Origin of the sequence: Mycobacterium uberis (assembly GCF_003408705.1) — a bacterium.
Classification (GTDB): Bacteria; Actinomycetota; Actinomycetes; order Mycobacteriales; family Mycobacteriaceae; genus Mycobacterium; species Mycobacterium uberis.
Map to the genome: position 1 here is coordinate 1 of NZ_QAYL01000007.1, position 57,671 is coordinate 57,671.

Below are 57,671 nucleotides of genomic sequence, written 5' to 3' on the forward strand. Positions count from 1 at the left end.
GACCCCGTCTTAGCTCAACAACACGACCCCATCACCCCAGTCGCCACACCAATCACCTAACACCCCAACTCCCGAACAAACCAAAAAACCGCCGAACCGTTTCCACCAGCTGTACCAACCGCAGAAAAGCAGCCCAAGCCAGGTACGCACGGAACGTAGGAACCCGGCTACAACCCAATTTGGTGAATCGTTGTAAAGGCAGACACGATCGGGAAGATTAGAGCAGCCATTTCGCAACGTCAGGAACATGCTACACGGGATACGTGACGGGATAACCCATTTATGTATCAAAATAGACTAACACGACGATCAACTATCAGTTCAACGGTGTGGACCACCATCCGGACTCAAACCACTTTAATTGTTAAGCCGAACATCAGGCCATTGCACTGTTCTCACCGTATACCGGATCATATACCGGATCACCGTATACCGGATCATATACCGGATCACCGTATACCGGATCATATACCGGATCACCTATCGGTAACCCTTCCGCGGTCGACATCAACCCACTTTCTGAGGTGACTATCGGGCTGGTATCGGCCCAAGTTTCCGGCACCCGCAACGCGCCAACCGACACGCCCTGGCCCAAGTCGGCAGCCACCAGACTCTCCAAACTCGAGCTTAACGCACCACAACCCGGCGAGTGTACAGCATTTTCGATCAACTGTTCACTTTGCGTTAATGATTCTACAGCATTGGCCGCTGTCGTTGGCACGATACCCTTCATCATTGGACCCATGCCGTCAACCATCGACAGACCCGTGCTGGCCATTGAGGCGATGTCGCTCATACACAGCATAGACTGTGCAACATTCTCATACATTGGCCCCTCATTAGGATAGGAAAAAGAACCAATACTCTCATCAAACGAATCAATACTCTCATAGAGTCGCTCCGCGGCTGCCGCCCCAGAAGCAGCTGCCGCCTCAGAGACGGCCGACGCCCCAGAGTAGCCAAACGAATCCATACTCTCATAGAATGACTCCGCGGCTGCCGGCCCAGAAGCGGCCGACGCCCCAGAGTAGTCAAACGAATCAAACGAATCAAAGGAATCGTCCGATGTACACGACCACACACAGTTGGAGACCAACATCGGTGCTGGCTCAAACTCTGGCGTTCTCGCTGTTCCCTCGAGCACAGCATCCCGATAGGCCATCATCGCCTCTGCGTTTCGGCTCCACATTTCGTTGTATTCGGCTTCCTTGTCCGCGATGCTAGAGGAGAATTGCCCGAACCAGTTGAGTGCTTGCAACACCTTAGTCTGCACGAGGTTCACGTACACCGTCAGCGGCGGCACCATCGTCTGGTAAGCCGTCTCGTAAGCGTTTGCCGCTACGTTGAGCTGATTCGCGGTTTGCTCGGCACACGTGGCGGTACTATTCAGCCAGTTCACATAAGACAGGGTCCGCCTTGCCACTGCCTCTGATGTCGGACCCGCAAATGACGCCGGCACCGCCTCGATCACTGTCTCCGCCACTTCCTCAGCAGCCGCAGCCAGATCATCCGACAGACCCTCCCATGCCGCAGCGGCGGCAAGCATCGGAGCAGAACCCACACCGCAATGTAGTAAGGCGGAGTTGACCTCGGGAGGCTGCGCTATAAAATCGAACATTCTGTTACCTCTTAATTCTTAAAGTATTCCTATTCTCGCTTATAGCTACTCAGATGCAGTGAGGGACGTCCACTATGAGGCCCCTGCGAGACTTAAAAACTCTCCACGTTCAGAGACGTTTTGGTGATCACATTTCATCGCTGATCATATATTCACCTGCAGCACTCTTCAAGCTCTGAACGAAATCCCGATGAATGTTCGCACCTCGAGCGGCGTGTGCCTGGTACCGTTTTCCGTGGCTACTATAGAACTGCGACAATAATTTTGACACTTCATCGGCAGCCGGGGCAGGAATTTCAGTTATCGCTGCAGAACACGCGGAATTACTTGCCATAGTGTTACAACCAATGCGCTCTAACCTACCGGCTGCCATAATCAGCCCACCTACATCTACTTTCAGAAAAAAAGACATACTATCTTCCTCTAGGTTCAACAAATCCCAAACTATTGCAAATAGCAAAAACAAAGCAATGCAAAAATTGAAACAACCTAGCTACCTAAGCTCTAATTCCACCGACTGCTTGCCGGTGCGAAGTGCGCTAGTAGTTATCTTTCAACAACATTTGCAGCACGCTAGACACCCTCGAATTTAAGTGAACTCTAGCTAACACACACATCACATCGTACACTTAACAGTCAGCTGAAATCAACTCAGCCGGAATCAACTGAGACCTCTCCGTACAGGGCGATCCCGGAGGGGCCACCTCCATCACCAAATCCAACACCACACCCGAAGGTCACGCACTTCATACATCGCGACCTCCCTCAGTGTTCGTGGCACACGATCACCTGCATATCCAAACCAGATCTGGCACCAGATTTGTTTGGGGGAGGCGTGGAATGCCAGAGCAAGTCAGCGCGAGCGGCTTCGAGATGTTCAGCCACCTTGGGTAACCTGTTTGGCCAGGGAGTCAATAGTACGCTCATATTGAGCAGTAACGGGTTATTCAGTAGGACTGACCGAGTACTGAGTGCAGTACTATGCGTATCCAGAGCTAGGAAGACTTTGGTGTGAAGGCCATTGAGGGTTGGTGGCGTAATGGGTACGATGCCGCTGCCAGGTACACGCCGGGCAGGCTGGATCCGATCACGGCGAGCAGTTTGACGTGAGCATAGTTGATGACTAATTGCACGTCAAAGAGCCCGCCCCGTCCTCGGTGAGGTTACCGTCGACACTCAGGATTTCCCGGTAGCCCTCGGAGTTGACGCCGACGGCGATCAATGCGTGCACGTTGACTACCCGACCGGCCTCACACACCTTGAGGACCAGGGTATCGGGCGCGACGAACGTGTACGGGATGGCGCTGAGGAGGCGAGTCCGAAAGGCTTTCACGGCCGTGTCGAGTTTCCTTGGTCATCACCGAGACCTACGACTTGGACGGACTCAATGATTCCCGGTGTTTCTACGAGCTTGTCCATCCACCTCGCGGACACCCCACACCAGATATCAAGGTAGCGATCACCGTGGTCAGCGCTATTTCAGCTTGCTTACGCCGCTCTAACAACCAATCTAATCGGGAAACACGAGCCGTGCCGCAGCTTAGGGCTAGCCAAAGCCAATGAACCCTGCGCTAGTGTTAAATTAGCGAGAATGCTGGTCGTTGTGTTGTTTGGTCTCTTCAGCACTGTGTTGCCTAGTATCCAGCATCGAACAGGCCATCAGCTTCTGCACCTATCAAGGCATGGATGAACGTGGTGAATAGTTTGCGCAGCATATCACGATGCGTAGTGATGAGTCGTTCAGCTAGCACTTAGGGTCAGGTCAATGTCGTGGGCAGTGATCATCGTGTCGATTCTTTTGCTCGAGTACCTTTGGACAGTTTCGCGAGAAATCTCGTGGTGACCTTCATCTATCTGGCTACGACACGCTGGGCCACTCGGCCAAGCCCGACTCATACACCAACTCGTTGAATTCTGGCGGGGATACGCCGCCTACAGCGATACTCCCTGCAGTAATGATCGATCCGGCTCGTCGTATGCCTGTCATCTTCGGGTCAACTCCATGAAATAGCCCGTCGGCCAATCATCACCATAGCGTGAAGTGGCTGAAAAGACCAAGCATACCTAAAATTGCTGGGCCCTAACCGCATCCAAAGGCCACTCGAACGAAGCAACAGCTGCTATACGAGCAAGGACAATTCAACACCCACTTCACAGTCACAACTATGCGGAAGAAGCAAGAGGTCCAATACGCGCAAACTACTGCAAATCTAGTCTAATTCGAGGTAGACATCATCGCCTGATCAAGCTGCTATGCATCCCCTGCTAAGTTCTAAGTTGCGGTGGTGATATAACATTCAAAATTTTCGGTGCTAGTGGTTACCTAATCAACTTGTAGAAGAAACACATTGCAGCACAAAGCGATATTGAGCATCCTAGCAATGGCTTCTCCCGTTTTACAGATGAGCCTTACCACGGACGATAGTTTGCTGCATGACGCATGCTAGCTCCTAACCCTCCACGCGCGGTACAACACTCGACTTATAACACGAATGTAAATTGCAAAGACCAGTTCACAACGTCCGACCAGCACCACGCCAATCCGCTCCCGACACATGATGGGCGCCAAGGACATACCAACTGCTGTCCTGCTTATCGGCGACACGTTGTGAATCCATCCATTACCCGGTCCTTAGCGGGCCGCCCCCTCTCGGCCCGCTAAGGAGCCCGGGCTAACCGGATTCGCCGGACTCCTTCGCGAGGATTTCAGCGACATTAGCCTTCAGATCCGCGGACGAGCAGTTGTCAGTCGCCTTCTCGCGCTTGGCCGCAACCCGCTCGATCGCATTGTTTAGCTGTGACCCTAGTGGGAAGCCGACGTAGTGGGTGATGAACACGGCGAGTTCGCGCAACTCGCCGAGGGTCAGCTCACCGGTATGCAAAATAGCGTTGACCTGAACCTCCAGTAGGTCCGACTGACCCTGAGCAGTCAGCACCGTGATGACCGCCATCTGGCGGTCGCGCATGGACAGTCCGGAACGGGTCCAGATCCCATAGAAAAGGTGGTCGACTGTCGGGGCAAAGTACTTGCCCGATGTATCGGGCATGTCCCATGCGTAGACCTGATTCGTCTTGTCCAGGCCAGCACGACATAACTCATCCATCATGCCTCTTTCTTCTTAGTAGGTAAGTCCGATTCGTTGGTTAGGCGCAGCACCCCAAGACCGGTAGCCATTGGTTAAAATGCCAACTGAGTCATCGGCAGCTCGACCGATACCGCTCCACCCGGTGCCAAGATCAAACTCACAACCCTTCTCCCCAGGCCATGGGTGTGCCCCAGCATCGGACGGAACAGGTCGTCAGGTTCCATCGGCATCGTCAACATTGCGGAACATGAACGCTCCTGCGCCATCGGTCAGAACTTTGTTGTGCTGCAAAATTTTCCCAAGTGCCACGATGTCCAATCCGCAATCGTCCGGCGAGCTGTAGCGCCTCGGCGGCAGCAGTGTAGGACACAAATGTCAGCATGTTGCGCGCCATTTTCATTCTGGCGCCCGCACCGAGTTCACCGACGTGGACCACTAGGGACGCCCACCGTTGAAACGGCTCCTTGCTGCGCTGGAACTTTTCATCGTCAACGCCCACCCTGGTGACCAATTCACCCTTTGCGACTACCGCACTGCCACCGCTGACCAGTGGTGCAACCACGACGCGAATCCCTTGCGGTGCGATCTTGCGGGCCAGGTTCACCACGGTGGTATCACTAATTGTGAAATGAATTGCAACGATGTTGCTCGGCTTGGTTTTTAGATCCAGTTTGCTCTCCCCGGCGACGATCTCACGCACCTGCTCACTGTCGAGCACGGCGACACTGATGATGTCAATGTCCGTCATATCCGATAAGGCGGTAGCCTCTGTGGTACCGATCTCGACTAACGGAGCCATAACCTCGGTGCGTATATCGAAGATTGCCAGATCGAGATAGCCCTGTATTCGATCCCGTTGTCGTGCCGAAACCAGCGGCCCACAAACAGTCCCTGGGTCACTGTGAGCATCGGGCTTGATCGACGACATGGTGGCCGCTGCAACGGCGACGCCCTCCTTGTAGCGGTCCCGCAACACCACCAGCCGGGTGGTTATCGCACAACCCTGCCCGGCATACACGCATGCCAAAAACGCCGATATGCCGCTGGCAGCAGCCAGGTCAGCGTCGTCTAGCACAACGAACACTGACTTGTCGCCGAACTCCAAGAACACTTTTTTGCTAGTGACAGTGACCTCGACCATCACACTGCAGCCAGTGGCTATCGAGTCAATAAACGAAATCATTTCTAACTGTGGATCTTTAACCAGCAGCACCCCCAGATCATGGTCACTAGAGATGAGGATGTTGACTATGACAGGCGAAAACTGACTGCACTCGAAGATAAGTTCGCCGAGTACTGTCGCGCACCACAGCGTGTCGAGCACAGGTTTCAGAACGACGGTATTACCTACAGCTAAAGCGGGACCCAACTCTGCAAGATTGATCTGGCGCGGGAGGTTCCACGAGGTAATCAAGCCGACGATGCCAACTGTTTCCCGTGCTATTGCACGCCGGGTGAGGATTCCCATCGGGGACAGCGCACCGGGACCCTGATTCCACAGGTACGACTTGGTCATGTCGGCCACGAACCCCAGGTCGTCAGCCGGGCCCTCGAACTGTGCGCTAGCGGTGAGCAGACGCGGAGCCCCCACCGCGGCGATACTCAGCTCTTGCAGTTCGTCAATGTGGTTACGCATCGCATCGCACAGCTGACACACACGCCGTACCCACAATTCGGTGTTGCCGGACCAACCGGTCTCGTCGAAGACACGCTGCGCAGCATCGAGGGCACGACCTACTTCCTCGACGTCAGCTTCGGTGGCAACTGCGAGTACTTCCTCGATTCCCGAATTAATCGGCGCACAGGTGCGCGCACCACCGCTCAACATTTTGCCGTCGATGAACAGCTCGCTCACGCCGTCGGCCAACAACACCATCTTCTGCTCCCGCCCGCGCACTTGTTAGTCAGCTGACCAATAGTAGACACTTGTCCAATGTAGTTATCTGGGTACGATAGCTGGCAAGCCAGTCGCCGTGCAAGCAGGGCCTGTTCCAGTTGTTATGAATATCTTAAATAAACAGCACATTTATCAATGAATCTTGTTTCGCTCCGCAGGGATCAGTTAGCTTATACATGTGTCCAGCACCGCACTGGTGGCAGTGCACACCGAGCGCCAGACCGGACCAGCGTCGCGCAACCGCCGCCAGGAAGAAACCTTCCGCAAGGTGCTTGCCGCCGGTATGGAAACCCTGCGGGAAAAGTCGTATGCTGCCCTGACCGTGCGTGCAGTGGCAGCGCGCGCCAAAGTGGCTCCGGCAACCGCTTATACCTACTTCTCGTCGAAGAACCACCTGATCGCCGAGGTCTACCTTGACCTGGTTCGGCAGGTCCCGTACTTCACCGATGTCAACGACCCATTACCCACCCGAGTAGATCAGGCATTGCGTCATCTGGCTCTGGTTGTAGCCGACGAACCCGAGTTTGCGGCCGCATGTACGACAGCGTTGCTCAGCGGCGGCGCCGACCCTGCGGTGCGTGCCACACGCGACCGGATCGGCACAGAGATCCACCGCCGCATCGCCTCTGCTATCGGGCCCAACGCTGAACCGGGCACGGTGTCCGCGCTCGAAATGGCATTTTTCGGCGCACTTGTACAAGCCGGCAGCGGCCGATTCACCTATCACGATATCGCTGACCGGTTGGCCGACGTGGTGAGCCTTATTCTATCCCGTAACCATTCGGATCGCACTGAGACATAGGGATGGAAAATCCTGCAAGACAAGCGGTAGCCATACGAGCAGGTCCTGATCGACGACAAGCAGGATGCAGTTATCAGCTTCTGCCAGCAGGTCTAGTAGGCCAACCCGACAGAGCGAGCAACCTCGAGTTCGAAGTGTACGGGATAGGCAGCAACTGGTTCCGCTATGCCTGCAACGGAAATGCAACTGGCAGCTCGACTTCTTCGACTTCAAGAAGACATCGGCACTCTACTTGACACTTGACGTTGATCCAAGCTGGCATGCTCTCCGCATGCATGAAGCGGATCTAACGCGGCATATCCGGCGAAAAGGTTCCCGGCTGCTACTGGCTGGGAAAGTATCCGGTACCCCTACTGTGACATGCGACAGCTACCCAGTAGCACCGTCCACATGCTGACCTACACTCAGCCCATCGCTCGTTGCAGCGGATACCAATTCGTTGCAGCGGATACCAATGATGAAAGCAGGTTCACTGTGAAGACCAAGGGTGCACTGATATGGGAGTTCAACCAGCCATGGTCTGTCGAAGAGATCGAGATCGGTGACCCGGTCAAGGACGAGGTTAAAATCCAGATGGAAGCTGCGGGCATGTGCCACTCCGACCACCACCTGGTCACAGGCGGGATCCCTATGGCAGGCTTCCCGGTGCTCGGTGGACACGAGGGTGCGGGTATCGTCGCCGAGGTTGGCCCCGGCGTGGGAGACCTCGTCCCAGGTGACCACGTGGTCTTGTCCTTCATCCCGTCCTGCGGACGGTGTCCATCATGTCAGGCCGGTCTGCGCAATCTGTGCGACCTAGGCGCCGGATTGCTGAGTGGCACCTCGGTGAGCGACGGCACGTTTCGGATCCAGGCCCGCAGTCAGAACGTCTACCCAATGACGTTGCTGGGGACGTTCTCGCCGTACATGGTGGTGCACCGCAGTTCGGTGGTGAAGATTGACCCGTCGGTCCCGTTCGAGGTCGCCTGTCTGGTTGGCTGCGGAGTCACCACCGGCTACGGCTCCGCCGTCCGCACCGCCGACATCCGACCGGGTGAAGACGTCGCCATCGTCGGTGTCGGCGGAGTTGGCATGTCAGCACTCCAGGGTGCGGTCAGCGCCGGCGCCCGCTATATATTCGCGATCGACCCGGTGGAATGGAAGCGTGATCAGGCTCTGAAATTCGGCGCCACACATGTCTACCCGGACATCGATGCTGCACTGATAGGTATCGCTGAAGTCACCTACGGGTTAATGGCCAAAAAAGTGGTGATTACCGTCGGCGAACTCAAGGGCGCCAATATTGACAGCTACCTGACTCTCACGGCCAAGAGCGGCACCTGCGTGCTGACCGCAATTGGCAGCCTGATGGACACCCGTGTGAACCTGAACCTCGCGATGTTGACCCTTCTGCAGAAGAACCTACAGGGCACGATCTTCGGCGGTGGCAACCCGGAGTACGACATTCCACAGCTGCTGGGGATGTACAAGGTCGGCAAGCTTAATCTAGACGACATGGTCACCCGCCAATACCGGCTTGAGCAGATTAACGAAGGGTACCAGGACATGCTGGATGGCAAGAACATTCGCGGCGTCATCCGCTACACAGACGCAGATCGATAACCGACAAGACAATAGGTTTTCCGATGACCGGACAGCTTTCCGTGTCTGTTGTAATCGGGACAAATCGGCGCCATGACGGCGCATAGCCAGGCTATCATGTCTCCGATGGAGACCATGTACAGCACGGCAGACAGGCTGCTCTCGGCAACATAGCCATGACTATTTCGCCGCCCGAGCAAAGGGTGGAATCTTCCTGATCACGTTCGACGCCAATGGATCCGACCATAATCACCCGGAGAATCCCAGCGGGATGCAACTATCCACTGACGTCGCAGTCAATGCGCATCGGGTGCTGGTAAGGGTAGTCTATGAGTACGACATCAAAATCCAACTTCAAGTCGTGCGCGCTGGGCCTGACAGGCTAGGGTGGGAGATATTCGGCGTCACGTCCTTAGGGCCGTCGATGATTCCCTTCTATCTGACCTAGCGTCCGTCAGCCGAGATCAGCGAATAGCGACTTTATCGAGTGTTCAACTTATTTCACAAAGCTACAGCGCGACATACCGTCGAGTCCGGACACGACGGCATTAAGCTACACATGGGCTCTTTCCTTGCTCCGCAACATAATCACAGTACCGATGACTACCGGAGTTACTCGGCTCGGAGTTGAGTCCGTGTGGTGCTGCAGACACTAGACGGGATTAGATCCGAGATCGGCTCTGCCCTGCCGACCACACTACGTACTTCCGGGTACGAACGAGTCACCGACGGGTGACCGATATATGAAACCGGATAGATAACAACCTAACTCGTCGTCTCAGGCGGATGCGCTCGGAGGCATGATCGATCGGCTTATCACCAGAACGGTCAACGACACTGACAACGGCGAGGAAGTCAACGTCGGTACCGTAACCGCAGTTAAGCAAACTGTTGACATGCTGACGATCGCCCTCGGCCGAATTTACCACCCCATTAGGGAAAGACATACTATAGCCTATAAGCATACCGATTTCATAGCAATGGAGCGTCTGCTGTTGGCCTATCCCAACCTGCTCCACAAACTGCTATCTGGGCAGGCGAGCCGAGTCCGTAAGTGCATCTCCTATGCAAACAGTATAGATGCAATAAGAACAGCGATTTTCGGTCGACTGTGCCGCAATTCCCACAATGGCAAAGAGCGCGAACTAGCAGCACCCCGTGCCACTTGCGCCAAGCACGTAGTGGTGAGTGTCGGCAGCCCAACCGGTCTCAAAGCCGCTCGCGTTGCCACCAAACGAGGTCACCACGTCACGCTTTTCGAAATTAGCGGCCAACTGCGCGAGGCCTTATGTTAAAGGCGTAGCGTACGCTTGGAGAGTCAGTCATTTTCATGATACCTATGCAACGATATCAAGCATAGCCCCGGAAAAGTACAGCTGGGCCACGTTGTTTCTCACGTCAATCAGACCGGATGCGATGGTGGTAGCTACCGGTAGCTAAGTCACCGTGCCGGCAATCCCGTGCACCGACCTACCCCACATAAACACTGGCACCAGGTTACATGATATTCTTGGCAGTTAGGCAAAATCCGCGGATTCAACCTGACAACGGCTGAGCACTTCTTAGTGGTCGGTTGGCTGCATCTGCTGGTACACCCCGCCGCCGTTCGAGTCGCCACCTTGCACATAGATGAAGATCGGTCGACGAGTCGACATCATTGATGGTGGCCTTGTCGCCCTCGAACTTATCGAATTTTTGACCTGTTGTGGCCGCCTAGTGTCAATACTCGAGGCCATCAAAGACATTGCTCCAAAAGGCAGTAACAAACGCAAGACCGAACACATGGATCGCCTCAACAGGTTAGATGTCACCATTTATGTTCGCGCAGAGGTCAAGCGGGTCAGGGTCGGCGGTGTGGTATTCACTCATTGGTGGTGAAGTTACCCGGGAACTTGCCGTCCACAGCGTCATGCTGACCGGAACACTCGAGCCCGACACCGCCCTGTTAGACGACGTGGTTGCCAGCTATGGCCAGTATCGATGTATATGCCGCCGACGATTGCAGCGGCGTTAGCCTTATTCGTAAAGTAATCGAGGACAGCGCGCGTGCGGTGTGCATCATTTAATTACACAAAGGATATTCCACCATGGCCCAAGTAGTTGACTCCCGGCACTGACCGCGTCGCAGTCAGTCGTCGTGGTGCTTGCGCGGAAGCCCACGACTGCTCGTGCTGGCTGGCTCTAATGGTCGACGATTTCTTCACCGAAGAACCGATTGGTAAGTCCATCACCAACCCGGATGGCACCGGCTTCCGAAGCAAGAAAGCCGTCAGCTTCATCTACTACATCAACATTACGGCTAAATCAGTTGACTGATCATATGCGAAGAGAAGTTTCCCTCCAGCTCGTCCGTATTATTTTGCTAAAAAGTAAATTTGGAGCAGGATTCACCAGCACCGTTCGTGGGATGTTCACCTACCGCATTAACGACGCCGGACTCATCATCAACATGCTCGGGTACTGGAATCGCGACGCCATGGCGTTCGGTAAGGAAAAAGTGAGCCACAGAATACTGCTAGCCGTTCTTAAATCATTTGTTTCACTATGTCATCAACGGTAACTGAGCAGTGGTTTTGGTCAGTGGTCTCCGATAGTTCCAAAGCATGGGTTCGGGTTGTATCGTTGATCGGGAGGCGATCGCAGCTGGTTTTGACACGTTGGACAGAGTGGCTGCGCCGAGCATGTGCAACCCCACCACCAACGCTCCCAACCGTGAACGACCCAACCTTCTAGACAAACCATGGACAAAGAAACCCGGAGCCCCACCCAACACAACCATGATGCGCTCAACATCGCGTTGCGTACCCTGCTGACGCGGGAAAATGTTTCAGCACAATGGCTTACCTTCCTCACGCGTTGTCACCACGACACTAAGAAAGCTGAAAGCCATCGCCAGCAAAGGACTCAACGGCAGGGATACTACCTTGCCTATAGAACAACGTGATCCACCTTGCTCAGGATACGCGTCATTACTTTGCGATTTTCGATAAAGGAAAAGCCCTAGTGCTTATCATATCAGATGATTCTCCTCCACGGAGGAACAAATTACATTGTATACCAAGGACTGTAGCTATACTCCGCCCGGCTGTTCCGTGCGACTATAGCGAAGTTCTCCACATCACCCCCAACACCGCCTGCTCCAACCTGGCGGTTGAGCCATCCGAAAACACGTCAACAGTGACACTGGACACTGAATGGATCCCATCACTCCACACTTGACCGCAGTGAACCGCGAATTAAATTAACATCTTCTGGCATCCCAAGAAACTCTTACGTGACGGAGACGATGACGAGGACAACAATCCAAGTGTAGTGTAACTACCCTGTACACCTAGCGCTCTGGGACACATCCCCTAACGGTGTTTCATCGTACATATGCTAAGGCCATGGCGACTATCTTCACCAAAATCATTAACCGTGAACTACCAGGCCGTTTCGTCTACGAGGACGACGACATCGTCGCATTCCTCACTATTGAACCGATGATACAAGGCCACACGCTGGTAGTACCACGCGCCGAGATCGATCAATGGCAGAACATAGATCCTGCGATATTTGGCCGCGTCATGGTCGTAAGCCAGTTGATCGGCAAAGCCGTATGTCAGGCATTCAACACTGAGCGGGCCGGGGTGATCATCGCCGGATTGGAAGTACCCCACCTGCACGTCCATGTGTTTCCTACGCGCAGCCTGAGCGACTTTGGCTTTGCCAACATCGACCGCAACCCGTCACCGGAATCTCTCGATGCGGCACAGGCCAAAATCAAGGCAGCCCTGGCTCAACTAGCGTGAGCTGGCGGTTGTTGCTGTGCTCAAACGTACACAGGCACCTTGCTAATCCGCGGTAATGTAACACGGAAGCAGCAACCTGACCTCGATGCGGCTGTCACGGTAACCACACCGCCGTGGACGCCCCACCAATGAGTCAACGATCGATAATTTCAGTCCGGTACCGCCACTGACCCAGGCGCGAGATAAGTCAAATGCTATAGAATAGCTTGAAAATCCACAGGGCATCCTCCAGACTGATACCTGGGCTCTTATCAGCGACTTCGCCCACCGAGTCGTTGCCATCGGTGCCGACTCGTACGGCGACACCGGCGTCTTCCGAGCTGTGCTGTAAGGCATTGGCAACAAGGTTGCTCAACACCTAGCGTATCCGGGGCTCATCGCTATGCCCCTAAGAGGGTATTTAGCCGTCGAAGACTTCCATGGTACTCGTGCGGTTAGGGTCGATCACCTGCGCGTCGTGCACGACATCGCTGGCCAGCACCAACAAGTCCATTCGACGGTGTTCGAGCAACCGTTGTACATCCAGGCAGGCCAACAGTAAATCATCCATCAACAGACTCATCCGGCTTGCCTCACCTTCTGCTCCGCGACATCAAGATGACCACGTCACGGGCAGCACCCTGCCGATACAACTCAGCAAACCCGCGAATGGTGATTAACGAGGTACGCGGTTCGTGGCTAGCGTCGGTGATGAACCGCCGCATCCGGTCCTCTGAACCACGGGCTTTCTTGGCAGAAGACGCCGAAGATGCCAGCGCTTCCTGAAGCTAGGTACGCCTTCCTTTTAACGCCAACGAAAGTCGTCCCACCTTGGTTCGGGGATCACGTTCCGGCATGCGGAGATCCAGCTAGCCCGCGGCTATCGGCGCAGTGGTTTAATCGATTTCGGCCAGCGGTCGCAGACTAGGGTGCACAACCGGATAACCGGCAATCCCGACCACAATCAGAACCACTATTCCGATGTCGAACTGCGACCAGACCGTGTGCCGCACATCGGACAGATCGATTGCCATCATGGTAAGACCGTACGGCCTCCGCACCGACATCCGCTTGTCACCGAATATTCGAGTTCGTTGACCGAGGAAAAGGTCGTAGGATTAGGGCTCACGTCATTGTTGGACGGGAACGCCGGTTCGGCGTTGCGGTCATTGATGACCGTAAAGGTGGTACCATCGGCACCAACACCCCATATATAAAACTTTGACATATATAAAACTTTGACGGCGGCCGGCCTGGGCCGAGAACCACGTAGGGCGGATCGGTCCCTGATTGCCGTGGTGCCTGCACCCAGCTGTAGGATGCGTGGAGTCAATGCGGCTTGCCAAGCTACAGCACAGAATCATAGCTGCGATCCCAGAAATTGCTAGACCGCAAGGGAGCAACACTAGGATAACGGCAACCAAGCCGACCCGCAACGGCATTCTACTTCGAAAACTATTGTGCCATAACCGTACTCAACTATCTAGCTGAATCGCTGGTGGCAACTCAGCGTGGCTCCCGCAACCACGTAGCCCACCCCGCGCAAAGCATGCAGCAACCGCTTCTCCCCGGTGTCAACCTTGCCGGTGCAGGCACGACACATAGGACCCGCCTACGTTGACGTCGTGCCCAAAGTCATAGCACCACACGTTATCGAAGACCTTGGTTTTGCTCAAAACTGTACCGGCGTTGATCACAAAGTAACGCAGCAAAGTGAATTCGATGGGAGAAGATGATACCGATTCACCGGCCTTCCAGACCTCGTAGGTCTCCTCGTCGAGTTCGACATTAGCGAAGGTCAAGCTGTCATTGCGAGATTCTACCCTGCCTTTGCTGGCGCAGCGCAGAATGACTCGCAGCCAAACGACGACCTCCTCGAGGCTGAACGGCTTTGTCATATAGTCGTCATCGCCCAGGGTTAGACTGGCGATCTTATCCTGCAGCGAATCGCGCACAGTCAGGAACTAATGCCGAAGCGCCAATGCCGTCGGCACGCAGCCGGCGCAGCGCCCCGAAACCGTCTATCCCCGACATAATCACATCCAGGATCACCGCGTCCAGCCGAGCTTCGCGAGCACGGTCCAGCGCCGCAGCTCTATTAGTCACGGTGTTAACCTCAAAGCCCTGCAATTTGAGGCTAACCGCAAGCAGTTCGACAATGTTAGCTTCGTCGTCGACAACGAGAACGCTTGCCTTCGAAATGATCTCGCCAGGGGTTACCACCGTCAACAGTTCACATATCGAACGTGGTTAGATACTACCTTCCCACCCATTGTTTAGTTCCTGGGAACGAACTGCCAGGAGTCTGCTAATAATCGCCTCAGCTGCCAGGACCCTGCTGAGGTTTTCTGAATGCGTTACAAATAAACTCACGCCATGAACCTGGGCAAAAGCATCGTAACTATGGTGACCGTGCCCATACGATTCGGGTTTGCCGCAGCGGAGACGAGCCTGAACCTTGCCAGCGCTGGCCTTCGCCTGGCGAAGCAAGCGCTGGGTGACAGAGACAACACCGGCTCGAACACAATGGCCAGCATGCTGGGAATCGAGGACGCACTGGCGCGCGCCAACCGGCTGGCCAGACTACTGGATGACGATGCACCACTGGGACGCGCGATCGCGCCCGAAGGGCCGGTAGATCGCTTGTTGCGCCCGGGCGGGTTGGTCGATCTGGTGACAGCACCTGGCGGTTTACTTGACCGCTTGACCGAAGAAGGCGGCGGGTTACAGTGCGTGTTGCAGCCAGGCAAGCTGGCCAATCAACTGCTCGCGACGGACAGGTTAATCGAGAGAATCCTCTCCGATGGCGGGCTAGCCGACCGGTTACTCTCCGAGGACGGCCTGATCGACAAGCTGACGGCTAAAGACGGACCACTCGAACAGCTCACCGACCTCGTTGACACCCTAGGTCGACTGACGCCCGGGATGGAAGCGCTGGAGCCCACTATCGCCACTCTGCAAGACGCCGTCTCCGCACTGACCCTGGTAGTCAACCCGCTCAGCAACATGGCCGAACGCATCCCGCTGCCGCACCGCTCGCCTCGGCACCCACCCTCCCGGTCTGTGCGGTCGCAACGCGTCATCGATGCCGACGAATGAGCAGCTAGGCTTGCACTGGTTTACGCCTCCTTAGCTCAGTGGTAGAGCACTCGCCTTGTAAGCGAGCGGTCGTCAGTTCAATCCTGACAGGGGGCTCCAACTGTCACTACCCGCGCGGTCTGAGCGAGCAGTTACCGCAGCAGGTTGGTAAAGTCGATCGATAGGCCAGCCAGGCTGCCACCCACTTAGTCTGTCACGTCCCGAGTTACCACAGCGGGGAACTGAACCGTCGTCGCGGCGACCTCGCTAACACTGTTTCGAACCGCGTTAACGATCGTCGTCGGATCACCAGTGCAACAAGTAGTGTCCCAATGTCGGTAAGACGCAAATTGCGGCGCCATCATCAGGACCCACGCGTCGACAAACAGCTCGGCCGGCAACGAAGTCAGTGAAACCAACTGACTAACGTCCAGCCAAGTTGAGGATCGCCCTGCACCACGAAAACGCCGGTGTTGGATAACGAAGTGAGCAAACATGAGCAAAAAATGGCTAGAGTAAATATATTTGGTAATCTGGCTGTTCATGGCCTAGATTAACTGGACTACATCTAGAGTAAATATGTTGTTTACAGTGTGCTGGTAATACCCTAGTCGGAAATCACTCCGTTAACTATTGAGGGTACCTGGCGCCAACATCGACACGAAAGAAAGTCCGAACGTCCAGACGTAAGCCTGCAGGGTTGACCTATGGTCAAACCCCGAGAATGACGGCGTTGATCTAACTGAGCTCGACCAGCAACTATGAGCTAAACCAACCCCAGTATGCCAAACAACACCGCAGTGGCGGCCGACAACTCATCACCGCTCGCCACCAACAACTCAATCGTCGGGGCGACTGCAGCCAGATTGCCGGCCATCACTGCCGAACCGATCCGCGCTACCTCCGCTGCCGCCACCTCCAATATCCCTGGCGTCGCAAGAACAAACGACATCGTCTGTCCTCTGTATTATTGAGTACTAGACATCATGGCACCCAACACCAGAAAAACGAAAATCGATACCAACGAAACGAGTACCTAAGGTTTTCGATAGAATCACTTTCCCGACCGAGGCCCGCGAACACGTCGTTACCCAAGCCGAGAAACGCTCTGTTGCAACGGATATCGGCAGTATCTGTTATGTTTCGGTGTCGAGAGCCGATCAGAGTCGGTGCAAGATACATCCAGTTGAGTGTTATGGCGACGTCGGCGCCAAGCCGAGCCGCACACACCGCCACCATGGTCATCTTTCACCAGTAAGGCACGCACTGAACCAAGTCCCCCTTACAGCCAACAATGGCCATTGTGCTTGTGATCGCCGTGCTCGTGATACCGCTCAAGGTACGGCAGGTGCACCAGGCTACATTTTTGCTACGACACAAGACAACGTTCACTACCTACTAAGTTGAACCGCTAGGCGTATACATCGCCGAAATCGTCATGGGTTCGAACATTAATTTCTTTTACAGGTCGGCCGGCGAAATCGAGAAGGTCCGGTAACTGACCGCGGTGCCGGCCGCAAGCACACCGCTCGAGTCGAAAACCGATGCAAATCCCAGAGAGACCGTAATCGATCGCAACAGCGTACCCTCCGGTTCGCTCAACGCCGCAGCAGTCAGCGGATTTGTCGTGACGGCCGTGCTGTTGGACTGATCAACCTGAAATCATCTTAAAGTGATGTTGATAGGTGTGATCGAAAGCGTGTGCGACGCAAATGCGATGTGCCCGGCCGATCTCCGGCATTGTACAGCGGAGATCAAGTCACCGCCGAGCAGCTGGTCAGCGATGGCTACATCACAAAGCAAAAAGGTTGCACGCCGTACACACCGCCCAACCCACGGTCCGTGACCTGGTATCTGCCAGGCTGTACGCCAAACGTTGACGGGACAGGCGTCGTGAATTACGCCGATGCGCAACTGGGCGGCCATTTCCGCGACGACAGGGTAAACGGCCGGTGGCACATTGAATATTTGTATTGTTAATAGCTTAGCAAAAAGTTTTGCTAACTATGACAGATCTGTGTTGCGTACCTGAACGCCGCACTCGGCAGGGTGATGAGCCGAGAAGAGTATGGTGAGCCCAGGGTTCACCATCTCCTCAGTGATCCCGAATTTCATCGGGTCGATGCTGATCCCGACGGTATCCGGAGTGGCCTTGGCGGCATGAGCCTCGTTGTCGGTCCAAACGTTCACCTTGTTGGTCTATGGCGTGCGTTTGATAGCCATTATCGACAAGCCATCGGCGCCCTGCTGCGGGCCCAGTTGTACGAATTTTGCGCCGTTGTTGGAGATGATGGAAACCAGCGCCGCGCCGACCCAACCTGCGGTCTGCTAATCCGTACTCGTCGACAGCAGTTACTAGGCGAACCGCACTGCCAACTGCAAAACTTTGCTTCGCGGATGTGTGACATCAACCTCGGATGTGTGACATCAACCTAAGGCCACCGTCATGAAAGGTGGCAGCGTTGACCCGGACTGCACCTAGCAAATGAGTTTGTTAGACAGCCGCGACCAGTCAGCTAGCGACAGACTTCATCTAGACTTGGACGCCCACGACGACCACAATCAACAACAAGACGACCGGAATGACCAATCGCAGCCCCGCCGATGTCTTGTCCCACACCCGCCGTACACTGCAGCCGGCGACGAGTGTACTAAAATTAATGCACTAAATTGTTTGACGGGTACGAATTGAGGTCAATACAAGATTTAGACGCCTACTACTGAGGTCCTTCCGGCAAGGTCAGGCCCAAAGACCCCGCCGCAATCTTTAGCGAACTTGACGGATTTTCTCTAAATGATACTGATAACGGGCGAATCCGGACGAAAACTTCGCCACGTCCGACCAAGTGAGCCTGCCGATATCAACCTTCGCGTGCCCCATTCGATTGGGGGCTTAACAGATAGCTACCGCATACTTGACGCCATGCATCCTGCGACATCGCCACAAACCGCTGATGCGATGCTAACTGGTGTGTTAGTAATCGGTCGAGGTTTCTGATGGCGCGTTCTGACAGTCCTCGGCACCGGCATCGCGCCGTTCGTAAGCCGTCACGAATCCGCATAGTGCTGACCCGGGGCTTCATGACGCTCACATCGCTCGTTGCGGTGCTACTGACCGGAGCCGGCTATTGGACAGCTCACGGTGCGCTGGGAGGCATCACCGTTTCGCAGGCGCTCACCGCGGACGATCCGCGATCCACCGACAACCATATCAACATCTTGCTCATTGGCTTAGACTCACGCAAAGACCAGCAGGGTAATGATCTACCTTGGTCAATCCTAAAGCAGCTGCACGCTGGCGACTCCGACGACGGAGGCTATAACACCAACACCCTGATACTGGTGCACGTCGGCACCAACAACAAGGCAGTCGCCTTTTCGATCCCTCGCGATGACTGGGTGCCTTTCAGCGGTGTTCCCGGATACCACCACATCAAGATCAAAGAGGCCTACGGACTGACCAAGCAATATGTCGCCCAGAAACTCGCCGATCAGGGCGTCGACGATCAGAAAGAGCTGGAGACACAAGGGCGTGAAGCAGCCCGGGCGGCGACCTTGCGTGCAGTGCGAAGCTTGACCGGTGTTCCGATCGACTATTTCGCCGAGATCAATTTAGCCGGTTTCTACGACCTGGCTCAGACCCTGGGCGGTGTCGAGGTGTGCCTCAACCATACAGTCTACGACTCATATTCCGGTGCCGACTTCCCGGCCGGCCAACAACGGCTGGATGCTTCAGAGGCACTCGCGTTTGTCCGACAGCGTCATGGCCTCGACAACGGGGACCTTGACCGCACTCATCGACAGCAGGCATTTATATCTTCAGTCATGCGGGAGCTTCGAGACACAGGAACCTTCACTAATCTAGACAAGCTTAAGAGTCTGATGGCAGTGGCACGCAAAGACGTGGTACTGTCGGCAGGCTGGAACGAAGACCTGATCCAGCGATTAGGAGTGCTCGCGAACGGCTCCGGAGAAAACCGCGTCGAATTCCGGACGCTGCCGGTGGTGCGCTATGACAACATCGATGGCCAGGACGTCAACATCATCGATCCGGCTGCAATCAAGGCTGAGGTGGCGTCCGCGATCGGCGCCGCCCCGCCAGTAACCACAACCACCACGCCCAGCAAACCTAATCCATCCATCGTCGTCGACGTGATCAATGCCGGAAGCTTGACCGGACTCGCCAGCGAAGTGTCCCGGGCGCTGGAAAAGCACGGCTACACCACAGGTCAGATCCGCGACCGCAACTTGGGCGAGCCGGCTACCGCCTCGATTCAATACGGCGCCGGAGCCGACACCGATGCCCAGAACGTAGCCACTCTGCTCGACATCGACGCTCCTACTCAAGCGGATCCCAAGTTGGCGTCCGGACACATCCGAGTGATCGTCGACACCAACTATTCGTTGCCCGCCGCCGATAACAGCACATCGAACGAAACCACCACCACTTCCAAGAAAACCAGCACCTATCCGTCATACAACTACGACACCAGCCCTTACCCCACACCCGATCAAGGGCAACCCATCGACGGTGACGGCGTCCCTTGCGTCAACTGACGTCGGATCGATCAGAACTTCCGGGGTGATCCCTCACGCATGTGTACCACCGTCGATGACGAACTCCTCGTTAGTAACATCCATCTGGATAGTGGTAAACAGGTCACCTGTTGTCGCCTGGTAGACCCGCGCCTGGGTCTTGGCCAATCCGTCCACCACGATATTGGCTCACGCCACGGTGACACCCTCATCCAGCAGCCGCAATGCGGTAGTTTGGCCGATACCCGACGCTCGCACCGGTAACTAGGATCGAATTGCTCTCGAATCGCTTCATGCAACACATTTTTCACCAAGCCACGGAAGAACGCTGCGCGGCGGATGGCCTGGACATCGGATTCATCGTCCTGGGAAACATGGGCAATGGCATGGCCGCCAACCTGTTTAATTTAAATACGGTTCATCAGGTCACCGCCTACAACCGTTCACCCGACAAAGCGGGAGGCCTCATTCAGCAAAGCACGATCACGGTCCGCACCGCCGCCGAAGCCCGCAGTGGTGCGGTCGTCGTCTATCACTATGCTCTCCAACGACCGGACGGTCGATAATGTGGTGTTTAGTGGGGAAAGCATTGTGATTTCGCTAGCGCTGGATACCCCATGTCTCGTCGAGCACCATCAGCGTCGCGCTGTCGGATTGCCTGGCAGCTGCACACGCCCAAGCCGGTCAGCGGTATGCCGCGGCAGTGATGTGCGGCAGGTCAGAAGCTTCTTCTCAAGCAAAGCTTCCGCTATCGCCGCGGGCTGCACGCAGGTTCTAGAGCCGCTGTTTAACGCTATCGACCAGTGGCCTTTCGTCGTGTCCGAAACAACCACACGCCGCCAACTTGGCAGAGGTTGCTATAGCAACTCTCTAGCTAGCATCGGCCATCGACACCGTCACGCTGTTCACCAAGGTCCGTGTCGATAGGCTATATTATGTCGAAATACTTATCTGGATATTACTATTACTTCTCATGCTAGTTTATCCGACCTACGGCTATTTCATCGCGCGACAGTAATTCGATCCGGTCGCATTCACGGCGGCACTCGACCTCAAAGACCTACGGCTGGTGTTCGCCGCCGTATCAGGCCTGCAGGTGCCGCTTGCCCATCGTCAGTCTGCTGCACAACCTCCTGCTGACCCGGGTGACAACCGGTAGACAACGGACATCTGGACTGGTCGGCCGTCGCTATGCTCACCGGCCATGACACCAGCACGGCGTCCACACCAGATTCATACCACCCCATACAGACCGTAGGAACTGAACACGGGTTCCGGCGTCACGGAGAAGCCCGTATAGTAACGCAACGTCTGTCCGCCACCGACGTTGATGATTTGCTCAGTGATTCAACTGGCCACATCGCTGAGCAAAGACATTGCCAGGTTGGCGATGTCTTCGATCTCACCCAGCTCTGGCGAATCCGTCACGAGCGCAACTAGATCCGCGCGGATCAAACCTGGGCGGATACCTTCCGACGAACAATCCACCACCACGCACTAACTCACGTGCCACCTACTTGAGCACGTGCGTAATATGATTGGCGTTGAAATCAACAGTACGGTATCATGCCGGTAAGTCATTCTGGGCCTATTGATCTGATGCCCTCCGAGCCGCCTGCGCAATGCGCCATTCCGCACAGCTGATCGTGCCACCGCTGTCGCAGACTATGATGTATTACAGCACCCCACCTTGACCGGCTTCGCGGTGTGCCGATACTCACACATCTGGCAGCAGGCCAACCCGATATCGGTTCTCGTTGCGTGCTGTCCAGCGGGCGTGCCCAAGCTCGTACACGTGGAATGCATAACACAGCGCCTCGGTGAACCCGATCGCATCAGAAGTGATGTTATCAAGTTCTGGATCAGCAACACCGCCACCGTGGGCCGCTCGACAATGCGGCCGTGCGCACTCGAGCGTCTTGGCCTTCCAGCTCATCGAACAGGAAAACCTTGGACACCATGCCCAGCCGATAGGCTTCATCGACGTCCAGCGCATCGCCGGTCAACAGCAGCTCTTTTTGTCCTTACGCATACCGAATTCCCAAGATTGAGTATGGCATTCGATGCTAGGCATACCTATGCGCATCGTGACCGCATTGCTGAACTTCGCGTTGCCGGCAACAACAATCAGATCGCGTGCCCAGATCAGCATCAAGTCTGGCCAGTATCGCGTTGCCTTGCACCTGGATGGTGATAATTTTACGTATATCGCGCCAGCGGCAAGTGTCTTGGAAAAGTGTAGTTCCACTCCTGCAGCTAGGTTTTTCCACGACCACATAGCGTGTAGCGCCGTGGGAGCGCAAAGTCGGATGCTGCCCCGGTCCGAGCTTGCGTTCCAACAACGCCGCTCCTGAGCCCAAGTCGTGACCTGCAGAAAAGTTTCTGCCACGCGCCGCTAGAATCACCACACGAACGACGTCGTCAGCCTCGGCACGGCAAGACGCCTCATCAAGCTGAACCAGTAAGGTGCAGTTCTGCGTGTTATGGGCGTCAGGCGGATTGGGCTAAATCCGCACAATGCGACCGTCGTCGGGAGTTTCAGAGGCCACCTGCCCGTTTGTGTTGGTTTAGTCTTCGACTAAACCAACACAAACGGGCAGGTGGCCTATCCTTACTTATCAGGCTTGCTACCTACTCGGCCCACCCTTTCGCACATTACAGCCAGCACATTCACCATCGGGTTGATCGGTATCAACAGCTACGAAGCTGCATCATGCCAACAACTCCTTCAGGATCAAAAAGCCCGACCGTGCACCCCAACTAGCTCAGTCGTCGGTTCCAACAGCACACCACTGTCAATTATCCAGTGCCACTGCCAAAAGAACCACGACAGACTTGAAAAGGCCATTAGTGAGGACAAGTTCTGCGTTCTGTTGCTCCAGCTGGTCAAGTTAGCGGAACTAGTTCGGAAGCCACGCCCGAACCATCGTGGTCCATATCACTCCTGCATAGCCGCTCATGCACCGTCTCAGTGATGGTGCCGCCGAGCACATTGGCCACCGTCCGGATCACCATCCGCTCCATGCCATGACAACCGTGCACCTAGGCGACTGTCCACTCCTACTCGCGGATAGGGACGTGCCATTGCCCCCATTTTGCAACACGGGCCGATATAACCGCGCCATCGGATGGTTTGCGGCCTCTGCGCCAACAAGGAAAGCTACTGCCTGCTGTTGACCCCCAACCGCCGATCCAGCTTCGCTGTACGCTAGCGAAGCCCGGATTCCCACTGGGCCAGTTCAGCTTCTTACTGAACAAGCTGCGTCTCCTGCCAGTAGACCTGCCTTTTCATGCTGACACACGACAGCTTCCCAATCAACCAGCGCGACTTCCCGCTTGCAGAGCTCCACGTCCTCCTCGATATGTCGAGTCAGCTCCTACCCAACCAGATCGACTTCATGTTAGCGCGTGAACACGCTCGCCAATACGGTGACCTTGAGAAAACAACGTTGTGAACATCAGCTGGAGTGAGAGCCATTGTTTCTCTCCTCCCGAAGTCTCGGACACCGTCAGACGAGTCTCAATGCGGCTGAAGATAGTGCTTTTTACGGCACCTGTGCTTCGTTCGCCAGGAAACGACGAACATCGGCTCAAACCGGCAACTATGCGGACAGCCGGAGGAAGTGCACTAAACGCTCGGTAATCTGCGCCTGAACGTCACGTTCTTCGACGTCAGCTCCATTCAGCAGACCTGCCGTCAGGAGCACGGCAGTCGTCAACCGCAGTCGATGACCACCCAGTTACACGCCCTAGATAGACGACGGCGCAGATGTTTCGAACGTCCACTAAAGGATCTGTCTCAATCGCATCCTGGCCGTATCGACATCGACGGCTACCCAGAACTCGATAATCTGCGCTGGATGCTTAGCCTGGTGTGATTCTCCTGGGGTGGCCGGCATCGGCATCAGTCGGTCCTGATTGTCCCGCCTCCTCTCCCGGCCACTGACCGGCCGCATAAACGCGAGGACGCATGCGGCAGCTGCGACGCAATACGATCTTCCTTTACAGTTAAGCAATGGCTACCAAATCTGACCCTGGCGAGATCGACGACGTCGAGCCACTGGCCGACAGCACGGCAAGCCAGGCCAGGCGTGTCGTCGCCGCGTATGCTAACGACGCGGACGAGTGCCGGATCTTCTTATCCATGCTCGGCATTGGGCCAGCGAAACACGAGACATAAATGACTCCGGGGAGCACCCGCGGCGCGAAAACCTCAAGTGGCAAGCACCTCGGGGATTCCGACTTCGTGGTGGTCGCTAATCGATTGCCAGTAGATCAGGTACGACTTCCCGATGGCACTATGGCCTGGAATCGTAGCCCTGGCGGGTTGGTCACGGCGCTAGAGCCACTGCTGCGTCGCCGACGCGGGGCCTGGGTCGGTTGGCCGGGCGTAGTCGACGATAATGTGGACTTCAACCTGGATATGGAACCAATCCACCAGGAAGACTTGATCCTTTACCCGGTACAGCTGAGCACACGTGATGTCGCCGAATACTACGAAGGACTCTCGAACGCCACACTGTGGCCGTTGTATCACGACGTCATAGTCAAGCCCATCTACCACCGCGAGTGGTGGGAGCGCTATGTCGATGTCAACCGTCGCTTCGCCGAAGCAGCGTCACGCACGGCCGCCCCCGGTGGGACCGCATGGGTGCAGGACTACCAACTACAACTAGTACCGAAGATGCTACGCACGATGCGGCCCGACCTAACCATCGGTTTCTTCTTACATATCCCATTCCCGCCGATAGAGCTGTTCATGCAGATGCCATGGCGAACCGAGATCATCGAAGGTGTGCTCGGAGCCGACCTAGTAGGGTTTCATCTAGCCAGCGGGGCTCAGAATTTCCTGTTCTTGTCCCGACATCTGCTCGGCGCCAACACGTCACGCGGATTGATAGGTGTGCGATCACGGTTCGGCGAGGTGCAGTTGAAATCCCGGACGATCCAGGTGGGTGCGTTTCCCATCTCGATCGACTCCAGAGAAATCGACCAAGCCGCCCGTGATCGCAACATCCGGCGTCGCGCCCGCGAAATACGGGCCGAATTAGACAACCCACGCAAGATCTTGCTCGGCGTCGACCGACTCGACTACACCAAGGGTATCGATGTTCGGTTGAAGGCCTTCGCTGAGCTGCTCGCCGAGGGTCGCACGAAGCGTGACGACACCGTACTAGTCCAGCTGGCGACACCGAGCCGCGAACGGGTGGAGAGCTATCAGATTCTGCGCAATGACATTGAACGCCAGGTTGGCCACATCAATGGTGAATACGGCGAGGTCGGTCATCCCGTCGTGCACTACCTGCACCGTCCGGTTCCCCGTGATGAGCTCATCGCGTTCTATGTGGCAAGTGATGTCATGCTGGTCACCCCGCTGCGGGACGGGATGAACCTGGTGGCCAAGGAATACGTCGCGTGCCGCAACGATCTTGGCGGTGCACTCGTCCTCAGCGAATTCACCGGCGCCGCCACAGAACTCCGGCAAGCCTATCTGGTCAACCCACACGATCTAGAAGAGGTCAAGGACGCGATCGAGGCGGCGCTTAACCAGCCAGCCGAAGAAGCACGGCGCAGAATGCGGTCGCTGCGACGCCAAGTGCTCGCCCATGACGTCGATCGCTGGGCACGATCATTCCTTGACGAACTCGCCGAGGCGCCTGCGCGCAACACGACATAACTCTCACCGCTATAACAACGCCCACCGTGATAGTGGTGATTTTGTCACTGAAACACTTTAATGCTCTCAATTGCAGTGCGAAAAAAAATATCGTGCATACATCCGTCACGGGCTGTCCGCTGCTGCCGGTGTCTTCTCGACCGTTGCGTTCGGGATTGCAGTGCAATCCCTTAACCCCGCGAATACCGTCGACCCCTTTACCGGACGACAACTACAATGTCAACCAGGCCAGTGTGTCCCGGATTAGCTGGACCATCACCGCCTTGTGTGGCCAGCCGTCCGGAACCCAAAAACACCGACACAGTCCCTGGACGTTCCACTGCGAACTGAATGTGGCGGGTCAGAAGCCCAAGCAGATCCACACATGCTAACCGGCTGCAGAACTTCAGCGTCAGAGCGCGACTCGCCAACGTGCTTTAGGTCTTTCAGGTGAGTCAGCCCAGCAACATATCATGTACGGAGGGCGGCACCGGCGCTGTCTACCGAAACGTATTCGTTTGATGACGCAACACTCACCGGTACATATACCATTTTGCACAGCGCCACCTGCGTTCTGCAGCCAGAGATGAGCAAATAACCGCTCTCACTACAGCTAGTCGAATCGCCACCCAGCCTGGCCCAATGTTATCCATTGTATCGCAACAAAGTTGCCATGCGTTATTGAGCGGCTTCGACACAGTCAAACGGTAGGTTGTCGACACTAAAACGACATAGCACACGCAGTGCAGGCGGTGGAGGTACATCTAGATCGGCGTGATATAGGCAATCAGCCATTTGTCGCCAATCTTCTTGAAGTCGACCCGCAACCGGCTCCCATCGTAGAGCGGCTGGCGTGACTTGTCCGTCACGGTGCGGTTCATATAAACCATCACCGACGCCGAATCGCGTTTAGCGGACATAACTCCCACGCCCACGACATTGGCCTGAACAACCACCTCACGTTTCTTCGCCTCCGGGATGATCTTCGAATCGACGCTCTTCTGGAACTCGTGGCGATAATCAGGAGTCAACAGCGGATAGGCGGCCGTGAGGCTGCGTTCAACGGTCTGGTAATCGTAAGCGAAAACCTCCGGTATCTCTTTGGCCGCCAGTTTGAGCAAGACCGCCCGCGCTGACTCCTCGCCACCGGTTTGCACCCGCTCCCAATAAAACCAGCCACCCGCAGCAGACAAACCGACAATAACAGCAATCAACACGGAGTAGGTGACAGCGTTAACCCAGCGCATCAGTTGCCGCCGTCTGGATATTTCAAATCATAACCGGTCATCCGCCCATCGTCATCCTCGTGCACGATGACCCGCAAACGATAAGGCATTGACGGCTTGTTGACGCCGTCAATGTCGGCGACCGTCACCCGGACTGACACCAGCACCGACGCATTGCCGGTTACTGGGTCGACACCTTCCAGAGCAGCACCGTTGACAACGGCTTCGGATGCCGCGTTAGTGGAGCGAAACAGACTTTTAAGGTTGTCGACATTGTTGTTGGAGCTAAGCATGCCATGCAGCGGGCCGCTGGTGCCGTTCACAAAACGGTTGACACTCTCGTCGATATTCTCCGGCCGGTAGCTGAACATGTTGACCACTGTCTGCGTCGCGGTGTCGACAAAGCGATGGTGGCGCGCTTGTTCGACCTCAGCATGCTGGTGCTGGACGACCAGGGCGGTTAGGCAGCCGGCCAGCGCGGCAATCGCTAACAACGCGCCGGTCAGGGCGATCCACCCGACCCGTACACGGTGAGCGGGCCGGCGCGGCGACGACTTAACCCGCCCGGTCGGCACTACTGGCCGTTCCGACATGATGGTCTGGACCAGTTTTAGCCGGTCAGCCGCACCGCCGGCCTGAACCGTGGTGATGGCGCCGGGCTGACCTTTCGCGGGACCAGCTGCCCGGAATGCCCGCCGACGAACACGCGGCGTTGTTGACGGCTGCTCCGCAACACGAGAGGTCACGACATCTGCCACTAAAGCGACCTCGGATCACGCATGAGATCTACCCAATTCTCGGCGCTGGATACACCAGTGATACCAGGCGCGAAAATACCAATACTGCCCGCCGGGTCCACAAAGGCTCCAGTGTTTTGGTCGTAGGTGGTGTAGGACAGGCCGCTAGCCTGCGGCTGCGGGCCAGGTGCTGGACCGATGCCTTCTGGTGGCGGCGGCGGGGGGATCGTCGCCGGGTATGGCAACTGGGGTGGCTGCGGCGGATACCCCGGCGGCATCCACGACGTGAACGGCGACGGCCCGTTGTCGTTGGGCGGCGGCGGAACCATTGCAGGCTGATGCCGCGCCGGCCCTGGACCCGCCACCTCACCCGGCCGAGGTGGGCCGGCGATTGGCGTGCCGGGATCGGGATCAGCACTCGGAGGAATATAAGGAAATTTGTTGGGCGGCAAGATATTTCGTCCATCAGTTACTGGCGTGCCGTACGGAACCGGCGGACCGCGCCACGAGTTGGCACCCACCGGCACATAGCCTTTAGGATCACGACATAGCTGAATCGTCGGTGCACGTTTACCCGGGTACTCCTGGCATGGGTAGTTGCGCGCGCCGCGTATTGTACTGGGACCATTTTGAGCAACCTTGCAGTACATGTCTTTCGGGAGTTCCCTCAGCGTCTCGTCAGCCGGTGACCGGATCAACGGCGAAGGCAGAAAGCCGACAGCACAGGGGGGCGGGTCGTGCAGGTCAACCTTGAAGTCCAACTTGGCACCTTCGTCTTGAGGTGCTCCGCCCGCAGCCGTGATAAGCGCCGCAAACAATGCTGGAAAGAGTACCAACAGCTGCTCAATCGACTTGTGATAGATCACGCCCACCCGACCCAAGTTGGCCAAGCTGGCCGCCAATGCCGGAAAGGAGGGGCGGATACCGGAGAACGCGGTGCTAACCTCGTCGATCGTACTTGCAGCGTTAGCCAGCGTTGACCGTAACTGAGGATCGGCCTGTCGCAGCCCGGAGGTGGCTCGCGCAAGCCCATCGGCAAGTGACTTGATGTTGGCACCGGCGCGAATCTGAGCTTGCAGTAACGGGCCCACCTGATCAATCAACTGTGAGGCTTGTGGATAGTCGGCGTTGGCCTCGTCGACCAGCAACAGAGCGGATTCGAGCAACCGGGCCAGTTCGGGACCGGAGCCGTTAGCCGCAGCTAACGTCTCATGCAGCAAGTCCCGCAGCCGGGTGTCGCCGAGGCTGTTGACCAGGGCTTCGGCCTGGTGCAACAATCGGGCGACATCTTCGCTAATTCTGGTGTCGCTCCTATCAATCCGAGACCCATTGTGCAACTTGCTCGATGACGGCTTTGCAGGTGGAACCAGATCGACATACTGCTCACCGATGACCGACACACTCTTCACCGAAGCGATAACATTCGACGGGATAGTGGTGCCGCTGTTCAGCAACATTTGGGCGTCAACACCACTAGGGTTGAGCCCCACCGATTCGACTCTACCGACGGCGACACCACGGAAAGTAACGTTGGCGTTCTTGTACAGGCCGCCGCCGGCCTCGAAATCAACGGTCACATGATACGTCCCAATACCAAACGTAGCCGGCACTCGCAGATAGAAAATAACCATCAAAGTCAATGTTATGCTGGTTACCAGCGCGAAAATACCGAGCTGGATCTTGGTCAGTCTATCTATCATCTGCGCCGCCCCCTATTGTCCCGACGCCGTACCGGCCGGAATTTTGAACGGATCAGCGGCCTGACCGGACAGGTTAGCTAGCTCGCCGATCAAAAAGTCAGGCGGGTTGAGAACCTCGGCCAGATGAGTCATGTTCGGGTCAAAGTACGACGTGGTGAAAAACGTCTCACCGATCCGACGCAGGGTGAGGTCGAAAGTGGTGAACACGTTGAGATAGTCACCGCGTACGGCCTGCTTGATGCCGAAATTGGGGAACGGGAAGGTCAACAAGAGTTGCAGCGAGGTGATGAAGTCTTTTCGGTTGTCGTTGAGAGCCTTTACCACCGAGTACAAACCTTTGAGATCTTCGGCGAAGTCCACCTTGGTTTTGGCGAGTACATGCGATGTGACTATCGCTAGCCGCTCAAGCGCAGCGAACGCCTCGACGATGCGACCTCGGTTGTTGTTGAGCACGTGTATCGCTTCGGGCAATGTTTCCAACACCTGGCCCAGGTTGTCCTTGTTGCTCGCCAAAATCGCTGAAAACCGGTTTAGCCCGTCGACCGCGTCGATGATGTTATGGACCTGGCTCTTGAGTCCCGCCGTCAACTGGGCGAGCCTGGGAACTAAGTCGATGAACTGGCCCTGCCGACCCGCCACGGCCTGGTAAGTCTCATCGGTGATATCTTCTAACGCACCGACGTTGCCCTTGTTGATTACCAAACCAAGTGCGGATAGCACCTCTTCGGTGGTGGGAAGGCGGCCTGTACTAGACTCGTGAATTATAGCCCCGTTGATCAACCTACCGATCGGCGGCTGATCCCGAGGGCCAGCCAAGTCAATGTGCAGTGAGCCCAATAGCGACGTCTGAGCGATTTTCGCAGTCGCATTCACCGGCAACACTACATCCTTGTCTATGGACAATTTTACTGCAGCATAAAAACTTCCGTCGGACCGCTGCCTAGCTTCAATGCCGGAAATACTACCAACAGTGACCTCGTCGACCATGACTGGCGAGTTCTGCGGCAGCGTCGCTACGTCGGCCAGTTCGACGGTTACCGTGTATGCACCACTGCCATGACCGGCGGTGCCAGGCAATGGCAGCGAGTTTAGCCCACCAAATTGACAACCGGACATAAGCATGCTAACTCCTGCTAACACGCTGTTGCACAGCCAGATCCGATTCATCCGCCAGCGCCTTGTTCAACCGGTAGCGGCGCGGTCGGCGCTGGGCTAGGCGGAGGCGCCGAGCCTGGATCAGGGCCAACCTCCGGGACGGGCGGGACCAGCAGGCTCTGCAGGTCCGCCGGGTTCTGCGTAGTTGGCGATCGTTGAGCGGGTATCCAGGTCAGGTCGGGAACCGGTGTCTGCGCCTTGGCTTGGGTAGCTGGGGTGTCGTAGATGATCTGGCCCTTATACGCTGTGATCGTATTAAGCGGATGGAACATGATCGGTGGGTAATTCATGGTGAGCCGGCGCAGCACCGGCCCCAGTCGCTCACGACAGATCTCGGCGCGCCTGAAGTAGTCGGGTGCCGATGGCCCGGCGGCCGTGTCAAAGGAACCACCGCAAATGAACTGGACGGGATTGGCAAATTCAGGTATCGACAAAAGGCCGCTCAGCGCGCCTTGCGCGGGATCATAAATGTTGTAGAAGTTGGCGATGCCGGGGCCGGCCACATGCAGCACCTGTTCGATGTTGTCGCTCTGATCATTCAGCGTCTGGACAAAGTTATTGAGTTTGTTGATCGTTCCGATCAGCGTCGAGTTATGTTCATGCAGGAATCCTCGGACGTCCACCAGCGCCTTGTTGAGCGTGCCCAGAATGTCGTCCAGATTGCGTGAACTGTCCGCAAGCACCTGCGACACCGACGACACATTTCCGGCGAACTGCACAATCTGTTCATTATTCACCGACAATGCGTTAACCAGTACCTGCAGATTTTTGACCGTGCCGAAGATGTCGTTGCGTGAATCCCTTAGACGCCCAGCAACTTGCACAAGCTCACGCAACGCGTTATGGAACGACTCACCGTTACCATCAAGCGTATCCGCGGCCTGGTTGATCGCGGCGCCCAGTGTCCCTTGCATTTGTCCGGACGCCGGACCAAGCTGGGTGGCGAGTTGGCTCAGCGCCTCCTTCACTTCATCCCATTCCACCGGTACCGCGGTGCGGCCCAAACCAATGCTACCACCGTCGGGCAGTACCGCTCCCCCGGTGTATATTGGAGTGAGTTGGATGAACCGCGCCGACACCAGGTTTGGCGACATGATTACGGCACTGGCGTCCAGAGGCACTTTGACCTCTTTGGACACCGACATGGTGATCTTCACATCGGAAGCCCGCGGTTCGATCGCGTCGATCTCGCCTACCGGGACACCTAAGATGCGGACCTGATCGCCAGGATAGATCCCGACCGCAGACACAAAGTAGCCGACGATGGTTGCGCTGCGCCTTCCCGACGAGAGTACGTAAACACCACCCATCAGCACTACGACCAACGCAATCACGGTGCCGTAGCGCAGTCCGCGCCTGCCGGCGATCCTCTTCACCATGCCGACTTCGCCATCATGGCGACTTCGGCCTGATTATCCAGCGTTCCTGAATAAACCCGCGTAGGTAGTCGGCGAGGCTATCCGGCAACTTGCCTGGCTGATAAACAAGGTCAAACACTGTTGCGATCATCGGCGCCGGCAACACACTAAAGACGTTAACGTTGAATCCGGGACCAGATCCGACCACCTCACCTAATTCGGTCGCGTAGGTGGGCAACCGCTTAAGAGCCTCGGTTATGTAGTCACGTCGTTCGTTAAGATTGTCCAGCACCAGATTGAGCTTGTTCAGTGTGGGGCCGAACTCCTTGCGGTTGTCGGCGACGAAGCCGGAGATTTGGGCTGCGACATCACCGACCCCGGAGATCAGCTGACCCAACGCGGCACGCCGCTCGGCGAGCGCGGCGAACAACTCGTTACTATCGACGATCAACCTGTTGACCTGTTCGGCGCGCTGTGCCAACAGCGATGTAACCGACTTCGCGTGCGCCAGCAATTCTTGTAGCGCCTCATCACGGTGATTCAAGGTGCGAGACAGCGACGTCACCCCGTCTAGGGCACCGCGCAGTTCCGGGGTAGCGTCGTGCAGTGTCTCAGTGAGTACCTTCAACGCCTGTTCGAACTGCGACTTGTTCAGATTATTCGCGTTTTGGCCCAGATCTTCGAGCGCGCCGGCGAGCGTGTAGGGAGTCGTCGTACGGCTCAGCGGGATGCTGGTCGCCTTGCCGGTTCCCGCCGGGCTGACCGAGACGGAACGCTCACCTAGGATGGTGTCGGTCCGGATCGCAGCCAGCGACTGATCGCCGACAGCGACGTGGCGGTCCACGCTGAAAGTGATCTTGGCGCTGTCCCCAGCCAAACTCACGGCCTGCACCTTGCCGACCTTGAGTCCCGATACATAGACAGAGTTACCAGGCGTAATGCCACCGGCGTCGGTGAAATAGGCATGATACGTTTGCCCCTGCGGCCAGAATGGCAACCCACTGTAGTCAAACGCGATAAACACGACGCAGACCACCAGCACTAAGCCAAAAATGCCGGTGCGCAGCGGATCGTGAGGTTGCATGCGTAGCGACCCGCTGTGCACAGCTCTGCTGCGCTTGCGGTCACCACGAAGTTCGTGGCTACTTGACAAAGGCACACCTCCCCTTGCTGGGATCCGGCTGGCCACCAATCGGCAGAAGAATGTCGCTTCCGGCTGGCCCGTTGATCTTGATCGTCACCGTGCAGAAATAGATGTTGAAGAACGCTCCGTAAGCACCGAGCGCGGAGAGTCGCAGATAGTCTTCACCCAACTGCTCGACGTCGTTGTTTATCTCGGCCTTGCGATCGTCCAGTTCCGTGGCCAACGGCCTGGCATTTTCCAGAATGCCCTGCAACGGCCGGCGTGAGTTTTGTAACAATTGCGTTAGATCGGTCGTCGTCGACGCTAAAGGCAGGATAGCACCTCCAATCGTATCCCGGTTTTTGGCAAGCCCGGTGATCAATTGCTGCAACAGCTCGATACTGGCCGAAAATTGCGCGCTCTTATGGTCGACAGTCGAAAGCACCGCTTTGAGGTTGGTGATCGTATCACCGATCAACTGGTCGCGTTTGCCCAGCGCCGATGAGAACGCGCTGGTATCGGCCAGCACTCTCGACAGCGCTCCACCCTGCCCCTGCAACAATTCAATGACGGCACTGCTGATCGTGTCTACCTTATCTGCGTCCAGGCCCTTGATCACCGGCCGTAGTCCGCCCAGCAACGCGTCGAGATCCAACCCGGGCTGAGTGTGTGCCGAGTTAATCGTGCCACCCGGCGGTAACTTGTGCAACTCCCCTGGACCCGACGTGATTTCCAGGAACCGGTCGCCGACCAGATTTTCATACCGGATCACCGCGCGCGTTGACGAATACAGCGTGTAGTGCTTGTCGATTTCGAACGTCACATCGACGCTGTTGTCGCGGTTAAGCTTAACATTCTGGACCGAACCGACCGGCACTCCGACGATACGTACCTTTTGCCCAGCCTTCAATCGAGACGCGTCGGTGAAGGTGGCGTGGTAAGTATTTCGGGCACCGAACGTGAAATTACCGAAGATCACCACCAAGCCAGCGACCACCAATAACATGGCCGCTGTGAAGACTCCAACTTTTATCGCCATCGACCGGTATATTGACCGGTCCGGCGGAAAGCTCGCCATCAGAATTTGTCCCGTTCTGCGAACGCGCCGTTCCACAAAAACTGCAACGTTGAGGGCGCGTCAACCTGCAGTTCGGTGAACGGCTCGTAGGGGATATAGGCGTTGTCAGTAACCAGGAACGGCGCCCGGTAAAACGATCCCCCGGTCTGCTTGGTTGGCATGTCCGGCAACCCTCGGCAGTTCGGACCTCCGGAGGCGTTGACAATCGGCAGGCTCTCTGGATAGGTGTAGGAGGGCGAACCCAAGATAAAGCTTGACGACGTAAACAAGCCCGCTTTGCGGACACCAATCAATGGCGCGAACTCGCGGACTCCCCGGCTGATTCCTCGGAACAAACAGCCTATTTCTGGCGAATAGTCAGCACCCACCTTCAGCGGGGACCGCAGCCTGCTTACGGAGTCGATGAGATTCCGCTCCGCCGGAGCCAGTGTCTCATAGGCGTTGTTGGATAGCCCGATGGTGGCAAGTAGTGTGTCGTTCAGGTTGTCCCGCTGATCGATTACCGCCCTACTAATCGTAGGCACATTGTTGATCACGGTGTTCAGATCGGGCGCAGCATCGGCATAGATGTTGGCAACAACCGCGGCCTTACGGAAATCCTCTTGCAGTGTAGCGAGTTTCGGATTCGCCTGCTGTGCTAGCATATTGAGCCCCGATAGCAGCGCGCCCAGGTCATGGCCATGATCACGTAGACCTTCAGACAATGCGCTAAGTGTCGCGTTCAGATCGACGGGATTGATCTTGTGTAGCAGGTCGATAAGCGATTGGAACAAAGTGTTCACTTCCAGCTGCACAGCCGAAGCCCGCACATGCGCATTCGGGCGCAGCGGCCGCGCCGGAGTCGTTTCGGGCGGAACGAAATCCACCGATTTGGCACTGAAGATGGTGTTGCCCACGATATGGACCGTCGCATTGGAGGGGATAAAATCCATCTCGGCGCTGTTTATGGACAATGTTAGCTGTGCCTGGTCGTCGCGATAGCTGATATCGGTGACCTTGCCGATCTGAATGCCACGGTACTTGACTTTGGCGCCTTTCTCCATCACAAGACCGGCTCTCGGCGATGATACCGTAACGGTATCGGTCGATGTGAAAGCTGCCATGTACGAAAAGTAAGTGAGGACGACCGAGGTAATGATCAAGCTGGCAAGCAGTGCCGCTGCCAGCCGGACAGTCCTGAGTCGCGATCCGCCGTTTGCCATTGTTCTGTGGGAATCTCCTTACCCGGAGAGATTGAAGTTACCGGACGCGCCGTACACCGCCAGTGAGATGAACAGCGTAATAACAACCACCACGATCAGCGAGGTCCGCACCGCCTGGCCGACTGCAATGCCGACGCCGACCGACCCATCGCTGGCGTTGTAACCGTAATAGGTATGCACCAGCATCACCGCAATCGACATCACGATAGCCTGCAGAAACGACCACAGTAAGTCGGATGGGATAAGAAAGGTGTTGAAGTAGTGATCATATAGGCCTTTGGATTGCCCGTTGATATACACCGTGGTAAAGCGAGCCGCGAAGAACGCGGCAAGCACCGACAGTGAATACAGCGGGATAATCGCCACGAGGCCAGCAATCATCCGGGTGGACACCAGGTACGACACTGAGTGCACCGCCATACACTCTACCGCGTCGATTTCTTCAGATACCCGCATAGCGCCCAATTGTGCAGTGGCCCCAGCACCGATAGTGGCCGCCAACGCAATACCCGCAACCACCGGCGCGATAACCCGGACGTTCAGGAACGCTGACAGGAAGCCGGTCAACGCTTCGACACCAATGTTGCCCAACGACGAGTAACCTTGCACAGCGATAACGCCGCCAGACGCCAACGTCAGGAATGCCGCAACCCCAACCGTGCCGCCGATCATCACGAGCGCTCCCGCGCCCAGTGTCATCTCAGCAACGAGTCGGATCGTCTCCTTACGGTATCGGGTGAGCGCGTTTGGGATGTAGCGCACGGTTTGGCCATAGAACAAGGCCTGCTCACCAAACTCGTCCACCGGCCGCTGCAGTCTGGAAACAAAGCGGCAAAACCGGATTGTCAAGTCGTAACTCATCCGTCACTCACTTCGCTGAGAATCGGACACCGATGGCGGTTACGATGACGTTAATGACGAACAGACAAATGAATGCATAAACAACGGTTTCATTGACCGCATTACCGACACCCTTAGGCCCACCCTTGACGGTCAGGCCGCGGTAACAGCCGACCAGCCCAGCCATGACGCCGAACAGCAACGCTTTGATTTCGGCGAGAACCAACTCACGCAGTCCGGTAAGCACAGTCAACCCGTTGATGAACGCACCTGGGTTCACCCCCTGAAGGAAGACGGAGAATACGTAACCGCCAGATAAGCCGATGGCGCACACCAACCCGTTAAGCAGCAACGCGACCAACATGGACGCCAAAACCCTGGGTACGACGAGCCGTTGAATCGGGTCAATGCCCAGCACCCGCATCGCATCGATTTCCTCGCGGATGGTGCGAGCACCTAGATCAGCGCAAATCGCGGTTGCACCGGCACCGGCCACGACGAGCACGGTTACGACCGGTCCCAGCTGGGTGATGGTGCCAAATGCCGTGCCGGCACCAGACAAATCCGCCGCCCCTATCTCACGCAGCAAGATATTAAGAGTGAACGCAACCAGGACCGTGAACGGGATGGAGACCAACAGCGTCGGCACCAGTGACACGCGAGCAACCATCCAGGTTTGATCCAGAAACTCGCGGAATTGAAACGGCCGACGGAAAGTAGTACGAAACATGTCCAACGACATTTCGAAAAACCCGCCGACAGCCCGGACTGGAACCACAAGTTGCTGGATCAAACTGGGTACCCCCGTCTGCGACTCGCGTGCGAAGCTTTGCGTTACCCCTTTGCGCGGCCTTTGATGCATATGCGGCCCGATCCGAGCCGGATCCTATTAACTCAGAACAACTTCACCGTGTCAATCAACAACATTTTGTTGTTAACGTCATTAGTTAGTACAGGTCAACACCCTGGTAATACGGCCAATATGATACGTGTTCTAGGTGCTAACGGGTCTATGATCTGTGAGTAGGAAGAACTCCGGTGCTGGCCCTTACCCATCCATAAGACCGATCGCGGAGAAATTCTGCTCCGGATCGCGGCCAGTAAAATAGTCCTGCAATGTGGTACTAAGTTGGATCAGGTCCCAGGCCGCGGTGTCTGCGCTGAACTGACGTTCCACAGTGGGTGCGGAGACCAGCGTCACCTGAGGACCGTACACGATGAACACTTGCCCATTGACTTCTGCTGCCGCCGGCGACGACAAAAACTGAACCAAGGTCACCACGTGCTCGGGTGACAATGGATCGATTTGGCCTGCCGTTAAATCAGAGACATCGGGCGCCGGACCGAAGACGTCGGCCGTCATCGCGGTACGGGCTCGTGGACAGATCGCGTTGACGCGCACCCCATATCGACCCAATGCTCGTGCGGCTGACAGAGTGAACGCGATGATTCCCGCTTTCGCAGCGCCGTAGTTGGCCTGACCCACTGGACCTACCAAAGCCGCCTCCGACGAGGTGTTGATGATCCGGCCATAGATGGATCCGCCGGCACGGTTGGCTTCTTTGACCTTTGCACGCCAATAAGCCGCCGCGTTGCGGGTGAGTAGGAAATGGCCACGCAGATGCACCGCAATTACCAGATCCCATTCCTCGTCAGACATGTTGAACAGCATCCGGTCACGAGTTATGCCCGCGTTGTTCACCACGATGTCCAGTCCTCCTAGGCCATCGGCACAACTTACCAACTCGTCGGCGGTTGCACGTCGGCTAATGTCGCCAGCCACTACTACGGCCTTGTTACCTATAGCGTTGGTCTCGTCGATTACGTCGGAGGCGTCCAGCGCGGCGGCGATATCGTTGACAACGACAGTGGCACCTAACAGAGCTAAACCGATTGCCTCGGCCCGGCCCAGTCCCGCAGCCGCACCGGTTACCACCGCGACCTTTCCGGATAAATCGACCGCGTTCATAATGCTGCCCGGCGTGGCCTGAAACGAAGCCGGGTCATTAACCTTAGTCAATTTATGAATACCTCTAGTTTCGGGTCAATCTTGCCGCAGTAACGCCGCACGTGGGCACTCGGCGATCGCCTGCTCTACCTGATCTTCCTGGTCGGGTGGAACCGGAGCCGTCCTCACTACGGCATAGTCCTCGTCGTCCAAATCGAACACATCCGGCGCAAGTCGCAAGCACACCGCATTACCCTCACATCGGTCACGGTCCACGATTACTCGCACGACGTCCTCCTCAAACCTGGCCACCTGTCCCCCGTCAGGAGCTCATTTTCATTATGTAGCACCCACCATAAGGCCCCGAGAGGCCCTATGAAACGATCGCTGGATTCCAGCACTAGAAGCTGTGTTACAGCCGGGAAGACAGTATGGGTAGTCGTTAGCTGGTGTACGACGCCCAACGCTGGCTAGTGATATCGATACGATCGCATAACTCAAAGGACGGCTGGAATGCGCATCGGCTACACTCCTAAACAGGAGAAGCTGCTTCGCGAACTAAGTTTGTACTTAACCATTTTCATAACTCCGGAGCGCCGAGAAACGCTGAGTTCGATCCAGGGTGAAATGCGTACCGGGAGACCGTCGCTCAGATGAGCAAAAGTAGAAAGCTTACCCTAGAATTAGCCAAATGAGTATAGCGACCAGGACCGCTCGCCTATGGACTCGCTGATCTTCATCGACAAAGCCGGCCATCCCAGGTGCCCTGGTACCGTTCCCGATGATCAACAGCGTGGCACCGACAACCATGGCTTACGGCATTGACGAGCAGAATGAAATTCTTCCCGCCCCGTATTGCTGTCGGGAATCTGCACTTCTCGATCGGCTATTCTGAGCCCGGTGCCGACACCGATCTGGCTAACCACCGCGATTCGCGATGGCGACGACTACGTGATCAACGGCCGGAAAATGCGTACCAACTTGACCCAGTACGCTGGCTATATGTGGCTGGCAGTGCACACCAACTCGGAGTCTACGAGGGCTAAAAAGCACCACGATATCTCGGCGTTGATTGCACCGACCACCGCCGAGGCACTCTCGTGAATAGCCAGTGTACACCATGACCGGTCCGAACACCAGCATGACCGGTCCGAACACCAGCGCCACCTAATTACTCCGACTTATGGGTGCCGGTGACCGACCAGGTCGGTGAGAAGAACGACGGCTAAAAGTTGGTTACCAACCAGCTCAACCACAAACGAATCGCGCTGGTGTCACCGACGCCGATCATGATGTGCCTGCGAGAGGTTCACGAATGGGCAAAGAGCACCGAGGATATCAGCTGCGCACAGCTCATTGACTCCTAGTGAATGTAGCTCAATCTGGCTCAGGTAGCACGGCAAGATCGAAGTCCTCAAGCTGATTAACTGGAAGCTAGCCTCGTTCCAGCACGCCGTCCCGTTGCTGGCCGATGCATCGGCCAGCAAGACGTTCGAAACTGAGCTAGCCACCAAAGCTTACCGCTTGCTGATGGAAATGCTTAGGTATTGTGGCGACCTTGCGGCAAGAATCGCCAAGTGCGTTGCTATGTGGCCAGGCTGAACGGATAGACTGGGCCTGTCTGATTTTGACCTTTGGCGACAGTACCAACGAAGTCCAGTGCAACATCATTAGGGATGGCCGCACTGGGACTGCCCCGAGCCAACCGCTGGCCTTCTAACAGTCAAAGACATTCATGGCTTTCACCACAACCGAAGCAACAGCCGACCTCGGTAGCTTGGTCGACACCATCGTGGACGCGGTATGCACATCGGAGTATCAATATGAGCTAGGCGGGTTCGACCAACGGGTCGACAAGAAGCTGTGACACAAGCTCATCAACTCTGATACAGAGCTCAATCCGAGAATGTCGTAGGCAACGGCGGTCACATCGAGATCCTACCGCCCTTGGGTTCGCAATCCCTCAATCGTGTACATCCCCGACCCGTCGTATTCTAGGCACAGCACCGGACAGTCGGGAGCGATCACCACGGCCGGGATGTCACAGCCGATCGTCCCACCCGGTCCGGTCAGCGTCAACCAGTTATGGTCCGGCGCCCCAACGGTAGCCGGGCCCCAGAAGTATCTACCTCATCGACGACAATCGCCCATTCGGGCAATAGCTGGCCGATCACGTGATCCCTCGACACTGAGGTCAACGGACTTGACGACAACTGCAGGCGCGATGCAACCATCATCGGAGCAGCAGTCCCGGGTGCCACTTTGTCGGCTAACGTGGTTAACGCGTCGGCAACGCCACTATAACTCAGTGAACACGTGCACCTCGCAGTCGGTCTGTTAACAGGTCATGAGGCATGCCCGGGTAGGAAAAAGGCGCAGGTAGCTTGGCGCCATCCACAACCGGGCCACGACGGCTTCGACGCAGTAGGCAAGCCACACAACAACTAGAGACACCAGCGCCCACGCTCCAACCGGGCCGGAAATGTCTCGTAGAGCCAACGAGCCCTGGTCATCGCAGCGATCAGCGCGGCCACGGCCAGCCCCTGTCGTCCGGTGGCATCCCCACCGATCAAAGTAAATTGTCGGCTCTCCCGATTCGTAGAACCTTGCGAACCGATCCCACGTCAACACCGGACTTGGCTGGATGGTCTGACACCGATGCGGCAGGATCGGCGCCGTCTGATCAAGATACGTCCGCAGAACGTACCAGCGTCGATATCTGCAAGCTCCACCGGCTTGTAGTGATCACCTCCGCCGTGTCGAGCCCAACGTCGGAGCGGTATCCGCTGTCCGGCACAGTCTATCTTGAAACGGTGCCAGCCAGCACAGCAATGTCGGATTCTATTGGAGCAAAATATATTTGTAATATATTTATGTGTTGAGTGGGGTGGTCGCCGAAGACTACCATCATCGGCACCCAGGCGCGGCGCGCGTTGTGCAGGTTAGCCAGGCCGTTGTCTAGTACTGGGTCCAGGTACAGCAGCACCACTGCTGGCTATATGCGCGTAGCCGCCGGCCTCACTGGTGGCCATACAGTCGAAAAGGTTGGCACGCCATACATACGAACAACAGTGTCTAGTGTGGTCACGAAGTGCATCTCCGAGGTGCCGGGGTTAGCAAAGCACACGTCGATGCCGCCGTCGATCAAAATATTGATCAGCTCTTGAGCATCGCTCATCTGTTTTCCTCCACCCAGAAAACACGTTCATCGTTGCTGGGCAAGAAGTTTCGACGTTGCTCATCATTGACCCCGAGTTCATCCAAGTCCGTCAGAGTGTTCGCCTAACTAATTATAGGGTAGGTGGCGCTGAACAAAAATTTGCATCGTACGGCAAAGGTTTTCATGAATCGGACCAACATATCCAGTAGTCGTTTGATCTTATAGACTGAGGGGTTGATGTAGACGTTCTCGTACTTGTAACCGACAGCTACTATTTACTCAGTCCAAGGATATCTGACGCAGCTGCACACGATCACCAGCGCTGGAAAACCGAGGACTACCTTGCCGACGTAGAGAATACGGCATCCGGTCTCCGACGGTCACAGCGGTCAGGTGTGACCAACCCGGGCGCAGGCACAGAACGACACCGCGGCCCTGACGCATTCGATACAGAACTGATAGTAGTGACTATAGATCAGCGGTACGTTCCACAGCCAGGGTACCACCCGCAGTCCCACGAATCCGACATCACGGACTCGCCGTCGCAATTCGCGGACCGCCGCCATCGGACGACTCACGTTGACCGTAGCCAAGCCAACAAACCTGCTCGGGTGAAACAGGGCTCACTCTGCAATCTGCATAATTGCAGATCAGATCCTGGCCACCCAGACCGCACCACGCACTAAGCAGAACCAGGCCGACGTCAGCAACGTCCATCGAGGCGATAGTCGTCTCGATCGGGATGTCGGTGTCCGGAATTCCCCCAGTCCAACGCCACACAGAAACCAGCATGTCGCTACGTAGGAACCACGCAGTAGGATGCTGCATCTACACGTCGATCATCATAGAGCTTCGACACTAGACACAGTTAGCCAGCCAGCACGGCCAGCAGCATGTGTCTGCTGAGCGTACCTGCCGCCGAACAACACTACATACGCCAACAACAGGAAGAGCTGGTGCAGACCGATGTGGTTGCGCCAGATAGGCTTCAGCGCTCGCACCCGCTAGTAACCGGCGAGAACGACATCGTAATACAGAAAGCTAACAGCGCGAGCATCGCTAAGACGGTCTCGCGGTGACCAACGTGCGCAGCCGAGTTGACCAGCACTACCTCGTGTGAGGTCCATATCACGTTGCCGCCTCACAAGTAGCCGTGTAGCCGAACCAAAGGGCCATCGTCGCCCAAGTCGCCTGCACAGCAACATGCCAAAACTGCATCGATGATGGCGCGTAGGTAACAACATCCAGGCGCGGCGCTGCGAGCTTGGCCATCAGAACCGACCGCTCGTCGGCGTAGAAATTGTCCCACCGCGAGTGCCACTGCAACGGCATCGACAATGGTTTGTGACAACGGACCGAAAAACCCGGACCCGGTCCATCTGCCTGGTCCGGCGCCAAACACCGCAGCACCCGCATCGCGTGTGACAGCCAATCGGATACTGAACGCATATGCCCCTTCGAGGCGTGGAGTTACCGAATCAAACCGCCACAGCGTCAGACTAGCGACACCGAAAGGTACTACCTGCGCGCAGAGTGCACCGCCGGCAACACTGGAAAACTTGCGCAGCACAACTGTTTCCCAAGTGAAGAAGCCGGTGGGCACGCCAGGCTAATACTTAACCAACACGGTCACGCCACTACGTGCGCGTCATGTGCCGGTGGTCACCCGGCTTGCATGCACATCGTCAGCAGGGCGCGACTCGGTCTGTTCCTTGGCCCAGCAGTAGTCAGGCTTACCGGCTGGCGACCGCTTGACCTGGCTCACCAACCAAAGGCTTTGCGGTACTTTGTATCCCGCGATCTCGGAGCGCACGAAACTGTCCAGTTCGGCCAGTGCCGGCCGACATCCCGGTCGAGCCTGCACGACAGCCGCCACACACTGGCCATACCGAGGATCGGGCACGCCAATCACCAATGCATCGAAAACATCAGGGTGGCCCTTGAGCGCCGCCTCGACCTCCTCGGGATAGACCTTCTCACCGCCGCTGTTGATTGACACCGAGCCACGGCCCAGCATGGTGACCGAGCCGTCGGCCTCAACCACTGCGTAGTCGCCCGGAATAGCGTACCGCACACCATTGATGGTCTTAAACGTCTCGGCGGTCTTCTTCTCATCCTTGTAATAACCGACAGGGATGTTGCCCTTCTTGGCTATGAGACCGCACACACCCGAGCCAGGCTTGACTTCGTTGCCATCCTCGTCGAGAACGACGGTGCGGTGATCGATGACCACTCGCGTGCCGCCACTGTGCGGCACATCCTTAGCAACGATGCTGATGCCACCGAAGCCGGTCTCTGAGGAACCTATCGAGTCGGTGATAACGCGGTTGGGCAGCAGCTTGAGGAGTTTTTCTTTTATACTTGGCGAGAACAGCGCCGCGCTGCTGGCCAACAGGAACAGCGACGACAAATCGTAGTCATTGTCTTTGGTCAGCGCGTCTAGCAACGGTCGCGCCATGGCGTCCCCTGTGAAGAACAACAGGTTGACCTTGTGCTCGTTAATCGTGCGCCAAACCTCTTCGGCATGGAATTCCGGTGCTAGCACGATGGTTTGACCCGAGAAGATCGACATCCATGTGACGGATTGGGTGGCACCATGTATCATCGGCGGAATCGGATAACGGACCATTGGCGGATTGGTTGCGGCGGCTTTAGCCAAGTCATACTCATCCTTGACAAATTCTCCTGTGGCGAAGTCAGTTCCACCGAAGAGCACCCGGTAGATATCCTCGTGACGCCACATCACACCCTTCGGAAAGCCAGTGGTACCACCGGTGTAAAGCAGATAGATGTCGTCGCCGCTGCGCTCGCCGAAGTCGCGTTCGGATGAGCTCTGCGCGATCGCGGAGTAAAATTCCACACCCCCGTAGCGTTGATAGTCGCTATCACTCCCGTCCTCAACGACGAGTACAGTCTTGATGTTTGGGGTGTCCGGCAGCACGTTGGCCACCCGGTTGGAGTACTGGCACTCGTGCACCAGTGCAACCATATCGGAGTTGTCGAAGAGATATCGAAGTTCGCCCTCGACGTAACGGAAGTTAACGTTGACCAGGATAGCGCCCGCCTTCACGATGCCAAGCATCGCAATGACAATCTCGATGCGGTTACGGCAGTAGAGGCCCACCTTGTCGTCCTTCTTCACACCCCGACCTATCAGGTAATGCGCGAAGCGGTTGGCTTTCTCTTCTAGTTGGATATAGGTCAGCTTCTCGTCGCCACAGATCAGGACAACGCGGCCAGGCACAGCGTCGATAGCGTGCTCGGCGAGATCGGCAATATTCAGGGCCACGGGCACCAAACTAGAACGTGTTACATTTCTTGACAAGCGAATGCCTAAGTTAAAGGAGAAGTGGTAGCCCGTAGCCAAGACTACAACAAACGAATTCGGACCGTATGTGCTATCGGAACTGCGCGAGCACACCCGCATCATGACGATAAACCGACCGGCTGCGCGTAACGCGCTGAGCAGTGAAATGATGGAGAGCATGGCCGAGGACTGAAACTGCGTTGACGACGACCACCGATGTGCAGTACCCTAACCAACAGTTGCTTCTGCGGTGACTTCTGCGCAAATATTATGGACCTTAAGGTGGCCGCCAAAAAGCCGCCCAGCGACTTCTTCAGCAATGGCAGCTACGATATATTACGCATCGGTACTCTGCTCCGAAACCGGGGGCTAACCAAATCGCTGATTACCACCGTCGAAGGTTCCGCCGTCTCCGATAGCAGCGAAGGTCCTACAAGGCAACGATATCGTGGGTCAACGGCAAAAGCACCACGTTCGGCATCTCTGAGGCCAAGTGGAGCCTCGCGGCTCGACGGTACATTTGGCCCGGCAGATCCTCTATACGGTAGCCTGCGACCTGCTGCTGACCGGGCACCACATCACCGCTGCCGAGGCCAAGAAGCTTGAGCCTGATCGGCTAATGTCGTACCCGACGGGTAAGTACTACCCAAAGCCGCTCGAGACCGCAGAGGTGATCTGGAATAACGGGCCGTTGGCTGCGCAGAAGATCCTACGGTAGATCCGCGCGACCGAGAGAAGAGCCGAAAACCAGGCATTCAAGATTGACACCCAAATCGGTATCAAGGCGTTCCTGTCTGAAGACGCTACAAAGGCCCGGAGGTGTTCGCCGAGAAGCGCAAGTCCAGATTCCAGAATCGCAAACCCTATTAGCCGAGCGTGAACTCCACTGTGGTCACACAGTTAGAGGCTCAAATCACATCTGAGCGACTCGGCGATACCATCAGGCACCCTAACCAGTCCGCAGCTCTCGGACCACCGTTGCGAGATCGCAAACATTACAACAACGGGCGGATTACGTGGGCCGATATTTGGCTGGCTGCGTGTGTCGTCAACGCCTTTCGTAGTACTTACGGTGATTCCGACGTATAACGGATCTCATTGTAATCTTTATCCACCATAAGATCTCTTTATTCGTTGTTTCTAGTCGTAGTCCGGCACCAGATGATTTATGGTGACTCCGGACTTCTGGACGTCTTAAAGAAGAACGACTCACCGTACGACAGACCGTGTATGCGGGTGGCCGGATGCTGTTGCCCGAACCCGTCGTTAGGTTGACTTTCTCTAGGGTTGCTCCCAAACTTCGAGCTCGTCGACAGAACGAAGTGCTGAGGTTTTCTGAACCCACGGGGTGGTTAATCGAATCTACGGACCCAAGCCCTACGATAAGGGCACCACACGATTCCGCCGGGGATAGCAGCAGAACAAATCGAAACAGGGATGCGTTGGCACTGTTCTATAGAATCCAATTGACCCACGAGTCACGGCTGAGCTATGCGAGACCAGCTAGGCGAATTTGTCTGATCAACCAGCCGGCTAGCCCCGGTTCCGGCAACGAAATCAGTTTATTGAAAACAAACAAGTTTGATGCATAATTCGTTACCCGTGATCGGCATGGTTCGAGCCGGAGCTGATCATCATGCTGAGCTTGAGACTTTGACAGGTGGCTCACTAAGCAGCTAGTCACCTGCCAATGTCAATTAATTAACGAAATGCATTCATAGTAATGAATGATACTAAATAACGATAATGAATTACACTACTGAACAGTGGTTTTGGCGCACCAAACACTCAAACCCGAGATGCTGTCTCGCTCCTTGATGCCACGTTACTCCTCACGTGGTCAGCGTGTTTGAGCGCGACACTGAGGCTGGCACGCCAAATCTCAGTGTCGGCCCTCAGTGAAGCGTGAAGAACCAAAGCGTGACACGCAAACGGATGCACCTAATCCACGCTTTCTGCATCAGCTCCAGCACCGCAAAGTCGAGGAGGACTGCAACACATAGCTTTACGCAGCAATCGACTCAACAGTCACACAATAGCCGCGAATAGGCCAGATCAACTCAATTATTATGCATATGTACCAGCCAACTATCAGCATAGCAAATCGGCAACCTAAGTGCCTGTAGGAAAGAGGTGGCGCGATACTCAGTGACTCCGGTGGTACCGTACTCAATGGTATCCGGAGCGACCAACCCGGTCTTGTTGGCGATCAGCGGTGGTGACTTCTACGAAGTCCTCACAGCAAGCCTACAGTCCCTTCATCGCCTCACCGTCCTCGTTTCAGAAGTCTTGGTATTCCTAGTCGAGGTCGACTATCGCCACATCGCATCGCCCTAACTTATTATGCTTGATCAGCATCTGCCTCTCAGCACGATTTCGGTAAATCTGCACCGAGGACACACTATCTTGTTACGTGCCTATTCATAGGCCACCTGATTTTCACGGATCTGTGTTTCGGTCTCAGGCAGCTGCTCACAGAGGTCGGTTAACCACCCCACAAACCGCTTGGCCGCCTCCATCGCTTGCTTCGCTGCGAAACCTGACCAGGAGTTCATCAGTTAGAGTTTTTCTAATATTGAAATTATCCTGCCGATCGAATACCACTTCGTCGAAGTTTGTCAATTCGAATAGCAAAATTACTTGCTCTGTATCGAACAGTTCAATGTTGTTAAACATCATTGTAGGCGATCAAATTTTCTTTACCAACACGGTCCAACACAGCAGATCTTCGATGGTATCGGACAATAACTAGCGATCGCACTGCAGCAGGTTCCACTGATCACGATTGCGTAACAGCTGCTCGGTGCCTCCACTCAACGTATGCCGTGTGGTCTCATCACCGCCAATCAGGACAATTGGGATGAGCAGCGTCTACATTATAATCTCGTCATCACTCAACCGCTTCCCGTCGACTTGACAGCTCGCCAGCACACTGACCAGTCCTTCGGTGGGCACTTCCTTGCGTATAGTGATGATGCCTCAAGTGAAGTCAGTGTAGGCGGTGAAAGCATCAATTGCTACCTGGAAATCGTCTTCGTACACAAGTGAACCTAGAAATTTTACCAAATCGCCAGATCACTCGAAGAACATTTCCCGCTGCTTCTTACACACTCCGAGCATGTCGTCGATGACCCTCATCGGCAACGACGCGAGCAAGTCTCGGTCGAAGTCGTATCTGCCGCGTTCACACATAACGTCGATCAGTGTGTCGCACAACGCAGCAATCGATTCCTCGCAGTCACGCACCTGCTTGCGGATAAAACTGACGTTAACCAACTTACGCCGCAACAGATGTGTGATCGTCCATGTCGATCATCATCGGCACAGCAGGCTAATCGTGCCGGATGCCACCTACATTAGAGAACAGCTCAAGCTGCCGTTCGGCGTCGATCATCGCCTGGCATGTTGATACCGCCGTTAGCCCGTTGCGGTCTTGAAATACCAACTGATTGATACACATCCATCGATATGCCTCGTGACTGGCGTAGAAGGTCTGGTCGGTTAAATCGACGTCCTGAAACGCCGTAGAGATAGCTTTCAGTCATTGCTATCTCCCACAATTACCGTGAGCGACATGCCTACCTCGCAACACATTATCGCCGGCACGGCGCTGACCATGCCAGTCCACATCCGCACAGCCAACTTGCACTCCGCGATGTTCGCGGTCCCCGCAGCAATGCAGCGTCTGAATCGACTACAATAGGTTGCGAATGTATAATGTATTGAGTACCTCCCCGGGCTGGACGATCGTTGCGCAGATGCTGGAAGGACACGGTCAGAGTAGCCCAGCCAGGTCTCGAACCTGCTCTACGTTGCTAACAGACACCATCATCATAGTGACGCCCGCAGCCGACCAGATAGCAATCTGCTTCCGCACGTAGTCCAGGTCGCCGATGATCATCGCGTCGTCGACGAGTTCGTTGGGGATAATCTCAGCCGCCTTGTCCTTCTGGTTGGATCGGAACAGAGTGGTGACCTCGTCAACCACCTCCGCGTAACCCATCCGACGGTAGACGTCGGCGTGGAAGTTGGTGCCCTCAGCACCCATACCGCCCATATACAGTGCCAGGAACGGCTTGATTCCGGCAAACACCGCCGCACGGTCTTCGGTGACGACGATCTGCGCGATCGCGCAGATCTCGAAGTCTTCGCGGCTGCGTCGGGCGCCAGGCCGAGCGAACCCCTCGTCGAGCCATTCGTTGTACATGCCAGCCATCCGCGGCGAATAAAAAAGCGACAACCAACCGTCACAGATCTCGGCTGCGAGCGCAACGTTCTTCGGCCCTTCGGCACCCAGCATGACCGGGATGTCAGCGCGCAGTGGATGGGTGATGGGCTTGAGCGCCTTGCCCAAGCCCGTCGTACCAGCACTGGTTAGCGGCAGCGGGTAGTGCGGGCCGTCGCTGGTCACCGACGCCTCCCGGGACCACACCTGGCGGACGATGTCGATGTATTCACGGGTGCGAGCCAACGGCTTCGGAAACGGCTGACCATACCAACCTTCGACCACTTGCGGTCCGGACACGCCAAGCCCTAAAACATGGCGGCCACCGGACAGGTGGTCGAGCGTCAGCGCAGCCATCGCGCATGCCGTCGGGGTTCGCGCCGACAGTTGGACCACCGACGTACCCAGCCGCACCCGCTGCGTTGACGAACCCCACCATGCCAGCGGCGTGTAAGCGTCAGATCCCCACGCCTCCGCGGTGAATACCGCGTCGAATCCGGCATCCTCCGCCGCGGCTACGAGTTCGACGGCGTTTTTTGGCGGTTGAGCACCCCAATATCCCAGCTGCAGTCCGAGCTTAATGATCTCTAACCCTATTCTTTCGCAGGTTTACCCAACTAACAACGCCGGTTCACGGACCAATCGCCATTGTCCACTATATGAAACCGTTCTTAAAACCCATTCTACTCGACGACGTAACAGCCAATTCGAGCAGCTCGCCCTTGATTGACCACTTCAAACCACCGTTCTCCGCGCCACTGACATTGTCCTTCGAACTACACCCATGTAGTAGGGCCCACACTGAGCAAGTTCTTCACTGCACTGCGTGAATGCCGCATCTTTGGAGTGCGCGGGTCGGATAGCCGAGTGCATGTGCTGCCCGTGGAATATGACCCGGTTACCTATGAACCGCTGGGTGAGATGGCACCGGCATAAGCTGTCGGCACAGTCGCGCATTCTGGACTTGATAGACTGAGCCGCTAGAAATACAGCTGCTGGACCGACTGTTCACATGGGCACTGATCGAGCTCAACGGAGCCAACACCACAATGTTGCACGCCGTAGATGTGGGCGCTGCCAACCCTTCGGTGATCTGCACCGGCGCCCAGGTAAATGTGCATTGGGCCAAGCAGCCAGTTGGACGCCATTGCTGACATCACGTAACTTCTTGCTGCGTAGAGAACCCGAACCAATAGCCGAGCTGGGTGACCAGCAACCGGGATCGTCACACCGACTGAGCTGACAATTCAACACACCGCTTCGCACGAAGAAAGTGCATACCTGCGAACCATCGTCGAAGGCCAATTGCTCGGTACCCGAACGCAAGATTGCGGTCCTGAAACAGAAAAGTGTATTTCCACCGCACGGTGCCGATCCGGACATTGTCCTGCTAACCACCGAGCCCGTCGAGCTACCGGACAAAGGCATGGTGACAACGTTTGTGATCATCAACATCCCGTTTATGGACCAGCGTACAAAACCGCCCTACGTAGCCGCCTATGTACTGCTTGACGGCGCAAACATCCTTTTCCTAACACTTGATTTCTGAAATCGAAACACACGAAGTGCAGATGAGGATGCACGTTAAGGTGGTGTGGATGCCCTATACAGAATGTGATTGTAGCATCGGACAACATCAAGTACTTCCGGCCTATCGGGGAACCCGACGCAGACTACGACAGTTACAAGCACCACCTGTAAAGGGCTTAACCTGCAATGAGCGCTCACAACGTGGCGGTGGTAGGCTTCATTTAAATGCCTCGCATATGCACCGTACCAACGGCGTCGAAATGCTGATACCATGCTCTACCCAGCTTGACGACGAGCTGGACATCACCAAGGACGATATCGGCTTCTAATGCTCTGGATCGTTGGATTACCTTGCTGTAAAGTAATTTTCATCTATCTCGATATTGTGACTCGTTGATCGGTGTTGTGTCGCCGATCAACGAGTCACAATATCGAGATAGATGCAACCTGGGCATTCTACGAATGTCTACATCAAATTTCTGAGCTGGTAGGTCAACACCACGCTGGCATACGACTTCGGAAAATCCTCAGTCGGAGTCCTGTATTGCGTCTTGTCGCGACAGAACGACTTTTACACGGTAACCCTATTATAGCCAGAATCGGTGTCGATGGCCGAACTACAAGCTTACCTTAGGCTCGACGCCGGAAAACAGAACAAACTAAAAATCTCCCAAATTGCTTTTGACTCCTTCGCCAAAACCCAACAGACTGGACTCAGTAGATGCAGCAATCAGAATCAAGGATTTACTTAAGCGACATTTTTTATTTTTTCTCGGATACTTTGCACAACAAAGCTATTGGACTGAAAACCGACGGCAAAACTGTGATTGTTCTCGTCGCCAACAACCACGCACATAAGTTTCGAGAAAACCCTGTCTGGATTGCCGTAATCAAACATCGCATTGAGCCCACGACACCAAGCGTACACGCGAGCACCGAATCACCTTCGACCACAGCGGCAACCAAAACAACCACCCAAGGTAACACCCGTAGCCTCGACGTCGCTGAGATTCACGCACCGTTTACCCATCAACAGCTTGCTCCTGGATGAAGCGACCCAAATACCAGGAAAGACGAAAGTCAATCCGTCCGGCGGAGCACTGACGGAAAATCCAATGTTAGCTTCCGGCCTTAAGCGAATCAGCTCCGCAACACAACATACCTGGAATTAATCGGCCAACCGTGCTCTGGAGAGGGATCTACCAAATAAACTGCGCTACAGTCATATTCATGGTGGAGAAGAACTAATAGACGGAAGAGGAGCGCACCTGTCAGCGGTACTTGGTACCGGACAGACTAGGTACGTTGCTAAGCAGTAAGACATTTAAATGAACGCCCTGTTCCGTGAAGCGATCGACTGGACACTAGCCGACTCCGGTTGCACCTTAACAACAACATCGACACTGTCATGGTCAGCAAGGTGACCGACTTCTTCGACAGCATCATGATACCAAAGTTGTTTACGATCGACGTTATGGGTGCCACTAGCAAGCAACTAATTCGAGTGTATGCTACTGGTTCGGTCGGCGGCTCAACCGGAGTGGTGGTCACGAGTCTCATGCAGTCTGGGCAGTTTCGGCGTATACTGGTTAGAGACTAGGAAAAGAAGTCAGAATCAAATTCCAGATGGTTGTTATCTATTCCTTTTATCAATACCTCTAGCTCGGGTCCAGGAAAGTATTTTGCACCGCATGCGCGGTCTTAATATACAAAACTCAGGTGCACCGACAAACATCGGCGCGATGGGGGCAGTCAAAGACTGATTCAACGGCAGCCGCAACCAGCTAACGCACCTGCAGCAACCCAACATCATCCTCAAGAAGATGACGACGCCACTCATGCTTTAAGACTCGATCCCCCACGACGAGACCCGCCTATCATCTGATGGCGTATGCAATGTGGTGATCGGCAATGAGACGATCACCTGTACCCGATTGACGCAAAGGCATCCGGTATCCTGGATCCAGGACACCGTGTTATAAAAAGAACCGTTGGCGTCCGCCGAGCGTTACCAAGTCAGCCTGCAAGCTGCAGCATTACACGGCCACTGCACTGTGAAAGACCGCCGACATCACCAGTCCTATCGAATAGATCGACACCACCGAAATCTACTTACCCCCTTCTCGCGGTTCGAATCAATACAGTTAGAAAACTCGCTTTTCCCACGAGGGCTAAGACTGGCAATTCACCAAAGCCGAAGAAACTGAGATCAACCGAAGAATTCCGGTAAACCCGTCCGTTGGTGTGCTGTCGTCGAACCCAATCGGCACCTCTGATTTGGTCCGTTGTGCCAAGTCGGCGATCCAAGTGATGAACAAAGATGAGTATAGCCAAGTTTCCGATGAAAGAAGGGTTTTGGAACACAACTACGATAGCGGACCGCAGTACTACATCCATGTAGGTGGTCAGCGTCAATAAACCGGAGAAGACACCCTAGAAAACAGACGCATGACCAAAGTAAGCACCCCGCAGGAAGCAATGTCTATTATCGAGTACCTCATAGGGTCATCGGCCTTTGACCCAAGATGTGACAGACTCGCTTTCTTGCCTTTGCTGTTCACTCTGGTGGAGTGCTGGAACTTCTTGTCAAATAAGACAATCTGCAGTACTCGCGTCACAAGCACCTAAGAAATAACCCATGCCACCGGCAATGGTGCACCTGGCAATCGTAGCGGCATCGACAACAGAAGCGGCTTCCTTCACAAACGCCGAGGCTGCCAACGCATCATGACCTCCAGGACCTGTTGAACACAGTGAATGCCCCTACCGAGACGTTATTGAGGTGAACGCGAATCGGCGACGGTCCTAATAGATAGGCTAAGGACGGGTGCAAATGGCGGGGACAATGGGCTCTTTACCGGCGCATGGAGGCAATGACGGATCCGGCACCTCGGGGTTATCCAACACCAAAAGCGCAGGAGGAGCCGGTGACACCGGCAGGATTTCCCTCAGAGGTGCCAGGGTCAGCTGCGCTGAGTGTGCTCACGGCCTGCTTGTCGGCTTCGAGGAGAAACCCGGCTGAGGTAGCCATGAGGACCGTCGGCAAGCGACTGCTCCGACCCATCACATGTGACGGACATTGCATACCACGGTTGGCCCGGCCCAACTCGCTGCGCCCAAATCTTGCGCGGTAATGTCCTGATGTCCCAATCGCCGTCGCTGTGAGGGAGCGACCTTGACTGACGGCGGACTGCCAGACGAAAGCCCTCACGAATTAATCCAGCAATCACCCATGTACGATGAATTTAATTAGAAAACGGGATTCGCACCGAAGCGGCTAGGTCGGCTCCAGCCCGATCAGGGTGCCGCTGGGCGATGTCGCGATAGGCCTGTAGCTTGAACTTGACCCACGTCTTCGCGCTTGCTCCAGCAATTGGACCCTTCTATTTGGGCTGGTAATCCGACCGCAATCTGGGTGCCAGCCACTAAAGAAAAGGAACCGCAATCATACTGCCCGCATCGATCCTACCTGCACCTTGGCGTCTTCCCACACCGCGATCGGACCATAGTCGTCGCACAGCACAACGTTCAACCGCACCGATGGTCCCTTCGACGATTACGTCGCCGATCAGGGTAGCGCCCGGAACCACAAACGCGGTTGGATCGATTCACAGGTATCGACCCTCGAAAGAAAACAGCGGCATTACCTACCTGTACGCCCAGTCTACATACCCGGTTGGGCTAGACCCGGTGTCGTTGCGCCAGGTAACCACAAAACTGTAACGTGTTCTAGTTAGATACGAGTTGGAGGTGTCAGGTGAGTACCGACAGTGCTGGGGCCGGCATCCGGGAGATCGATTCAGGTACCCTGCCAACCAGGTATGCCCGAGGCTGGCATTGTCTAGGCGTCGTCAAGGACTACCTGGATGGGAAGCCGCATGGGGTTGAAGCCTTCGGCACCAAACTGGTAATTTTCGCCGACTCACACGGAGACTTAAAGGTCCTAGACAGCTACTGCCGACACATGGGCGGCGACCTGGCCCAAGGTACCATCAAAGGCAACGAGGTCGCCTGTCCGTTTCACGACTGGCGATGGGGCGGCGATGGCCAATGCAAGTTGGTACCCTATGCCAAGCGCACTCCCAGAATGGCACGCACCCGGCCGTGGACGACCGACGTGCGCAGCGGCCTGTTGTTCGTCTGGCATGACCATGAAGGTAATCCGCCAGATCCCGCCGTCAGGATCCCGGAGATCCCCGAAGCCGCAAGCAACGAGTGGACCGACTGGCGGTGGAATCGTATCCTTATTGAAGAGTCCACCTGTCGCGACATTATCGACAACATCACCGACATGGCGCACTTCTTTTACATCCATTTCGGTTTGCCTACGTATTTCAAGAACGTCTTCGAGGGCCATATCGCCTCGCAGTACCTACACAATGTGGGTCGGCCCGATGTCGACAATCTGGGCACCGCCTATGGCGATTCGCACCTGGATTCGGAGGCTTCCTATTTCGGGCCGTCGTTCATGATCAACTGGCTACACAATAACTACGGCGGCTTCAAGTCCGAGTCGATATTGATTAACTGCCACTACCCGGTGACCCAGAACTCGTTCATGTTGCAGTGGGGCGTCATCGTCGAAAAACCCAAGGGGATGGACGAGAAGATGGCCGACAAGCTGTCCAGGGTTTTTACCGAAGGCGTCGGCAAAGGTTTCCTGCAGGATGTCGAGATCTGGAAGCACAAGACCCGGATTGATAACCCCTTGCTAGTCGATGAGGACGGTGCCGTCTATCAGCTGCGTCGCTGGTACGAGCAATTTTACGTCGATGTAGCTGACGTAAAGCCGGAAATGGTGGAGCGCTTCGAGATCGAAGTCGACACCACACGCGCCAACAAGTTCTGGAATGCCGAGGTTGCAGCAAGGCTTAAGGCAAGGGAACTTAAATCGTTTGCAGCCGAGGAAATTTCCGGCGATATACCCGCTGAGCGACACTGATAGGCATGTCATACGATAAACCGGTTATCCCCGACGTCGATCGACTCGCGTGGTCGATGCTGTTGCTGCACAGTGATCACGATAAGAAAGCAACCACACTTAACAGCGGAACTGGATTCCGTCCGAAGCCAAGGGATTTCGATAAAGATCGACAGCACGGCGTTGCGGTTCGGCAAGCTTCTTTCGCCGACCGTGAACACTACCTCACGTCGGGTCTGCAGCCAGTGGAGTGCCGATTTTGTCATGCTAAAGTCACCGTTAACAGGTTGGGGCCCGGCCATACCGCTATACAGTGGAACACCGAAGCGTCACAGTGTTGCACGTACTTCGCCGAAGTGCGTGAATCTGGTGGCGATACCGCACGCACTAAGTCCTGTCTACGCCTAGCTGACAGTATTGAGCACGCCATCGCGGAAGGTTATCTAGACAGGCGGCCCGACAACTGCTAACTGATATTAAATCCTAGCGAACCGCTCCTTGACGCTTAAGGCAGTAAGGCCGTAGTCAGCCTAGCACGTACACATACTTCGGAGCCCGTGCGCCGACCCTGCTCTCAGCATCGATATTTGCCAAGCCTGCTCGGTCAGTGTCAGTCCTAAGTGTAGGTAAATCTCGGCCACCGTGGCAAGAGGATCCGCGACCAAACCACGGTAGTTAACATCGTAAAGCTGGACCGAATAGCACTTGGCGTGTGCAGTGTTGAACAGCTCCAAACCACGCGACCAGGTTTCCATTGCGTCAACAACTGATCTAGGCCCTGACAAAGGAGCTCTTTGGTTTTAGTTGGGTTCTTAGCTTGAGGTCTGGGTTGTGGCCTATTGTTTGCGGGTGTAGGGGGATCTGTATCCGTGCATGTTGTTGAACCCGCAGCCGACGTTTTTGACCTGCTTGGTCAGGTTGTTGTAGCCCGCGGTTTGTGAGTTGGTAATGCCAGTGGTGGTGAAACGGGTTGATCTTGGATCACCAAGTGTTGACGGTGCCAGCCCGGATGATCAGTTCTGGGGTGTTGGAGTCAAGGCGCCACGTCAGGAAGCGGTGCAGGCGATGTCTTGTCAGATGCGGTTCCTCGCCAAGCCGCACGATAGACGATAAGGTGTACGGTTATTTTTTGGCGATCCACGTCTAGAGGATCTCGGACGCTGGGATCCTCTAGACGTGGATCTAGTTCCATATCTTGATAAAGCGCTTGTTGGATAGTCGTTCTCGTAGAGTTGAGTAAGCGTCACTGATTGACCCACTCGGGATCAAGCTTGTCGCCGCGGCGATCCCGCAGCTCCCAGGTGACCTGGCGGAGTACTTTGGTCAGTGCATCGTTAGCGAGCGTGTCCTGATGGCCGACAACAAGCGTGGCACCCGGCAGCACGGCGTGGATCGCCGACGTGTAGCCCGCGGCCGGATCGATGGCTAAGGATTTGATGCCATTGCAAAACTAGGAACCACGTTGGGCAAACTAGTCGATGTCCGGGTTTCGCGGTGCGGCCCTACAACCTGTCCCAACAGGTCCTGATTGCCGGCCAGGTCCACAAAACCGGTTCAATCCACACGGCGCCCGTTGCAGCACAACGCTACCAGTAACCTCGCGTGCACCGCGATCAGGTCTTGCGCTACCACGCCAGGATTAGCTCTGTACCGTAGAGAATAGAAAGATCTATCGGTGAACTGCTCACATATTCCTTGGCCGGACGTGAAGACCATTCCATATCCTGGACACCCTGGCGCTGACGGCTCATTGTCACGGTGTTAGACACGCTCCACCCATAACTCCTGGCAGCCTAAACAACAATGTCATCACCCCGGTCACAACCCTTAGCTCCCTTCATCAGCTGAACACTTAGCAACACCTAGACCTCCAAAAGCCAAGGGCCCCTCACCCCATAAGACACGCCGACCAACATCAAAACACCCCTACCCAGTCAAGTAGCAAAAACGGTGTGATCTGGTAACCACGTATACTGGCTCTGCCACAGCTTTCCAGCTGACCCGGCGACACTAAGGTTCTCCGACACCTGTCAAATGATCCGTAGAGGTACCATCACCTCGATCAACATCTTCACTAAGTGGGTCTATGACCACATCGAGCATTAGAACGCTGAAACCCACCCCTTTCGCCTAAACC

General features: G+C 55.7%; 50 protein-coding genes, 1 tRNA gene and 16 pseudogenes. 26 read left to right on the forward strand and 41 right to left on the reverse strand.

Annotated features, from left to right (window positions below; genetic code table 11):
- Nucleotides 1–376: 376 nt before the first annotated feature.
- From MUBE_RS05810 to MUBE_RS17455, 6 genes and pseudogenes are all read right to left on the reverse strand, one after another.
- Nucleotides 377–1,618 (reverse strand): PPE family protein, encoded by a 1,242-nt coding sequence (locus MUBE_RS05810; protein WP_116539824.1) that lies wholly within the window; start codon nucleotides 1,616–1,618, stop codon nucleotides 377–379.
- A gap of 127 nt (nucleotides 1,619–1,745) precedes the next feature.
- The gene (locus tag MUBE_RS05815) at nucleotides 1,746–2,030 is read right to left on the reverse strand and encodes a PE family protein (RefSeq protein WP_116539825.1); all 285 of its coding nucleotides are present in this window, start codon (nucleotides 2,028–2,030) and stop codon (nucleotides 1,746–1,748) included.
- A gap of 351 nt (nucleotides 2,031–2,381) precedes the next feature.
- Nucleotides 2,382–3,403, reverse strand: a pseudogene (locus MUBE_RS05820) (transposase); the annotation flags it as partial.
- Nucleotides 3,404–4,290: 887 nt separating this feature from the next.
- On the reverse strand, nucleotides 4,291–4,725 hold the full coding sequence (locus MUBE_RS05825) for a carboxymuconolactone decarboxylase family protein (protein WP_116539826.1): 435 nt from the start codon (nucleotides 4,723–4,725) through the stop codon (nucleotides 4,291–4,293).
- Nucleotides 4,726–4,796: 71 nt separating this feature from the next.
- Nucleotides 4,797–4,928 (reverse strand): hypothetical protein, encoded by a 132-nt coding sequence (locus MUBE_RS18885; RefSeq protein WP_279386674.1) that lies wholly within the window; start codon nucleotides 4,926–4,928, stop codon nucleotides 4,797–4,799.
- Nucleotides 4,929–5,185: 257 nt separating this feature from the next.
- Nucleotides 5,186–6,580, reverse strand: a pseudogene (locus tag MUBE_RS17455) (aldehyde dehydrogenase family protein); the annotation flags it as partial.
- 199 nt (nucleotides 6,581–6,779) lie between these two features.
- Here MUBE_RS17455 and MUBE_RS05835 point away from each other — a divergent pair.
- The 8 genes and pseudogenes from MUBE_RS05835 to MUBE_RS05855 all read left to right on the forward strand — a co-directional run bounded on the left by MUBE_RS05835 (nucleotide 6,780) and on the right by MUBE_RS05855 (nucleotide 12,775).
- Nucleotides 6,780–7,403, forward strand: a complete 624-nt coding sequence (locus MUBE_RS05835) for a TetR/AcrR family transcriptional regulator (RefSeq protein ID WP_243632878.1) — start codon at nucleotides 6,780–6,782, stop codon at nucleotides 7,401–7,403.
- Between the two features lie 30 nt (nucleotides 7,404–7,433).
- Nucleotides 7,434–7,762, forward strand: a pseudogene (locus MUBE_RS20015) (nuclear transport factor 2 family protein); the annotation flags it as partial.
- 115 nt (nucleotides 7,763–7,877) lie between these two features.
- Nucleotides 7,878–9,005 (forward strand): NDMA-dependent alcohol dehydrogenase, encoded by a 1,128-nt coding sequence (locus MUBE_RS05840; RefSeq protein ID WP_116539919.1) that lies wholly within the window; start codon nucleotides 7,878–7,880, stop codon nucleotides 9,003–9,005.
- 250 nt (nucleotides 9,006–9,255) lie between these two features.
- A complete protein-coding gene (locus MUBE_RS17460; protein WP_243632879.1) occupies nucleotides 9,256–9,432 on the forward strand; it encodes a hypothetical protein in 177 nt (58 codons plus the stop codon).
- Between the two features lie 352 nt (nucleotides 9,433–9,784).
- A complete protein-coding gene (locus tag MUBE_RS17465) occupies nucleotides 9,785–10,279 on the forward strand; it encodes an NAD(P)/FAD-dependent oxidoreductase (protein ID WP_243632880.1) in 495 nt (164 codons plus the stop codon).
- A 334-nt stretch (nucleotides 10,280–10,613) separates the two neighbouring features.
- Nucleotides 10,614–10,862 carry a hypothetical protein gene (locus MUBE_RS17470; protein WP_243632881.1) on the forward strand — a complete coding sequence of 83 codons (249 nt, stop codon included), beginning with the start codon at nucleotides 10,614–10,616 and terminating at the stop codon, nucleotides 10,860–10,862.
- A 248-nt stretch (nucleotides 10,863–11,110) separates the two neighbouring features.
- Nucleotides 11,111–11,544: pseudogene (locus MUBE_RS05850) on the forward strand (hypothetical protein); the annotation flags it as partial.
- An 826-nt stretch (nucleotides 11,545–12,370) separates the two neighbouring features.
- The gene (locus MUBE_RS05855) at nucleotides 12,371–12,775 is read left to right on the forward strand and encodes an HIT family protein (RefSeq protein ID WP_116539828.1); all 405 of its coding nucleotides are present in this window, start codon (nucleotides 12,371–12,373) and stop codon (nucleotides 12,773–12,775) included.
- Nucleotides 12,776–12,962: 187 nt separating this feature from the next.
- Here MUBE_RS05855 and MUBE_RS20020 read toward each other — a convergent pair whose 3' ends face one another.
- From MUBE_RS20020 to MUBE_RS05865, 5 genes and pseudogenes are all read right to left on the reverse strand, one after another.
- Entirely contained in the window at nucleotides 12,963–13,133 is a 171-nt protein-coding gene (locus tag MUBE_RS20020) for an ATP-binding protein (protein WP_424399045.1), read from the reverse strand.
- A 42-nt stretch (nucleotides 13,134–13,175) separates the two neighbouring features.
- On the reverse strand, nucleotides 13,176–13,337 hold the full coding sequence (locus MUBE_RS20025; protein WP_424399046.1) for a hypothetical protein: 162 nt from the start codon (nucleotides 13,335–13,337) through the stop codon (nucleotides 13,176–13,178).
- Nucleotides 13,338–13,347: 10 nt separating this feature from the next.
- The gene (locus MUBE_RS20030; RefSeq protein ID WP_424399047.1) at nucleotides 13,348–13,479 is read right to left on the reverse strand and encodes a hypothetical protein; all 132 of its coding nucleotides are present in this window, start codon (nucleotides 13,477–13,479) and stop codon (nucleotides 13,348–13,350) included.
- Between the two features lie 171 nt (nucleotides 13,480–13,650).
- The gene (locus MUBE_RS20035; protein WP_424399048.1) at nucleotides 13,651–13,815 is read right to left on the reverse strand and encodes a hypothetical protein; all 165 of its coding nucleotides are present in this window, start codon (nucleotides 13,813–13,815) and stop codon (nucleotides 13,651–13,653) included.
- Between the two features lie 445 nt (nucleotides 13,816–14,260).
- Nucleotides 14,261–14,995, reverse strand: a pseudogene (locus MUBE_RS05865) (response regulator transcription factor).
- 135 nt (nucleotides 14,996–15,130) lie between these two features.
- Here MUBE_RS05865 and MUBE_RS05870 point away from each other — a divergent pair.
- On the forward strand, nucleotides 15,131–15,853 hold the full coding sequence (locus MUBE_RS05870) for a hypothetical protein (protein ID WP_116539829.1): 723 nt from the start codon (nucleotides 15,131–15,133) through the stop codon (nucleotides 15,851–15,853).
- A gap of 24 nt (nucleotides 15,854–15,877) precedes the next feature.
- Nucleotides 15,878–15,952, forward strand: a tRNA-Thr gene (locus MUBE_RS05875).
- 646 nt (nucleotides 15,953–16,598) lie between these two features.
- Here the strand turns inward: MUBE_RS05875 and MUBE_RS05885 are convergent.
- The 3 genes from MUBE_RS05885 to MUBE_RS05900 form a co-directional block, all read right to left on the reverse strand.
- Entirely contained in the window at nucleotides 16,599–16,784 is a 186-nt protein-coding gene (locus MUBE_RS05885; RefSeq protein WP_116539831.1) for a PE family protein, read from the reverse strand.
- 509 nt (nucleotides 16,785–17,293) lie between these two features.
- Nucleotides 17,294–17,434: a hypothetical protein gene (locus MUBE_RS15615; protein WP_165849728.1), complete on the reverse strand. Its 141-nt coding sequence runs from the start codon at nucleotides 17,432–17,434 to the stop codon at nucleotides 17,294–17,296.
- A gap of 402 nt (nucleotides 17,435–17,836) precedes the next feature.
- Nucleotides 17,837–18,022, reverse strand: coding sequence for a hypothetical protein (locus MUBE_RS05900; protein WP_116539833.1), 186 nt, complete (start codon nucleotides 18,020–18,022; stop codon nucleotides 17,837–17,839).
- Between the two features lie 807 nt (nucleotides 18,023–18,829).
- Between MUBE_RS05900 and MUBE_RS05905 the strand changes: the two genes are divergently transcribed.
- Complete coding sequence (locus tag MUBE_RS05905) at nucleotides 18,830–20,389, forward strand: LCP family protein (protein WP_116539834.1); 1,560 nt, start codon at nucleotides 18,830–18,832, stop codon at nucleotides 20,387–20,389.
- Nucleotides 20,390–20,422: 33 nt separating this feature from the next.
- Here the strand turns inward: MUBE_RS05905 and MUBE_RS18890 are convergent, their stop codons facing one another.
- Nucleotides 20,423–20,548: a hypothetical protein gene (locus MUBE_RS18890; RefSeq protein ID WP_279386675.1), complete on the reverse strand. Its 126-nt coding sequence runs from the start codon at nucleotides 20,546–20,548 to the stop codon at nucleotides 20,423–20,425.
- Nucleotides 20,549–20,643: 95 nt separating this feature from the next.
- Between MUBE_RS18890 and MUBE_RS17475 the strand changes: the two genes are divergently transcribed.
- A complete protein-coding gene (locus tag MUBE_RS17475) occupies nucleotides 20,644–20,934 on the forward strand; it encodes an NAD(P)-binding domain-containing protein (RefSeq protein WP_243632882.1) in 291 nt (96 codons plus the stop codon).
- Between the two features lie 1,099 nt (nucleotides 20,935–22,033).
- On the opposite strand, the pseudogene MUBE_RS05915 reads toward MUBE_RS17475, so the two are convergent.
- Together MUBE_RS05915 and MUBE_RS18895 are read right to left on the reverse strand one after the other, a co-directional pair.
- Nucleotides 22,034–22,917: pseudogene (locus tag MUBE_RS05915) on the reverse strand (enoyl-CoA hydratase-related protein).
- 337 nt (nucleotides 22,918–23,254) lie between these two features.
- Nucleotides 23,255–23,383: a hypothetical protein gene (locus MUBE_RS18895; protein ID WP_279386676.1), complete on the reverse strand. Its 129-nt coding sequence runs from the start codon at nucleotides 23,381–23,383 to the stop codon at nucleotides 23,255–23,257.
- Nucleotides 23,384–23,658: 275 nt separating this feature from the next.
- Here MUBE_RS18895 and MUBE_RS15620 point away from each other — a divergent pair, with 275 nt between their 5' ends.
- From MUBE_RS15620 to MUBE_RS05925, 3 genes are all read left to right on the forward strand, one after another.
- A complete protein-coding gene (locus tag MUBE_RS15620) occupies nucleotides 23,659–23,823 on the forward strand; it encodes a hypothetical protein (RefSeq protein WP_165849729.1) in 165 nt (54 codons plus the stop codon).
- A gap of 560 nt (nucleotides 23,824–24,383) precedes the next feature.
- Nucleotides 24,384–24,548, forward strand: a complete 165-nt coding sequence (locus MUBE_RS05920) for a hypothetical protein (protein WP_116539835.1) — start codon at nucleotides 24,384–24,386, stop codon at nucleotides 24,546–24,548.
- A complete protein-coding gene (locus tag MUBE_RS05925; protein WP_116539836.1) occupies nucleotides 24,549–26,045 on the forward strand; it encodes an alpha,alpha-trehalose-phosphate synthase (UDP-forming) in 1,497 nt (498 codons plus the stop codon).
- Between the two features lie 197 nt (nucleotides 26,046–26,242).
- On the opposite strand, the gene MUBE_RS15625 is transcribed toward MUBE_RS05925, so the two are convergent.
- The 13 genes from MUBE_RS15625 to MUBE_RS05990 all read right to left on the reverse strand — a co-directional run bounded on the left by MUBE_RS15625 (nucleotide 26,243) and on the right by MUBE_RS05990 (nucleotide 38,679).
- Nucleotides 26,243–26,455 (reverse strand): hypothetical protein, encoded by a 213-nt coding sequence (locus tag MUBE_RS15625; protein ID WP_165849730.1) that lies wholly within the window; start codon nucleotides 26,453–26,455, stop codon nucleotides 26,243–26,245.
- 333 nt (nucleotides 26,456–26,788) lie between these two features.
- The gene (locus tag MUBE_RS05935) at nucleotides 26,789–27,271 is read right to left on the reverse strand and encodes a mammalian cell entry protein (RefSeq protein ID WP_116539837.1); all 483 of its coding nucleotides are present in this window, start codon (nucleotides 27,269–27,271) and stop codon (nucleotides 26,789–26,791) included.
- Nucleotides 27,271–28,008, reverse strand: a complete 738-nt coding sequence (locus tag MUBE_RS05940) for a mammalian cell entry protein (RefSeq protein ID WP_243632883.1) — start codon at nucleotides 28,006–28,008, stop codon at nucleotides 27,271–27,273. Before MUBE_RS05940 ends, MUBE_RS05935 begins: the two co-directional genes overlap by 1 nt.
- A complete protein-coding gene (locus MUBE_RS05945) occupies nucleotides 28,008–29,687 on the reverse strand; it encodes an MCE family protein (RefSeq protein ID WP_116539838.1) in 1,680 nt (559 codons plus the stop codon). Before MUBE_RS05945 ends, MUBE_RS05940 begins: the two co-directional genes overlap by 1 nt.
- A gap of 12 nt (nucleotides 29,688–29,699) precedes the next feature.
- Nucleotides 29,700–30,854, reverse strand: coding sequence for an MCE family protein (locus MUBE_RS05950; RefSeq protein WP_116539839.1), 1,155 nt, complete (start codon nucleotides 30,852–30,854; stop codon nucleotides 29,700–29,702).
- On the reverse strand, nucleotides 30,851–32,221 hold the full coding sequence (locus MUBE_RS05955; protein ID WP_116539840.1) for a virulence factor Mce family protein: 1,371 nt from the start codon (nucleotides 32,219–32,221) through the stop codon (nucleotides 30,851–30,853). Before MUBE_RS05955 ends, MUBE_RS05950 begins: the two co-directional genes overlap by 4 nt.
- Nucleotides 32,222–32,234: 13 nt before the next feature.
- Entirely contained in the window at nucleotides 32,235–33,284 is a 1,050-nt protein-coding gene (locus MUBE_RS05960; protein ID WP_116539921.1) for a virulence factor Mce family protein, read from the reverse strand.
- A gap of 58 nt (nucleotides 33,285–33,342) precedes the next feature.
- Entirely contained in the window at nucleotides 33,343–34,401 is a 1,059-nt protein-coding gene (locus MUBE_RS05965; protein ID WP_116539841.1) for an MCE family protein, read from the reverse strand.
- Nucleotides 34,401–35,603 carry an MCE family protein gene (locus tag MUBE_RS05970; protein ID WP_116539842.1) on the reverse strand — a complete coding sequence of 401 codons (1,203 nt, stop codon included), beginning with the start codon at nucleotides 35,601–35,603 and terminating at the stop codon, nucleotides 34,401–34,403. The genes MUBE_RS05965 and MUBE_RS05970 overlap by 1 nt, the downstream gene beginning before the upstream one ends.
- 18 nt (nucleotides 35,604–35,621) lie before the next feature.
- Entirely contained in the window at nucleotides 35,622–36,464 is an 843-nt protein-coding gene (locus tag MUBE_RS05975) for an MlaE family ABC transporter permease (protein WP_116539843.1), read from the reverse strand.
- Between the two features lie 7 nt (nucleotides 36,465–36,471).
- Nucleotides 36,472–37,236 (reverse strand): MlaE family ABC transporter permease, encoded by a 765-nt coding sequence (locus tag MUBE_RS05980; protein WP_116539922.1) that lies wholly within the window; start codon nucleotides 37,234–37,236, stop codon nucleotides 36,472–36,474.
- 255 nt (nucleotides 37,237–37,491) lie between these two features.
- Nucleotides 37,492–38,412 (reverse strand): 3-oxoacyl-ACP reductase, encoded by a 921-nt coding sequence (locus tag MUBE_RS05985; RefSeq protein ID WP_116539844.1) that lies wholly within the window; start codon nucleotides 38,410–38,412, stop codon nucleotides 37,492–37,494.
- Nucleotides 38,413–38,487: 75 nt separating this feature from the next.
- A complete protein-coding gene (locus MUBE_RS05990) occupies nucleotides 38,488–38,679 on the reverse strand; it encodes a ferredoxin (RefSeq protein WP_116539923.1) in 192 nt (63 codons plus the stop codon).
- Between the two features lie 225 nt (nucleotides 38,680–38,904).
- Between MUBE_RS05990 and MUBE_RS05995 the strand changes: the two are divergent.
- Nucleotides 38,905–40,100, forward strand: a pseudogene (locus MUBE_RS05995) (acyl-CoA dehydrogenase family protein); the annotation flags it as partial.
- A 26-nt stretch (nucleotides 40,101–40,126) separates the two neighbouring features.
- A pseudogene (locus MUBE_RS17480) lies at nucleotides 40,127–40,255 on the forward strand (acyl-CoA dehydrogenase family protein); the annotation flags it as partial.
- A gap of 74 nt (nucleotides 40,256–40,329) precedes the next feature.
- Here MUBE_RS17480 and MUBE_RS15630 read toward each other — a convergent pair.
- From MUBE_RS15630 to MUBE_RS06025, 6 genes and pseudogenes are all read right to left on the reverse strand, one after another.
- Nucleotides 40,330–40,470 carry a hypothetical protein gene (locus tag MUBE_RS15630; protein WP_165849731.1) on the reverse strand — a complete coding sequence of 47 codons (141 nt, stop codon included), beginning with the start codon at nucleotides 40,468–40,470 and terminating at the stop codon, nucleotides 40,330–40,332.
- Complete coding sequence (locus MUBE_RS15635; RefSeq protein WP_165849732.1) at nucleotides 40,467–40,628, reverse strand: hypothetical protein; 162 nt, start codon at nucleotides 40,626–40,628, stop codon at nucleotides 40,467–40,469. Before MUBE_RS15635 ends, MUBE_RS15630 begins: the two co-directional genes overlap by 4 nt.
- Before the next feature lie 207 nt (nucleotides 40,629–40,835).
- Nucleotides 40,836–40,964, reverse strand: coding sequence for a hypothetical protein (locus MUBE_RS18900; RefSeq protein WP_279386677.1), 129 nt, complete (start codon nucleotides 40,962–40,964; stop codon nucleotides 40,836–40,838).
- Nucleotides 40,965–41,565: 601 nt separating this feature from the next.
- Nucleotides 41,566–42,379, reverse strand: a pseudogene (locus MUBE_RS06015) (amidohydrolase family protein).
- Nucleotides 42,380–42,393: 14 nt separating this feature from the next.
- Nucleotides 42,394–43,154 (reverse strand): annotated as a pseudogene (locus tag MUBE_RS20040) (fructosamine kinase family protein).
- Nucleotides 43,155–43,199: 45 nt separating this feature from the next.
- Nucleotides 43,200–44,846, reverse strand: a complete 1,647-nt coding sequence (locus MUBE_RS06025; RefSeq protein ID WP_116539848.1) for an acyl-CoA synthetase — start codon at nucleotides 44,844–44,846, stop codon at nucleotides 43,200–43,202.
- 133 nt (nucleotides 44,847–44,979) lie between these two features.
- Here MUBE_RS06025 and MUBE_RS06030 point away from each other — a divergent pair.
- Nucleotides 44,980–45,728 (forward strand): annotated as a pseudogene (locus MUBE_RS06030) (enoyl-CoA hydratase-related protein).
- Nucleotides 45,729–46,991: 1,263 nt separating this feature from the next.
- The gene (locus MUBE_RS06040) at nucleotides 46,992–47,195 is read left to right on the forward strand and encodes a hypothetical protein (RefSeq protein WP_116539850.1); all 204 of its coding nucleotides are present in this window, start codon (nucleotides 46,992–46,994) and stop codon (nucleotides 47,193–47,195) included.
- An 80-nt stretch (nucleotides 47,196–47,275) separates the two neighbouring features.
- Here the strand turns inward: MUBE_RS06040 and MUBE_RS06045 are convergent, their stop codons facing one another.
- Complete coding sequence (locus tag MUBE_RS06045; RefSeq protein ID WP_116539851.1) at nucleotides 47,276–47,413, reverse strand: PPE domain-containing protein; 138 nt, start codon at nucleotides 47,411–47,413, stop codon at nucleotides 47,276–47,278.
- A pseudogene (locus MUBE_RS19370) lies at nucleotides 47,394–48,318 on the reverse strand (cytochrome P450 family protein); the annotation flags it as partial. The gene MUBE_RS06045 and the pseudogene MUBE_RS19370, both read right to left, overlap by 20 nt.
- 114 nt (nucleotides 48,319–48,432) lie before the next feature.
- Between MUBE_RS19370 and MUBE_RS06055 the strand changes: the two are divergent.
- Nucleotides 48,433–48,622, forward strand: a pseudogene (locus tag MUBE_RS06055) (acetoacetate decarboxylase family protein); the annotation flags it as partial.
- 11 nt (nucleotides 48,623–48,633) lie between these two features.
- Here the strand turns inward: MUBE_RS06055 and MUBE_RS06060 are convergent.
- Nucleotides 48,634–49,665, reverse strand: coding sequence for an LLM class F420-dependent oxidoreductase (locus MUBE_RS06060; protein ID WP_165849737.1), 1,032 nt, complete (start codon nucleotides 49,663–49,665; stop codon nucleotides 48,634–48,636).
- Between the two features lie 140 nt (nucleotides 49,666–49,805).
- On the opposite strand from MUBE_RS06060, the pseudogene MUBE_RS06065 reads away from it, so the two are divergent.
- From MUBE_RS06065 to MUBE_RS06090, 6 genes and pseudogenes are all read left to right on the forward strand, one after another.
- Nucleotides 49,806–50,784, forward strand: a pseudogene (locus MUBE_RS06065) (Zn-ribbon domain-containing OB-fold protein).
- Between the two features lie 550 nt (nucleotides 50,785–51,334).
- The gene (locus MUBE_RS06070) at nucleotides 51,335–51,664 is read left to right on the forward strand and encodes a hypothetical protein (RefSeq protein WP_116539853.1); all 330 of its coding nucleotides are present in this window, start codon (nucleotides 51,335–51,337) and stop codon (nucleotides 51,662–51,664) included.
- Nucleotides 51,665–51,860: 196 nt separating this feature from the next.
- Nucleotides 51,861–53,031: pseudogene (locus tag MUBE_RS17500) on the forward strand (thiolase C-terminal domain-containing protein).
- Between the two features lie 415 nt (nucleotides 53,032–53,446).
- Entirely contained in the window at nucleotides 53,447–53,635 is a 189-nt protein-coding gene (locus tag MUBE_RS15645) for a hypothetical protein (protein WP_165849733.1), read from the forward strand.
- 735 nt (nucleotides 53,636–54,370) lie between these two features.
- The gene (locus tag MUBE_RS06085; protein WP_116539854.1) at nucleotides 54,371–55,555 is read left to right on the forward strand and encodes a 3-ketosteroid-9-alpha-monooxygenase, oxygenase component; all 1,185 of its coding nucleotides are present in this window, start codon (nucleotides 54,371–54,373) and stop codon (nucleotides 55,553–55,555) included.
- Between the two features lie 5 nt (nucleotides 55,556–55,560).
- Nucleotides 55,561–56,004 carry a hypothetical protein gene (locus MUBE_RS06090; protein ID WP_116539855.1) on the forward strand — a complete coding sequence of 148 codons (444 nt, stop codon included), beginning with the start codon at nucleotides 55,561–55,563 and terminating at the stop codon, nucleotides 56,002–56,004.
- Between the two features lie 6 nt (nucleotides 56,005–56,010).
- On the opposite strand, the pseudogene MUBE_RS06095 reads toward MUBE_RS06090, so the two are convergent.
- Both MUBE_RS06095 and MUBE_RS06100 read right to left on the reverse strand, forming a co-directional pair.
- A pseudogene (locus MUBE_RS06095) lies at nucleotides 56,011–56,298 on the reverse strand (sulfotransferase); the annotation flags it as partial.
- 479 nt (nucleotides 56,299–56,777) lie between these two features.
- Nucleotides 56,778–56,972, reverse strand: a complete 195-nt coding sequence (locus MUBE_RS06100) for a transposase (RefSeq protein WP_116539437.1) — start codon at nucleotides 56,970–56,972, stop codon at nucleotides 56,778–56,780.
- Nucleotides 56,973–57,671 lie beyond the last annotated feature (699 nt).

Bases quoted from the DNA above. Each gene is read 5' to 3' on its own strand.
- MUBE_RS05810 (WP_116539824.1), bottom strand. From the start codon at position 1,618: ATGTTCGATTTTATAGCGCAGCCTCCCGAGGTCAACTCCGCCTTACTA.
- MUBE_RS05815 (WP_116539825.1), bottom strand. From the start codon at position 2,030: ATGTCTTTTTTTCTGAAAGTAGATGTAGGTGGGCTGATTATGGCAGCC.
- MUBE_RS05825 (WP_116539826.1), bottom strand. From the start codon at position 4,725: ATGATGGATGAGTTATGTCGTGCTGGCCTGGACAAGACGAATCAGGTC.
- MUBE_RS18885 (WP_279386674.1), bottom strand. From the start codon at position 4,928: ATGGAACCTGACGACCTGTTCCGTCCGATGCTGGGGCACACCCATGGC.
- MUBE_RS17460 (WP_243632879.1), top strand. From the start codon at position 9,256: ATGCAACTATCCACTGACGTCGCAGTCAATGCGCATCGGGTGCTGGTA.
- MUBE_RS17465 (WP_243632880.1), top strand. From the start codon at position 9,785: ATGATCGATCGGCTTATCACCAGAACGGTCAACGACACTGACAACGGC.
- MUBE_RS17470 (WP_243632881.1), top strand. From the start codon at position 10,614: ATGAAGATCGGTCGACGAGTCGACATCATTGATGGTGGCCTTGTCGCC.
- MUBE_RS05855 (WP_116539828.1), top strand. From the start codon at position 12,371: ATGGCGACTATCTTCACCAAAATCATTAACCGTGAACTACCAGGCCGT.
- MUBE_RS20025 (WP_424399046.1), bottom strand. From the start codon at position 13,337: ATGAGTCTGTTGATGGATGATTTACTGTTGGCCTGCCTGGATGTACAA.
- MUBE_RS20030 (WP_424399047.1), bottom strand. From the start codon at position 13,479: ATGCGGCGGTTCATCACCGACGCTAGCCACGAACCGCGTACCTCGTTA.
- MUBE_RS05870 (WP_116539829.1), top strand. From the start codon at position 15,131: ATGAACCTGGGCAAAAGCATCGTAACTATGGTGACCGTGCCCATACGA.
- MUBE_RS05885 (WP_116539831.1), bottom strand. From the start codon at position 16,784: ATGTCGTTTGTTCTTGCGACGCCAGGGATATTGGAGGTGGCGGCAGCG.
- MUBE_RS05905 (WP_116539834.1), top strand. From the start codon at position 18,830: ATGGCGCGTTCTGACAGTCCTCGGCACCGGCATCGCGCCGTTCGTAAG.
- MUBE_RS18895 (WP_279386676.1), bottom strand. From the start codon at position 23,383: ATGGTGATCCGGACGGTGGCCAATGTGCTCGGCGGCACCATCACTGAG.
- MUBE_RS15620 (WP_165849729.1), top strand. From the start codon at position 23,659: ATGCTGACACACGACAGCTTCCCAATCAACCAGCGCGACTTCCCGCTT.
- MUBE_RS05920 (WP_116539835.1), top strand. From the start codon at position 24,384: ATGGCTACCAAATCTGACCCTGGCGAGATCGACGACGTCGAGCCACTG.
- MUBE_RS05925 (WP_116539836.1), top strand. From the start codon at position 24,549: ATGACTCCGGGGAGCACCCGCGGCGCGAAAACCTCAAGTGGCAAGCAC.
- MUBE_RS05935 (WP_116539837.1), bottom strand. From the start codon at position 27,271: ATGCGCTGGGTTAACGCTGTCACCTACTCCGTGTTGATTGCTGTTATT.
- MUBE_RS05945 (WP_116539838.1), bottom strand. From the start codon at position 29,687: ATGATAGATAGACTGACCAAGATCCAGCTCGGTATTTTCGCGCTGGTA.
- MUBE_RS05950 (WP_116539839.1), bottom strand. From the start codon at position 30,854: ATGAATCGGATCTGGCTGTGCAACAGCGTGTTAGCAGGAGTTAGCATG.
- MUBE_RS05955 (WP_116539840.1), bottom strand. From the start codon at position 32,221: ATGGTGAAGAGGATCGCCGGCAGGCGCGGACTGCGCTACGGCACCGTG.
- MUBE_RS05960 (WP_116539921.1), bottom strand. From the start codon at position 33,284: ATGCAACCTCACGATCCGCTGCGCACCGGCATTTTTGGCTTAGTGCTG.
- MUBE_RS05965 (WP_116539841.1), bottom strand. From the start codon at position 34,401: ATGGCGAGCTTTCCGCCGGACCGGTCAATATACCGGTCGATGGCGATA.
- MUBE_RS05970 (WP_116539842.1), bottom strand. From the start codon at position 35,603: ATGGCAAACGGCGGATCGCGACTCAGGACTGTCCGGCTGGCAGCGGCA.
- MUBE_RS05975 (WP_116539843.1), bottom strand. From the start codon at position 36,464: ATGAGTTACGACTTGACAATCCGGTTTTGCCGCTTTGTTTCCAGACTG.
- MUBE_RS05985 (WP_116539844.1), bottom strand. From the start codon at position 38,412: ATGAACGCGGTCGATTTATCCGGAAAGGTCGCGGTGGTAACCGGTGCG.
- MUBE_RS15635 (WP_165849732.1), bottom strand. From the start codon at position 40,628: ATGATGGTTGCATCGCGCCTGCAGTTGTCGTCAAGTCCGTTGACCTCA.
- MUBE_RS06045 (WP_116539851.1), bottom strand. From the start codon at position 47,413: ATGAACTCCTGGTCAGGTTTCGCAGCGAAGCAAGCGATGGAGGCGGCC.
- MUBE_RS06070 (WP_116539853.1), top strand. From the start codon at position 51,335: ATGCAGCAATCAGAATCAAGGATTTACTTAAGCGACATTTTTTATTTT.
- MUBE_RS15645 (WP_165849733.1), top strand. From the start codon at position 53,447: ATGGCGGGGACAATGGGCTCTTTACCGGCGCATGGAGGCAATGACGGA.
- MUBE_RS06090 (WP_116539855.1), top strand. From the start codon at position 55,561: ATGTCATACGATAAACCGGTTATCCCCGACGTCGATCGACTCGCGTGG.